Source organism: Streptomyces sp. NPDC090741 (assembly GCF_044769045.1).
In the GTDB taxonomy this organism is placed as follows: Bacteria; Actinomycetota; Actinomycetes; order Streptomycetales; family Streptomycetaceae; genus Streptomyces.
In genome coordinates this window covers 110,872-168,542 of sequence record NZ_JBIVXF010000004.1, presented here as the reverse complement: position 1 = coordinate 168,542, position 57,671 = coordinate 110,872, and the positions used below count along the sequence as shown (strand labels likewise).

Here is a 57,671-nt window from a genome sequence, read left to right as displayed (position 1 = left end):
GTACGCCGACGGGTTCTGCGCCGGCGCGAGGCCCAGCGGGTCGGGGCTCAGGTAGCGGGCGGTCTCGGGGTCGTACGTACGGAAGTAGTTGTAGTGCAGACCCGATTCGGGGTCGAAGTACTGGCCGGGGAAACGCAGCGGGGTGTAGGCGGTGGCGTCCCGGCTCCAGGCCGTGGACCCCCACAGGGTCGACCGGCTGCGCCAGGCCAGCCCGCCCCGCTCGTCGACGAGTTCGGTGGGCGCGCCCACCAGGTCGGTGACGATGGCGTAGAACCGTTCGTCCACCACCTCCTGGGCCGCCGTCAGGATCCGTTCCGTCTGCGCCAGCGGCTGCAGGCCCCGGTGGTCCCAGGTCACGGCGACCTCGTGGGCGCCGTCCGCCGTGGTGGTGGCCTGCTCGCACAGTACGTTTCCGTCCCAGGTGAAGACCGTGCGCTCGGCCACCCCCAGGCCGTCGGCCGTCATCCGCTCCTTCGCCGTGCGCCGGCCCAGCGCGTCGTAGGTGTACCGCCAGTGCGTGCCGTCCGGGGTGGTCACGGCCGTGATGCGGTCGTCGGCGTCCCACTCGTACCGCCAGGTGTCGGGCTTGCGCGAGAGCCGGGCCTTCCGGCGCAGCACGACCCGGCCCAGGGCGTCGTACTCGTGGCGGACCCGGCCCGCGGTGATCAGCCGGGTGCCCTCGTAGGAGCGGGGGCCGGTGGCGTCCTGGCCGCCGGGGTGGGAGCCGGGCCAGGAGGCGGAGGACTGGTTGCCCGCCTCGTCGTAGGCGTAGCGCTCGGTCCAGTTCTCCGCCCGCACCGCCGTCACCCGGCCGCGCGGGTCGAGGCCGAAGGTGCGCGGACCGGCCAGCAGGTCGTCGATCGCGGTCAGGACCCCGTCGGCCCGGTAGGTGTACCCGCGGCGCTGGAGGACGCCGCGGCCGGCGCCGGTGAGCAGCTGGTCCGTCAGCCGGCCCGCCCCGTCCCAGGCGTTGCTCAGGGTGACCACGTCGCCGTAGGTACGGGTGAGCTCGCGGCCCGCAGCGTCGTGGGTGAAGCCGATCCGCCGCCCCGCGGTGGTCAGGGCGCCCGGGCGGCCCGTGCCGTCGTACGACCAGGTGGCGGTGGCCCCCGTCGGTGTGGTCCGGCCGGTGCGGCGGCCCGCGGCGTCGTACGCGTAGGTGAGCCTGCGGCCGTCGACCGTCTCCTCCAGCAGCCGGCCCGTCCGGTCGCGCAGCCGGGTCAGTACGGAGTCCCCGCGCACCGCGACCGCGAGCTGGTCGAAGACGTCGTACTCGTACGTCGTCACCTCGCCGGCGGCGTCCTTGCGGACGGCCTGGCCCAGCGCGTTGCGCTCGTACGCGATCGTCTGCCCGAGCCCGTCGCTGCGGCCGGTGAGCCGGCCGGCGGCGTCGTACGCGTAACCGAGCGCGCGGCCGTCGAAGTCCGTCTCCGCGACGAGCCGCCCCGCCGCGTCGTACGCGTATTCCCAGGTCAGACCCTGCGGGTTGCGTACTCCCGTGAGCCGCAGCCCGGCATCGTACGTGTACTCGTGGCGCGTGCCGTCGGCGTCGGTACGGGCGGTGAGAACGTCGAAGTGGCTGTACTCGAAGCGCACCGGCCCGCCGCCCTGACCGTCCGTACGGGTCAGGCAGTTGCCCTCGCCGTCGTAGGTCCAGGAACGGTGGCCGCCGTCCGGGGTGCTGCGGTGCAGCGGCTTCCCCTCCACCGACCACCGCATGCGCGTGACCGCACCGAGCGGGTCGGTGACCGCGGTCGTACGTCCGAAGGCGTCGCGCTCGTACGCCGTCGTGCCGCCCTGCCGGTCGGTGACCGCGACGGGCAGCCCGGCCCGGTCGGTGCGGACCCGGGTCACCGCGCCCAGCGCGTCGGTGACCGCGCTGACGTGGCCGCGCTCGTCGTACGCGATGCGGGTGACGGACCCGTCGGCCCGGGTGACCGACGTGCGGTTGCCGCGCTCGTCGAAGGTCTGGCGGGTCACGGTGCCGTCCGGGGCGATCACCTTCACCGGGCGGCCCAGCGCGTTGTACTGCGCTCGCGCCTCCCGGCCGTCCGGGCGGACGACCGAGACGAGCAGGCCCCGGTCGTCGTACGTACTGTGCGTGGTGAGGCCGAGCGGGTCGGTGCTCGATGTCTGCCGGCCCCGGCTGTCGTAGGTGTAGCGGGTGACCGCGCCGAGCGGGTCGGTCTCGGCGAGGACGCGGCAGCGCTCGTCGAACAGGTAGCGGCGGGTGTGACCGTCGGCGGTGGTCATGCGCGTCACCCGCAGGCCGGTCGTCGCGTCCACCTCGTCGTAGCCGAAGGTGAGGGCGAAGTGGCCCGCCTCGCCGGCCTCCGCGACACAGCGGTCCAGGTCGTCGTACGCGTACTCGTAACGGCTGCCGTTGGTGTCGGTCCAGGAGGTGATGCGGGCACGGTCGTCGTAGGTCAGGCGCAGCGGCAGGCCGGAGGAGTTGGTGATCGCGGTCAGGTGGCCGTCGGTGTAGCCGTACGCGAGGATGCGCGGGCCGCCGCCCAGGTGCAGGGCGGTGATCCGCCCGCCGGCGGTCTCGAAGCGCAGGTGGTGGCCGCCGGAGTGGGCGATGCCCAGGGGGGTGCCGCGGGCGTCGTACTCGAAGGCGATCAGGTTGCCGTTGCGGTCCTCCAGCTGGGAGATCGGCGCGATGCCGTTCTCGGTGCCGTCCACCGGCGGGCCGAAGCGGCGGGTGTGGCCCGTTGCCGGGTCGGTCAGCGTCCAGTCCCCGTCCGGGGTCCGCTCCAGCGGGTGGTGCGGCGCCGACGCGGACAAGGGCAGGACCGGGAGGCCGGGCGCCGGGTGCGGGTAGCCGACGACGAGGCCGTCCTCGGTCACCAGGACGACGCCCTCCGCATCGATCTCCAGGTGCTGGTCGACCGTGGACGACCAGGCCGGCCCGAACCACCGGCCCGCCGTGTAGCCGGATTCCGCGCGGCGGGTGAAGACCAGGGGAAGGGTGCCGGGCAGGACCACGTCCGTCTGCGGCAGGAACATCCGGCCGGTGGCGAGGTCGACGGGGTCGGTGTACTTGCTGGGCTTCTCCAGGTCGGGGCGCTCGCCCGGGTGCGGGCCGTGCTCGCCCAGGCCGGTGCGGCCCGGGCCCTTCTTGACGTCGTCGAGGTGTTCGAGGTCCCTGACGCCCTTCGCGCCCGCGCCGAGCTCGCCCAGGCCCTTGTCGGCCAGGAGCTGAGGGATCAGCTTGCCGATGCCCTCGGAGGGGTCCTTCATGAACTCGTCGAGCATCTGCTTGCCCGCGCCCCACGGATCGTTGACGGCGGTGACCAGACCCGCGGCCGTGGAGTTCAGGCTGGTCAGGTACTCGGCGGGGTGGGCGATGTTGTAGATGTCGTACGGGTTCAGCGCGCGGGCGAAGTCGACCATGTCGGCCGTGCCCTTGACGACACCGCCCGCGAGGTGGGTCCGGGCGAGGTCCAGATAGTCCAGGCCGTCACCGAGCTGCTTGGCGTACGAGGGCTTCGGCGGAGCCGCGTCGCGCGCCGCGCGCACCGCCGTACTGGTCGTCTGCGCGACCTCGTTGCGCTGCTTGCGCGCGCTGTCGAGCTTGTCCTGGGCGGCCGTGGCCATGGCCTTGCCGGGGTCCTGGAAGTCCCCGGTCGGCTTCGGCGGCAGCGGGTCCTTCTTCGCCTTGACGGCGTCCTTGTAGCTCTCGATCCGGTCGTTGTGCGCGTTGCGGGCGTCGGTGGAGGCCTTCTTGGCCTTCTCGTAGTCCTCCAGGGCCTCCTTGGCCTGGCCCTGTGCCCATTCCACCGTGTCCGCGAAGCGACTCATCGCGTCCGCGGCCTTCCCGAAGGCCTCCGCGGCCTTGAACCACCGCGGCGGCTCCTTGGCCACCTTCTCCCGGAAGGTGTCCGCGGTCTTGCCCTTGAGACCGTCGGGCTCCGCCATGCCCTTGAGACCGTTGCCGACCAGCGTGAACGAGCGCTCGAAGTCGCTCAGGTGCGAGACCTGCGCCCGGATCTTGGACACACTGCCGTAGACCAGCTTCTTCGGGTCGTCGGTCTGGCCGAGCTCCAGCTCGGAGACGTCCGCTCCCAGTTGGTTGGCGGCCGAGCGGCTCTTGTCGCGGATCCAGTCGCCCGCTTCGTCCAGGCCCGCCTTGTCGGCGAGCCCGGCCAGCTTGTCGCCGGTCCACTCGATCGCGTCGCCGACGTCCTCGGCGCGGTCCTCGACCCAGTCCTCGACCGGATCGGGTATGAAGTCGCCGATTCCCATCAGCCATCGCCCCGCTTGCCGTCGGCCTGGTCCAGCAGGTCCTTCAGCGAACCGATCTTCCCGGTGGAGGTCACGGTGTCCTTCGTGTCCGACCAGGTCTTCTTGATGTCCTCGGCGCCCTTCTCGAACGACTCCGCGCTGTAGTCGGGCTTGTAGACGTCCGCCGAGAAGATGTCGCCCCAGCCCTTCTTCGCTATCTCCTCGTCGGTGGCGTGCGGGTTGCCGTAGGCGGCGTTGACGGCGACCTTGAAGGCGCCCTGGACGTACTGGTCCTCCTCCCACACCGTGCCGGCCGCGATACCGAGGGACTGCGCGAGGGTGCTGGCGTTCTGCACGAGGCTCCGCACGCCCCACTCCCAGCGCTCGCAGAAGTCCTCGAAGTCCTTGGACAGGCCCATGTGACCCGCCTCCATCCCCGTCATGGCCAGGTCGCTGAAACCCGCGCCCTGCGAGGCGCCCGCGGCGTCCGACGATTCGCGCAGCTCCGAGATCGCCGAGCGCAGGCCGTCCTGTACCGCCTTGACCGCGTCGGGGGAGACTTCGAGGTCGCCGTCGCCCGCCATCAGGCGGCGCCCTTGCGGTCGATGTCCACGGCGTAGGCGTCGGGGACGATGCCCGACACCGGCGGGAAGAACATCGAGCCGTCCTCGTCGGCCACGTTGACGGCCACGCCCGCCGGTCCGTCGACCATCGGAACCACGGCGTCGGTGAGACGGGCACCGAGGATCGAGAGGTATTCCCACGGGCGGTCCGCGTCGGCGCGCGCCACCGCGAACCGGGCCAGGGCATCCTCGTCCGTGAAGGCGTAGAACCAGCGGATGCCGCCCGTGACGGCCGACATCAGGCCGCCGTGGGACCCGTCGTCGCCCACCGCGAGCGGGACGAACAGGGCGGCACGGCGGAACTCGCCCACCAGACGCGCCGGGTCGCCCCCACCCCCACGAATCGCGGCGATCTCTGCGGTCAGCTCCACGACGCACAACCCCCTTCGCGAGATCGGATCTCGCAGAAGGACACGTCCGCCGCCCCCCGACCGGTTCCTCGCACGGGGCGGGCTTGCGTTACGGCTGGAGCGGCTTGGCCATGCAGCGGCTGGAGTCGTAGGTGCGGTAGTGGCCGAACTTTTCGGTGAGGGCGTAGCCCGAGGAGAAGTAGAGGGCTATCGCTTCCGGTTGCCGGTCTCCCGTTTCCAGGACCATGCGGGTGCGGCCGGCCGTTCGGGCGTCGGCTTCCAGTTCGGCCAGGATGCGGCGGGCCAGGCCCAGGCCGCGGGCTTCGGGGACGACGTACATGCGCTTGAGCTCGGCGTCGCCGTCCGAGTAGCCCTCGTCGTTCTCGTCCTGGCTGCGCCAGCCGCCGCTGGCTATCGGTGCGCCGATGGTGTCGTACGCCAGCAGGTACAGGCCGTTCGGCGAGGCGAACATCGCCGGGTCGAGCGGTGTGACATCGCCCTCACCGCCGTAGCGCGCCTGGTATTCGAGCTGGACCTGGTCGTTGAGTTTGAGCGCGTCCGGGTGGTCGTACGGCAGGGCGTGGAGCTGGATCCCGTGAGACATCAGAACATCGTACGGAACGCTCCCGTTATGGTGCGGGGATGCTCACTGTGACCTCCGTGAATGTGAATGGGATCCGCGCCGCCGCCAAGAAGGGGTTCTCCCCGTGGCTGGCCGGGTCGGACGCCGACGTGGTCTGCCTGCAGGAGGTGCGGGCCGAGGAGGGGCAGATTCCGGAGGAGGTCCGCACGCCCGACGGCTGGCACACCGTGTTCGCGCCGGCCGCCGCCAAGGGGCGGGCCGGGGTCGCGCTCTACACGCGCCGCGAGCCCGAGCGGGTGCAGGTGGGATTCGGGAGCGAGGAGTTCGACACGAGCGGGCGCTACCTGGAGGTCGATCTTCCGGGTGTCACCGTCGCCAGCCTCTACCTGCCCTCCGGCGAGGCCGGGACCGAGAAGCAGGACGAGAAGTATCGGTTCATGGGGGAGTTCCTCCCCTATCTGAGCGCCTTGCGGGCGCGGGCGGCCGGGGACGGGCGCGAGGTCGTCGTCTGTGGTGACTGGAACATCTGTCACCAGGAAGCCGACCTCAAGAACTGGAAGACCAACCGGAAGAACGCCGGCTTCCTGCCCGAGGAGCGGGAGTGGCTCGGGGAGGTGTACGCCGCCGCCGGGTACGTGGACGTTGTACGGAGTCTGCACCCCGACACCGAGGGGCCGTACTCCTGGTGGTCCTACCGCGGGCGGGCCTTCGACAACGACGCCGGGTGGCGCATCGACCTCCAGGTCGCGACGCCGGGGCTGGCCGCCAGGGCCGTGAAGGCGTTCGTCGAGCGGGCCGAGACGCACCCGGAGCGCTGGTCCGACCACGCGCCCGTGACCGTGGTCTACGAGCTGGGGTCCTGAGCCCCCGACGGGCCCCCCGCCGGCGCCCCCGAGGCCAGGAGGCGGTCCATCGCCATGGTGAGCTCCGCCTCCACCACGCTCTTGGCGAGGGGGCGCAGCCGCGCCAGCGCCTCCTCGGTCAGGTGGGTCGAGATCAGCTCCGTGAACAGGACCGCCATCTCGTCGGCGTGCTCGCGGACCCGGCGGCCCGTCTCCAGCACCGCCGAGAGCGGGATCCCCTCACGGACCAGGGCCGAGGAGACGTCCAGCAGGCGGCGGCTGACGTGCACGATCTCGTCGCCGTCGGTGGCGAGGTAGCCGAGGTCCAGGGAGGCCGCCAGGTTCTCCGGGGTGACCTCGCCCTCGAAGTAGTCGGCGAGGGCCTCCGGCGTCAGCCGTACGGGGGTCTCCTCGGACCAGCCGATGCCGAGCAGTTCGCCGAGCTGGCCGACGTCCCGCCCGTTCTCGAAGGCGGCGGTCAGCTCGGCGATGCCGCCGAGGGTGTGGCCGCGCTCCAGCAGGGCGGCGATGGTGCGCAGCCGGGCCAGGTGGTGGTCGTCGTACCAGGCGATCCGGCCCTCGCGGCGCGGCGGCGGGAGGAGCTTGCGCTCGCGGTAGAAGCGCAGGGTGCGGACGGGGATGCCGGCCGCCTCGGCCAGTTCCTCCGTACGGTATTCACGCACTGTCGTTCCCGCTTCCGTGTCTTCCACAGGCGCAGCCTATGGCGTACCGACAGTAACTTTCCGGGCGTGACCTCTACCCATGAGTACGGTGCTGCTCTACTCTCCCGATTGTGCCAGTGATTGCTGGCAGTGTTGCGCTGTGGGGCTGCGGAAGGCGGCGGGCATGAGCGGTGGCATGGGTGGTGGGCGCGAGCACGTACGAGTGGCGGTGATCGGGTCCGGGTTCGGCGGGCTGGGCGCGGCCGTACGGCTGCGGCGCGAGGGGATCACGGACTTCGTCGTCCTGGAACGGGCCGGTTCCGTGGGCGGGACCTGGCGCGACAACAGCTATCCCGGGTGCGCGTGCGACGTTCCCTCCCATCTCTATTCGTTCTCCTTCGCGCCCAATCCCGACTGGCCCCGGACGTTCTCCGGGCAGCCGGCCATCCGCGCGTACCTGGAGCACGTCGCGGACACCTTCGGGCTGCGCCCGCACGTCCGGCTGAACTCCGAGGTCCGGCTGATGCGCTGGGACGCCGACCGGCTGAGGTGGGAGATCGAGACCTCGGCCGGGGAGCTCACCGCCGACGTCGTGGTCTCCGCCACCGGGCCGCTGTCCGACCCGAAGATGCCGGAGATCCCCGGGCTCGCCGAGTTCCCCGGCAAGGTCTTCCACTCCGCGCGCTGGGACCACGACTACGACCTGCGCGGCAAGCGCGTCGCCATGATCGGCACCGGCGCCTCGGCCATCCAGATCGTGCCGGCCATCGCCCCCGGCGTACGGCGGCTCACGCTGTTCCAGCGGACCGCGCCGTGGGTGATGCCCCGCACCGACCGGGCCATCAGCGGCGCGGAGCGCTGGCTGCACCGGCAGCTGCCGTTCACCCGGGCGGCCCGCCGGGGGCTGCTGTGGGGGATCCGGGAGCTCCAGGTCAGCGCCTTCACCAAGCGGCCGAACCAGCTCGGGCTCATCGAATCGCTGGCCAAGGCCAATATGGCGCGCTCGATCAAGGACCCGGCGCTGCTGGCCAAGCTGACGCCCTCGTACCGGATCGGCTGCAAGCGGATCCTGCTCTCCAGCGACTACTACCCGGCGCTGGCCCGGCCCAATGTGGACCTGGTCGCCTCCGGGCTCCGGGAGATCCGGGGCAACACGCTGGTCGCCGCCGACGGGACGGAGACGGAGGCCGACGCGATCGTCTTCGGCACCGGCTTCCACGTCACGGACATGCCGATCGCGGACCGGGTGGTGGGCGCGGAGGGACGGACGCTGGCGGACCACTGGAAGGACGGGATGCAGTCGCTGCGCGGGGCGACGGCGGCGGGCTTCCCGAACTGGATGACGATCATCGGGCCGAACACCGGGCTCGGCAACAGCTCGATGATCCTGATGATCGAGTCGCAGCTGAACTACATGGCGGACTACCTGCGACAGCTGGGTGTGCTCGGCGGGCAGGTCGCGCTCGCGCCCCGGCCCTCGGCCGTGAACCAGTGGAACCGGCGGGTCCAGACCCGCATGGAGCGGACCGTGTGGAACACCGGCGGCTGCACCAGCTGGTACCTGGACGCGCAGGGGCGCAACACGACGGTCTGGCCGGGCACGACCGGCGAGTTCCGGAAGGAGACGCGGAGCGTGGACCTGTCCGAGTACGAGGTCATCCGGCTCCGGGACGCCGAGCGCGTCCCCGGCGCGGCCGCACACGCGGAGGGCGCCGCGTGAGCCGGCCCGCGTACGTCAGCTCCGGGCGGTACGCCCCGCCCGTCGCTCGGCGCGAGCTGGTCGCGGTCTCCGCAGACGGGGCGCGGCTGCACGTGGAGGAGCACGGGGAAGAGGGCGCACCGGCCGTGGTGCTGGCCCACGGCTGGACCTGCTCCACCGCGTTCTGGGCCGCGCAGATCCGGGAGCTCGCCAAGGAGCACCGGGTCATCGCGTACGACCAGCGCGGGCACGGGCGCAGCCCCGCCGCCTCCCGCTACGGCACCGACGCCCTCGCCGACGACCTCGTCGCCGTCCTTCGGTCCACCCTGGCCCCCGGCGAGCGGGCGGTCGTCGCCGGGCACTCCATGGGCGGGATGACGATCATGGCCGCCGCCGGGCGGCCGGAGTTCGCCGAGCACGCCGCCGCCGCGCTGCTGTGCAGCACCGGCAGCGCCCGGCTGGTCGCGGAGGCGCTGGTCGTGCCTCTGCGCCCCGGGCGCGTACGGACCCGTATCACCGGCGCGGTCCTCGGAGTGCGCGCCCCTCTCGGGCCCGTCACGCCGGTCGCCAAGCGGGTGCTGAAGTACGCCACCATGGGCCCCGGTTCCGCGCCCGACAAGGTCGAGGCCTGCGCCCGTATCGTGCACGCCTGCCCCACCGGTGTCCGGTACGCCTGGTCCGAGGTACTGGCCGGGCTGGACCTGGAGGCGAACCTCGCGGCGCTCACCGTGCCCACCGCCGTGATCGGCGGCAAGAACGACCGGCTCACCCCGATCGTGCACGCCCGGGGACTCGCCGCCGCTCTGCCGCACTGCGTGGGGCTGACCGAGCTGACCGGCATGGGGCACATGACCCCGATCGAGGCTCCCGAGGCCGTCACCGCCGCCGTACGCGAGCTGACCGTCCACTTGACGACCCCGACGACCCCGACGAACGAGCTGAAGGAGAAGACGCCGTGAGCGCGAGCAGGAGTCTGGAAGGCCAGGTCGCCGTCGTCACCGGTGCGGCACGCGGGGTCGGCGAACTCCTCGCCCGCAAGCTCTCCGCGCGCGGCGCGAAGGTGGCGCTGGTGGGCCTGGAGCCCGAGGCCCTCAAGGAGGTCTCCGAGCGGCTGCACACCGACAGCGACCACTGGCACGCCGACGTCACCGACCACGAGGCCATGGCCCGGGTCGCCGAGGAGGTCAAGCAGCGCTTCGGCAAGGTCGACATCGTCGTCGCCAACGCGGGCGTGGCCGCCGGCGGGCCGTTCGCCGACTCCGACCCCGAGGCCTGGCGCCGGGTGATCGAGGTCAACCTGATCGGCGGCGCCGTCACCGCCCGCGCCTTCCTCCCCGTACTGGCCGAGAGCCGCGGCTACTTCCTCCAGATCGCCTCGCTCGCCGCGATCACGCCGGCGCCGATGATGAGCGCGTACTGCGCCTCCAAATCCGGCGTCGAGGCCTTCGCGCACTGCCTGCGCGCCGAAGTCGGGCACAAGGGCGTCAAGGTGGGCGTCGGCTACCTCTCCTGGACCGACACCGACATGGTGCGCGGGGCCGACCAGGACGAGGTCATGCGGGAACTGCGGCAGCGGCTGCCGTGGCCGTCGAACCGCACGTACCCGCTGGGCCCGGCCGTGGACCGGATCGTCGCCGGCATCGAGCGGCGTTCGCCGCACGTGTACGCGCAGTGGTGGCTGCGCGGGATGCAGGGCGTGCGCGGCTACCTGCCCGGGATCATCGCGACGGTCGGACAGCGGGAGATGAAGCGCTTCGAGCCCAGGCTGACGAGCGTCTCCCGGGGACTGGTGGGCGCCGGGGGCGCCGCAGACGAGAAGGAGCGGACGCCGGGCACGGAGCGTCATTGATCGAAATGCGAGCTTTGTCCCCTCGTGCAAATCTGGTCGCAGCCCGGTCCCCTACACCCCTCCAGGAGTGAACAGCATGGGCATCAAGGACCAGTTCCAGGACAAGGCGCGCGATCTCAAGGACAAGGCCGACAAGGCCGACGAGGCCGGCAGGAGCGCGAAGGACGAGGCGTCCAAACGCGGTGCGCACGCCTCCGAGCCGGCCAAGAAGAAGGACAAGGTCCACGACGAGCTCGACGACAACTGGGACTTCTGACGCCCGGACGCCCGGACGCCCTGAGCAAGCAGGACGGGGCGCGGTCCGTGAATCCACGGACCGCGCCCCTTCTGCACGTCCCGATGCCCCTGCTTCCCCGGCGGCCCTACTGCCTTGGCGGCAGCTTCGGACGCCGCAGGTCCGGTACGTCCGCGTACCCGGGCGGCACCGCGGCCGGCTCCTGCTCCAGCAGCTCCAGCGCCAGGAACACGGCGTCGTCCAGCTGCGCGTGCCGCCCCTCCGCCCAGTCGAGCGGGGTCCGCAGGATCGCGAGGTCCGGTTCCACGCCGTGGTTCTCCACCGACCACCCGTACTCCGGGAACCAGGCGGCGTTCATCGGCACCGTGATCACCGTGCCGTCGCCCAGGGTGTGCCGGCCGGTCATCCCGACCACCCCGCCCCACGTGCGCTGGCCGACCACCGGCCCGAGCCCGAGCAGCTTGAAGGCCGCCGTGATCATGTCCCCGTCCGAGGAGGTCGCCTCGTCGGCCAGCGCCACGATCGGACCGCGGGGCGCGTTGGAGGCGTACGAGACCGGCTGGGCGTTGCGCGTCAGGTCCCAGCCGAGGATCGAGCGGGTCAGCTTCTCCACCACCAGCTCGCTGATGTGCCCGCCCGCGTTGCCGCGTACGTCCACGATCAGCGCGGGCCGGGACATCTCCATCCGCAGGTCCCGGTTGAACTGCGCCCAGCCCGAGCCGCCCATGTCGGGGATGTGCAGGTAGCCGCACTTGCCCCCGCTGACCTCGCGGACCACCGCGCGCCGCTTGGACACCCAGTCCTGGTAGCGCAGCGGCCGCTCGTCGATCAGCGGCACGATCGCCACCCGCCGGGCCCGGCCCTCGCCCTCTGCGGGCTTGAAGGTCAGCTCGACCGTGGTGCCGCCGGCCGCCGAGAGCAGCGGATAGGGCCCGGCCACCGGGTCCACCGGCCGCCCGTCGACGTGGGTGAGGACGGCGCCCTCCCGGATGCCGGTGCCGGCGAGCGGGGAGCGGGCCTTGGAGTCGGAGGACTCGCCCGGCAGGATCCGCGCGAGCACCCAGCCCTCCTCGCGCGGGACGAGGTTGGCGCCGAGCAGCCCGATGGGCCGGTGGTAGTGCGGCGGTCCCTCGTTGCGGCGCGCGGGGGAGACGTACGCGTGCGAGGTGCCGAGCTCGCCGAGCACCTCGCGCAGCAGGTCCGCGAACTCGTCGGGCGAGGCGACCCGTTCGACCAGGGGGCGGTACTGGCGCAGCACCCCGTCCCAGTCGATGTTGCACATGCCCGGCTCCCAGAAGTACGCGCGGATCAGCCGGCCGGCCTCCTCGAAGGCCTGGCGCCACTCGGCGGCCGGGTCCACCTCGTGCAGGATGCGCCGCAGGTCCAGGTAGACGGTGGAGTCGCTGTCGCCGGACTCGGTCGACGGGACCGCGCGCAGGTCGCCGTCGTCGTTGATGACGAGCCGGGTGCCGTCCCCGCTGACCGCGAACCAGTCCAGCCCGGAGGCCAGTTCGCTCTTGCGCGCCTTGGTGATCTCGAAGTGCTCCAGCGTGGGCTTGCCGCTGGTGTCGGTCGGGTTGGCGAAGGTCTCGCCGAGCGCGCCCGAGATCGGCCAGCGCAGCCACACCAGCCCGCCTCCGCTGACCGGGTACAGGGCCGAGTACTTCGACGCCGTCACCGGGAACGGGGTGACGCGGCTCTCCAGCCCCTCCACCTCCACCATGACCGCGCCCTCGCCCTCGGTGGGCTCGCCCTCGCCCGGGTCGAGTCCGCCCGCCGCCGGGCGCCCGTCGGGGGTGAACGCGAACGGCGAGGGGGTCGCCGAGGACAGCGGCACCAGGTACGGGCGGCAGCCCAGCGGGAAGGACAGGTCGCCGGTGTGCACGTCGTACACCGGGTCGAAACCGCGCCACGAGAGGAAGGCCAGGTAGCGGCCGTCGCGGGTGAAGACCGGGCTCTCGTCCTCGAAGCGGCCGTTGGTGACGTCCACGATGGAGCGCGGGCCGGGGCCGGAGATCCGGGCCATCTTGATCTGCCGCAGCGAGCGCCCGATGCCCGGGTGCGACCAGGCCAGCCAGGCCCCGTCGGGCGAGAACGCCAGGTCGGTGACGGGCCCGTTGATGGACCGGATCAGCTCGGTGACTTCCCTGTCGGACTCCTCGCTGCCCGAGGCGCCGGCCTCGTCGTCGGGCACGGTGATGAGCAGCAGCCGCCCGTCGTTGGAGGCGATCGCGAGCCGCTCCCCGTCCGGATCGGAGAGCAGTTCCAGTACGCGGCCCAGCTCGCCGGAGGCCAGCCGGCGCGGCTCCCGGTCCCCGGAGGCCCGCGGGAGGTAGGCGATCTCGATCGCGTCCTCGCCCTCCGCGTCCGTCACGTACGCGACCTGCCCGCTGCTCCCGAGCATCTCGGGCAGCCGCACCCGTACGCCCGGGGTGTCGGCGATGGTCCGGGCCGGTCCGTCGCGGTGGGTGAGCCAGTACAGGCTGCCGCGGATGACGACCGCGCTGGCCCGCCCGGTGGCGTCGACGGAGAGCGAGTCGACGTGGCTGGCGGCCGGGACCTGGTACGTACGGCGGCCCGCCCGCGGACCTCCCAGCCGGATCCGGAGCCGGCGCGGGACGGCCTCGGGGGCCAGCGAGTCGACGAGCCAGAGGTCCCCGCCGCACTGGTAGACGACGCGGGAGCCGTCGCTGGAGGCGTGCCGGGCGTAGAACTCCTCGTGGTCGGTGTGCCGGCGCAGATCGGTGCCGTCGGGCAGGCAGGAGTACAGGTTGCCGATGCCCTCGTGGTCGGAGAGGAAGGCGATCCGGCCGCCCACGAACATCGGGGCGTCGAGGTGGCCTTCGATGTGTTCCAGCAGCCGCTTGCCGTGCAGCCACAGCCGGCCGGTGGCACCGCCGCGGTAGCGCTTCCAGGCGGCGGGCTCGTGCGGGGGCTTGCCGGTCAGCAGCAGGGTGCGCCGCTCGCCCGCGCCCTCCCCGTCGGGGACGTCCTCATGGACGGCGATGTCGGAGACCGGGCCCCAGGGGAGCTTGCCGCCGGGGGAGCCGTCGGTCGGCACGCTGTAGGCCCAGGCGTAGTACGAGAAGGGCTGGCCGTGCGAGGACACGGCGAGGATGTCGCTGCGGCCGTCCTTGTCGGGCGGGGTCCAGCCGCAGACCCGGGTGTCGGTGGCGCCCCAGTGGCTGAGCTGGCGGGCCGGGCCGCCGGCCACCGGGGCGAGGTGGATCTCGGGGTCGAGGCTGCGCCAGCTCGTGAAGGCGATGTGCCGGCCGTCGGGGGAGAACCGGGGGTGGCCGACCCTGGTCCGGTCGACGGTGATCCGCCAGGCCCGGCCGGGCGTCTCGCCTTCGGGGACCAGCGGGGCGACCCAGAGGTCGTCCTCGGTCGCGAAGCACAGCAGATCGTCGTGGAGGTGCGGGAAGCGGAGGTACGCGCCGTCGTGACTCACCCCACAATGCTTTCCGCGCCGAGGGGCCCTGGCAACTCGTACAGGTGATCCATGTCCGCGACAGGTGATCCATGCCACGCGCCGAAGCGAAACGGAACGGTTTCGTTTCGCTGGCCGCAGGGGTATCGTCATCGGTGTACGAAACAGTTTCGTTCGGATGGGAGGTGCCGGAGATGTCCGAAGAAGTCTCGCCGGAGGTCTCGTCGCGGCGCAGCCGGATCACCCCCGAGCGGGAGGCCGAGCTCCACGAGGCGGTCCTCGACCTCCTGCGCGAGGTCGGCTACGAGGCGCTGACCATGGACGCGGTCGCCGCCCGTACCAAGTCCAGCAAGGCCACCCTCTACCGCCAGTGGGGGAGCAAGCCCGAGCTGGTCGCCAGGGCGTTGCGCTGCACCCAGCCGATGTCCCTGCGGGAGATCGACACGGGCAGCCTGCGCGGGGACTTCGGGCTCATGGTCCAGCACTCCGACGACGCACAGATGGCGAAGGACACCGCGCTGATGCGGGGCCTGACCCATGCGGTCCACGAGAGCCCGGAACTCCACAAGGCACTGCGCGAACTGCTGGTCGACCCGGAGATCACCGGTCTCCAGGCGATGCTGCAGCGGGCCGTCGACCGGGGAGAGATCGCCCCGGACTGTCCGGCCGTTCCCTTCGTACCCCACATGCTCATCGGGGCGTTCATCGCGCTCCCGCTGATCGAGGACCGGTCCGTCGACCGCGCCTTCCTCGGTCACTTCATCGACTCCGTGGTCTTCCCCGCCCTCGGCGTCTGAGTCCCGCGACTCGTTCCCGCGAGTCCTTCCCGCGACTCCTTCCCGCTGCTCCTGACACGCCGCTCTCGTCGTCGGGCCGGCTCTCCACGCCCTGATCCGTCCCGGATCCACCACGACCTGAACGGGAGAACCGCCTCCGTGGCCACCTTCCTCTACCGACTCGGCAGGGGCGCCTTCCGGCGCCGCGGCCTGGTCGCCCTCCTCTGGGTGGCGCTGCTGTTCGCCGCCGGCTTCGGCGCGGCAACGGCGTCCGCACCCAGCTCCGGATCGTTCTCGATACCCGGCACGGAGGCCCAGAAGGCCTTCGACGTGCTGGACAAGAAGTTCCCGGGCATGGCCGCCGACGGCGCCACCGCCCGCATCGTCGTCAAGGCGCCCGCGGGCTCCTCGGTCGACGACGGGAAGAACAAGACCGAGGTCGAGAAGATCGTCTCCGACCTGAAGGACGGTCCGGGCAAGGCCCAGGTCGCCTCGGTCACCGACCCGTACGAGGCCCACGCGGTGAGCCAGGACGGCTCCACCGCGTACGTGAGCGTCAAGTACACCGTCAGCGGCATGGAGCTGAAGGACGAGGTGCGCGACGCGCTCAAGGACTCCGGCACCGCGGCCAAGGCCGCCGGGCTCACCGTCGAGATCGGTGGCGACGCCCTGATGACGGCCCCCGAGACGGGCTCCGGCGAGATCGTCGGCATCCTGATCGCGGCGATCGTGCTCGTCATCACCTTCGGCTCGCTGATCGCGGCCGGGCTGCCGCTGCTGACCGCGATCATCGGTGTGGGCATCGGCGTCTCCTCCATCACCGCGCTCGCCAACGTGCTGGACCTCGGCTCCACCACCTCCACCCTCGCGATGATGATCGGCCTCGCGGTCGGCATCGACTACGCCCTCTTCATCGTCTCCCGCTACCGTGCGGAGCTCGCCGAGGGCCGGGAGCGGGACGAGGCTGCGGGCCGGGCCGCCGGAACCGCAGGCTCCGCCGTCGTCTTCGCCGGTCTCACCGTGGTCATCGCCCTCGTGGGCCTGGCCGTCGTCAACATCCCGATGCTGACCAAGATGGGCTTCGCGGCCGCGGGCACCGTGGTCATCGCCGTCCTCGTCGCGCTGACGCTGGTCCCGGCCATCCTGGGCTTCGCGGGCAAGAAGGTCCTGCCGGCCGGTACGAAGAGCAAGTTGTTCGGCAAGGGCAAGCCGGCCGGCGCCGAGCCCAAGCCCAACGGCGGCACCCGCTGGGCCCGCTTCGTCCTGCGCCGCCCGGTCATGGTGCTGCTCGTCGGCGTGATCGGCCTCGGCGCCATCGCCATCCCGGCGAGCAAGCTGGAGATGGGCCTGCCGGACGACGGCGCCCAGCCTGTGTCCACCACCCAGCGCAAGGCGTACGACCTGCTGTCCGACGGCTTCGGCCCGGGCTTCAACGGCCCGCTGATGGTCGTCGTGGACGGGGACAAGGCGCTCGCCGACAAGACGGTGGACCGGATCAAGGGCCTGGGGGACGTGGCCGCGGTCATGCCGCCGATGCCCAACGAGGCCGGCGACGCCTCGATGATCACCGTCATCCCGAAGGACCGTCCGTCCTCCACGCGGACCGAGGACCTGGTCCACACGATCCGCGACGGCAGCGGTGACGACGTCATGGTCACCGGCGCGACCGCCATGAACATCGACTTCTCGCAGAAGATGAACGACGCGCTGCTGCCCTACCTGGCGCTCGTGGTCGGCCTCGCCTTCCTGCTGCTGATGGTGGTCTTCCGCTCCATCCTGGTTCCGCTCAAGGCGGCCCTCGGCTTCCTGCTCTCCGTGGTCGCCGCCCTCGGCGCGGTCGTCGCGGTCTTCCAGTGGGGGTGGCTCGGCTCGCTCTTCGGGGTGGAGCAGACCGGTCCGATCATGAGCATGATGCCGATCTTCATGGTGGGCGTCGTCTTCGGTCTGGCCATGGACTACGAGGTCTTCCTCGTCACCCGCATGCGTGAGGCGTACGTCCACGGCGAGCGTCCGGGCCAGGCCGTCGTGACCGGCTTCCAGTACAGCGCGCGGGTGGTCGTGGCGGCCGCCGTCATCATGATCGCGGTGTTCTCGGGCTTCATCGGCGCCAGCGAGCAGATGATCAAGATGATCGGCTTCGGTCTCGCGATCGCCGTCCTCTTCGACGCCTTCGTCGTCCGCATGGCGATCGTCCCGGCGGTGCTCGCGCTGCTCGGCCACAAGGCCTGGTGGCTGCCGCGCTGGCTGGACCGGCTGCTGCCCAACGTGGACGTGGAGGGCGAGAGCCTGCGCAAGCACCTCGAAGGTTCCGCCGAGTCCCCGGAGGGCCCGGACAAGGACCGCGAGCTGGTCAACGCCTGACCCCGGCCCCGCTCCGCATCGGCCCGGCCCCGCACCTGATCCCAGGTGCGGGGCCGGGCCTGTTCTCCGCGCCGGTCCCGTTTGGTCCGGGTCCGTTACGCCTGCCGGGTGACGGCGGCGTTCGTACGGCGCAGGAAGCGGCGCAGCGCGGCGATGTCGAACTGGATCACCGCGACGCCCTCGGGGGAGTGGAACTCGACGACCGCCTGGACGCGACCGCAGGGCCAGACGCGTACGTCGCCGGTGCCGGTCGGGGCCTGCAGGCCTGCTTCGAGGAGGGCCCGGGGGAAGACCCACTCGTTGTCGGTGCCCTCGGGGGAGAGCCCGGCGGGGAAGACGATCCGTACGGCGAGCGGCTCCGCGGCGGCGAAGCGCAGGGCGACCGGGATCTTCCGGAAGAGTGGGTCGTCGCTGATCACGCGGACGGTGACGCGGTCCTCGACGGCTGTGGCGGCGACGGCTGTGGCGACGGCGGTGGCGGCCGCGCCCACGGGGGGATTCTCGGCGGTGGCTGACACGACAAGACTCCTCGAATCGGAACATACGAGTCCGTATTGCCCCCAGCCTCGCACATTCCCACGAATCCGCGCGGAGGTATTTGTGCCGCCGACGCTCTTGCCAACGGTTTGCAATTGGGCACTATTCTTGAGCGGTTAAAGATTTTGCCAGCTCAAAGACCGCAGGAAGCGGAGCAGCCCCATGCATGTGCCCGACGGCTTCATCGACGCCCCCGTCTCCATCGCCGCAGGTGTCGCCGCCGCGGGCGCGGTGGCCGTGAGCCTGCGCGGAGCCCGCCGGGAGCTCGATGAAAGAGCCGCGCCGCTGGCCGGGCTCGTCGCCGCGTTCATCTTCGCCGTCCAGATGCTGAACTTCCCGGTCGCCGCCGGCACCAGCGGGCACCTGCTGGGCGGGGCGCTCGCCGCGATCCTCGTGGGTCCCTACACGGGTGTGCTGTGCGTGTCCGTGGTGCTGCTCATGCAGGGCGTCCTGTTCGCCGACGGCGGGCTGACCGCCCTCGGGGTCAACATCATGAACATGGCCGTCGTGACCGTGGTCGTCGCGTACGCCGTCTTCCGCGGGCTGCTGAAGCTCCTGCCCGACACCCGGCGCTCGGTCACCGTCGCCGCCTTCGCCGGAGCACTGCTCTCGGTGCCCGGCGCGGCCGTCATGTTCACCCTCCTGTACGCCCTCGGCGGGACCACCGACGTCCCGCTCGGCAAGGTGTTCACCGCCATGGTCGGCGTGCACGTGCTGATCGGCATCGGCGAGGCCGCGATCACCGCCGCGACCGTGGGCGCCGTACTGGCCGTACGGCCGGACCTGGTGCACGGGGCGCGCGGGCTGGCCGCGCCGCTGAAGCTGCGCGTCGGCGGCGAGCTGGTCGACGCCCCGGCGGCGGCTCCGGTCGCGGCGCCCGCCGCCGCCCGCTCCACGAAGCCCGTGTGGATCACCGGCCTGGTCACCGCACTCGTCCTGGCCGGCTTCGTCTCCTTCTACGCCTCCACCAGCCCCGACGGCCTGGAGAAGGTCGCCGCGGACAAGGGCATCGACCAGAACGTGAAGGAGCACGCCACCGCCGACTCCCCGCTCGCCGACTACAGCGTCAAGGACGTCGGCGACGCCCGCCTCTCCGGCGGCCTCGCCGGGGTCATCGGCGTCGGCGCGACCGTCGCCGTCGGCACCGGGATCTTCTGGACCGTACGCCGCCGCCGCGCGGAGGACCTGACGGCCGCCTCCACCTCCTCGACCGCTTCCACGGCGGTCTGAGATGGGCGCGGGCCACGCCCACAAGCTCTACCGGCACGGGCACTCGCCGATCCACGCCCTGCCGCCGCACTGCAAGCTGGCCGCGGCCTTCGCCTTCGTCGTGGTCGTCGTCTCCACACCGCGCGAGGCGGTGTGGGCCTTCGGCCTGTACGCCGTCCTCATCGCGGCGGTCACGGCCGCGGCACGGATCCCGGCCGGCTTCCTGCTGCGGCGGCTGCTGATCGAGGTCCCGTTCGTGGCCTTCGCCGTGCTCATGCCGTTCGTGGCTCAGGGCGAGCGGGTGGAGGTGCTCGGCATGTCGCTCAGCGTCTCGGGCCTGTGGGGCGCCTGGAACGTACTGGCCAAGGGCACGCTCGGGGTCGCCGCGTCCGTCCTGCTCGCCTCGACCACCGAGCTGCGGGCGCTGCTGCTCGGGCTCCAGCGGCTGAAGCTGCCGCCGCTGCTGGTGCAGATCGCCTCCTTCATGATCCGGTACGGCGACGTGATCACCGACGAGCTGCGGCGGATGTCGATCGCCCGGCGCTCGCGCGGGTTCGAGGCCGCCGGGATCCGGCACTGGGGCGTGCTGGCCAAGACCGCCGGAGCCCTGTTCATCCGCTCCTACGAGCGCGGCGAGCGGGTCCACCTCGCGATGGTCAGCCGCGGCTATGCCGGCTCGATGCCGGTGATCGACGAAGTCGTGGCCACACGCGCCCAGTGGGCGTACGCGGCCGTACTCCCGGCGGCGGCACTCGCCGTCTGTCTGATGGGATGGACCCTGTGACTGCCTCTCCCTCCCCCTCGGCCGCTCCTGCCTCCCTTGAGGTCTCCGGCCTCGCGTACGCCTATCCGGACGGGCACCAGGCCCTCTTCGGCGTGGACCTGACCGTGGGACAGAGCGAGCGGGTGGCCCTGCTCGGCCCGAACGGCGCCGGCAAGACCACGCTGGTGCTGCACCTCAACGGCATCCTCGGCGGCGGGGTCGGCACCGTGACGGTGGCCGGGCTGCCGGTCGAGAAGCGGAACTTCGCCGAGATCCGGCGCCGGGTCGGCATCGTCTTCCAGGACCCGGACGACCAGCTGTTCATGCCGACCGTGCGGGAGGACGTGGCCTTCGGCCCGGCGGCCGCCGGGATGCGGGGCGCGGAGCTGGAGGCGCGGGTCCGCGAGGCGCTGGAGCAGGTCGGCATGGAGGCCTTCGCGGACCGGCCGCCGCACCACCTGTCGTTCGGGCAGCGCCGCCGGGTCGCGGTGGCGACCGTACTGGCCATGCGGCCGGAGATCCTGGTCCTGGACGAGCCCTCGTCCAACCTGGACCCGGCCTCGCGGCGCGAGCTCGCCGACATCCTGCGCTCGCTGGACGTGACGGTGCTGATGGTGACCCACGACCTGCCGTACGCGCTGGAGCTGTGCCCGCGGTCGGTGATCCTGAGCGAGGGGGTCATCGCGGCCGACGGGCGCACGCAGGACCTGCTGTGCGACGAGGTGCTGATGCGGGCGCACCGGCTGGAGCTGCCGTTCGGGTTCGACCCGCGCTCGGTGTCGGTGGCGTAGGCCGTCGCCGGCATAAGTCCGACCAGGTGATTGTTGGACCGCTCGTGGAGATCCAGGGTGAGGTGGCGGCGGGCTTCGAGGCCGTCCGGGACGCTTTCGTACGCAACTTCGAGGTGCTCGGGGACCGGGGCGCGGCGGTGGCCGTGTACCGGGACGGCCGGAAGGTCGTGGACCTGTGGGCGGGCCCGAAGGATGTGGAGGGCGGCGGCGCCGGCGAGCCCTGGACGGCCGGCACCGCGCAGGTGGTGCGCTCGGCCACCAAGGGCGTGGCCGCCGTCGTACCGCTGCTGCTGCACCAGCGGGGGCTGCTGGACCTGGACGCCCCGGTGGGCGCGTACTGGCCGGAGTTCAAGGCGGGCGGCAAGGAGCGGGCGCTGGTACGGGACCTGCTCGCGCACCGGGCGGCCGTGCCGGCGCTGGACGTTCCGCTGACGCCGGCGCAGGCCGTGGACGGGCTTTCCGGGGCGCGTGCGGTCGCCGGGCAGCGGGCCTTCTGGGAGCCGGGTTCCGCCCACGGCTACCACGCGCAGACGTACAGCTGGCTGCTGTCGGAGCTGGTGCTGCGGGTGACCGGGGCCTCGCTGGGCCAGTGGCTGGCGCAGGAGGTCACGGGCCCGCGGGGGCTGGAGTTCTGGATCGGCCTGCCGGCGGGGGAGACGGGGCGCGTGGGCCGGGTGGGGCCGGTGGAGCCTGCGGAGATGGCGGGCGGGCTCAGGACGCGTCCGCGGAGAAACGTTTCGGAGGCCTGGGCGGACCCGTCCTCGCTGACCCGGCGGGCGTTCGCGGCGATCACGCCGCTGCCGGACGAGAACGCCCCGGAGTTCCGGGCGGCCGAACTCCCGGCTTCGGCGGGCGTCGGCACGGCGCGCGGCCTGGCGGGCGTGTACGCGGCGCTGCTGGGCGACACGCAGGACGGCGCGGGCCTGTTCGCCCCGCAGACGCGCCGGCTGGCGGGTACGGAGCTGTCGTCCGGGCCGGACCGGGTGCTGGTGGTCAACACGCGCTTCGGCCCGGGTTACATGCTGCACAGCCCGGCGTCGCCCCTGCTGTCGGCGGGGTCGTTCGGGCATCCGGGGCGCGGCGGGTCCCTGGGCTTCGCGGACCCGGAGGCGGGCGTCGCCTTCGGCTACGTGACGAACGCCCACGCCAAGTCGGTCACCGCCGACCCCCGGGCCCAGTCCCTGCTCCGCGCCGTCCGCGCCTCGCTCTGACCGTCCCCGGGGTCCCGGCCGCGGCCGGGACCCCGGGGTGTCAGGAGGCGTTCAGGACCGCTGCGACCAAGGGGCCCGCCGCGTCGCCGCCGTGGCCGCCGGCCTCGACCATCGCCGCCGCGGCCACATCCCCGCTGTAGCCCGTGAACCAGCTGTCCGGGCTGCCCGCGCCGTCGACCTCCGCCGAGCCGGTCTTCGCCCCCTTGTCGGAGCCGCCCACCGAGCTCATCGCCTGCGCCGCCGTGCCGCTGGTCGCCGTCAGCTTCATCATCCGCACCAGCTGCTGCTGGACCGACGGCTTCATCTGCCGCGCCGCCTGGGCGATCGGCCGTCCGTCGAGCTCCGGCGGGACGAGCAGCGGCTGGTGGAAGCTCCCGCTGCGCGCGGTGGCGGTGAACGAGGCGACGTTCAGCGGGTTCATGGTGATCCGGCCCTGCCCGATGTACTCGGCGGCGGCCTCCGCGCCCTTCGCCTCCGGCACCTGGCCGTCCGTCGAGCGGATGCCTGTCTTCCAGTTGTCCAGCCCGAGGCCGAAGACCTCCCGGGCCTCCTTCGCGAGCGCCGCGTCGTCGTCGACGTCGTCGATCTGCTTGATGAAGGCGGTGTTGCAGGACTTGGCGAAGCTGGTCGCGAAGTTCGCGCCGGCCAGTTCGAAGTTGTTCAGGTTGTGGAAGGTGCGGCCGCCCCAGACGACGTCCTTGGTGCACTCCGCCGGCCGGTCGGCCGCCGCCTTGCCCCGGTCGATCAGCATCGCCGCCGTCACGACCTTCATCGTCGAGCCGGGTGCCCGCCGTCCCTCCATCGCCGCGTTGAAGCCGTCCTTGCGGTTGTTGGCCACGGCCAGGACGTGCCCGTTGCCCGTCTGTACGGCGACCACGGAGGACTCCGGGTACTTGGCGACGGCCTTCTCGGCCGCCGCCTGCACCTTGGCGTCCAGGTACGTCTTCAGCGTGCTGGGCTCCCCCTCCACCAGCGTCAGCAGGGTCCGCTTCGGCGCGTCCTGCGCGGCCGGCTCGATCCACAGCTCGGCCCCGGCCTTGCCGCCCACCTTGCTGCCGTACGTCTGGCGCAGCTGGTCGAGGACCGGCCGCAGCGAGGGGTACTTCTCGGCGCTGAGCTCCTCGCCGTTGCGGTCGACGGCCTTGACCGGCGGGGTCGCGGGCGTGCCCGCGCGCAGCTTCTCGTCCTTCTGCAACTGCGGGTGGATCACCGAGGGCTGCCAGTCGACGAGGGGCTTCCCGCTGGTCAGCCCGCGTACGACGGTCAGCTTGGACTCGTACGCGAGCGGCTTGGTGGCGCCCTCGTAGGTGATCTCCGCGGCGACGGCGAACGGGATGGTCGTGCCCGTCTGCGCCCCCGGAGTGATCACGGCCTTGGACACGTACGCCTTGGCCCGGTAGTCGGCCACGGCGCTCTGCGCGGCCTGCACGTTGTTCGTCAACTCGGCTGCCGCGTGCGCGTCCCCGGCCGCCCAGGCGGCGAAGAAGGCCTTCGCGGTCTGCGCGGCCTCCTTGTCGGTGACCGGCCCGCTGCCCTTCTCGGCCGCGGCGGCGCTCTCGCCGCCCTTGCCGCCGCTCTTGCCGTCTCCGCCGCCGTCCCCGACCAGCGTGTACACCCCGTACCCGGCCCCGCCGAGCATCGCGAGGAACACCCCGCCGACGATGGCCCCCTTCGTCGCCCCGTTCACGTACCTTCCTCCCCAGATCCCCGTTTTCTCTGAACACGTTCAAAGAATCTCTGGTGCGGACCTTACTCTGTGCGAACGGGATGCGTACGGCTTGTTACCAGACCGGTACTCCGTGGCCGGTCAGCTGATCGACACCGTGCTTCCGTCGGGGAGCACACACGTGTATCCGGCATAGGGCGTGGTTCTGACCGTTCCGCCCTGGGCCGTGCACTCCGGGGACGTGATGGTCGGGGATGCCGCCGCCTGGGCCGTCGCGGCACCGAGGGCGCTCGTACCGGCAAGGGTTGCCGTTGCGAGAGCGAGGCCGAGCAGTCGTCGTATGCGCATGACGCACCACCTCTTCCTCTTCCCAGCATGGGCGCCCGCCGACGGGCCCGCGAGCGGCGGCGGGCCCGTCGCAGGTGCGGGTCGCTAGACCCAGCTGTCCAGCCACATGCGGCCGCGCCAGGAGTCCATCGGGAGGGTCTGGCCCGTGTAGACCGGCCAGAAATAGATGAAGTTCCAGATGATCAGGAGGACCAGTACGCCCGCCGCGATCGCGCCCAGCGCGCGCCTGCGTTCCGTCGAGCCCGACGGGCCCAGCAGGGCGCCGATCATCATCGCCACCGCCAGGCACAGGTACGGGACGAAGACCACCGCGTAGAAGAAGAAGATGGTCCGCTCCTGGTAGTTGAACCAGGGCAGCAGGCCCGCACCCAGCGCGCACGCGATCGCGCCCGCCCGCCAGTCGCGGCGGAAGAACCACCGCCACAGCACGTACAGCAGCGCGAAACAGCCCGCCCACCACAGCAGCGGGGTGCCCAGGGCCAGCACCTCGCGGGCGCACTTGCCCGCCTCCGTCGCCGGGCAGCCGTCCGTCCCCGGGTCGGGGGACTCGTAGAAATAGGAGACGGGCCGGCCCAGGACCAGCCAGCTCCACGGGTTCGACTCGTACGTGTGCCCCGAGGTCAGGCCGACGTGGAACTTGTAGACCTCGGTCTCGTAGTGCCACAGACTGCGCAGCCACTCCGGCAGGAACGACAGCGCACTGCCCTGGTCGTTCTTGGCCGCCCAGTCGCGGAAATAGCCGCCCTTGCCGTTGTCGGGGGAAAGGATCCAGCCGGTCCACGAGGCCAGGTACACCGCGATCGCCACCGGCACCGTCGACAGGAAGCCCGGCAGCGCGTCGCGGCGCAGCATCGCCGCGTACGGAACGCCCGCCCCGGCGGTGCGGCGCGCGGCCGCGTCCCACAGGACGGTCAGCACGCCGAAGAACGCCAGCACGATCAGGCCGTTCCACTTCGTGCCGAACGCCAGGCCCAGACAGACGCCCGCCAGGATCCGGTACGGGCGCCAGCCCAGGCGCAGCGTCTCGGCGACGGTGACGTCCGGACGGGTGCGCCCCTCCTCGTCCACCGGGAGCGCGTCCGCGAGTCTGGCCCGCGCCCGGTCCCGGTCGACGAGTAGCGCCCCGAAGGCGGCCAGCACGAAGAACATGAGGACGAGGTCGAGGAGGGCCGTGCGGCTCATCACCAGGTGCAGGCCGTCCACCGCGAGCAGCGCGCCCGCCAGGCAGCCCAGGAAGGTGGAGCGGAAGAGGCGGCGCCCGATCCGGCACAGCATCAGCACCGACAGCGTGCCGAGCACCGCCGTCATGAACCGCCAGCCGAACGGGGTGAAGCCGAACATCCACTCGCCGAGCCCGATGACCCACTTGCCGACCGGCGGGTGCACGACGTACCCGGGGTCCAGCGGGAGCGCGACCCCGTCGGGGTTGGCGAGGATCGACTTGTCGATGTCCTTGGGCCAGCTCGCCTCGTAGCCCTGCCGGATCGTGGCCCAGGCGTCCTTGGCGTAATACGTCTCGTCGAATATCACCGCCTTCGGGCTGCCCAGGTGCACGAAGCGCAGCACCCCGGCCACCAGCGCCACCAGCACCGGCCCCGCCCACGCCAGCACGCGCTGCCAGGTGCCCGCCGCGGAGAGCGGGACGCCGAGCGCCGTCCACAGCTGCACGGAGGGCCGGGCGTACGGGGGCACCAGGCGGGCACGGACGTCCGGACTCGGGGCGTCCGCGCGCCCGAGGCCCGGGCGCCGGGCGTCGGCGGGCGGCGCGTAGCCGAAGCTGCGCAGGCGGCGCAGCCAGGTGGACGGCTGGTCTACGCGCCCCGCCGGAGGGGCGGGCGGGGCCCCCGCGGGGCTGGGCGGCGGCGTCGCGGTACTGGTCACCGGGTCATCGTAGGGAACGCACCTGTGCGAACCCCAGCGCCGGGGACCGCCGGTGGGTGTGCCGGGTGGGACGGATGGCGTGTTTCCCGGTCGGACGGATGACGTGTGCCGGGTGGGACGGCTGAGAGGATGGTCGGGTGACGACTGACCAGCCCACCGGCTCCGAAACCCCCGCTTCCGCCTCCGCTCCGGCCTCCGCTCCGGCCTCTTCCCCGGAAGGTTCCGCAGGTTCCGCAGGCGCGGCGGGCTCCGCGGGCGTGCTCGTGCTCGCCGGCACCCCGATCGGCGATCTCGCCGATGCCCCGCCGCGGCTCGCGGCCGAGCTGGAGCGGGCCGACGTGGTCGCCGCCGAGGACACCCGGCGGCTGCGCCGGCTGACCCAGGGGCTCGGCGTGCACACCACCGGGCGCGTCGTCTCGTACTTCGAGGGCAACGAATCGGCGCGCACCCCGGAGCTGGTCGAGGCGCTGGAGCAGGGCAAGCGGGTGCTGCTGGTGACCGACGCCGGCATGCCGTCCGTCTCCGACCCCGGCTACCGCCTGGTCGTCGCCGCCGTCGAGAAGGACATCAAGGTCACCGCCGTGCCCGGGCCGTCCGCGGTGCTCACCGCACTCGCCCTGTCGGGGCTGCCGGTGGACCGCTTCTGCTTCGAGGGGTTCCTGCCGCGCAAGGCGGGCGAACGCCTCGGCCGGCTCCGCGAGGTCGAGGGCGAGCGCCGCACGCTCGTCTACTTCGAGGCCCCGCACCGGCTCGACGACGCCCTCGCCGCGATGGCCGAGGTCTTCGGCGCCGACCGGCGGGCCGCGGTGTGCCGCGAGCTGACCAAGACGTACGAGGAGGTCAAGCGCGGCGGGCTCGGCGAGCTGGCGGCCTGGGCCGCCGAGGGCGTACGCGGCGAGATCACCGTCGTCGTGGAGGGCGCACCGGCGGCCCGGCCCGGCGACGTGGACGCCGAGGAGCTGGTGCGCAGGGTGCGCGTGCGCGAGGAGGCCGGGGAGCGGCGAAAAGAAGCCATCGCGGCGGTCGCGGCCGAGGCCGGAGTACCCAAGCGGGAGGTCTTCGACGCGGTCGTGGCGGCAAAGAATGCGGCTCAAAAGGTGCTGTAAGACGGTAAAGAGCTAACCTGAAAAGCAAAGCTCAGACCGCGCACCGGGCGTCTTGGGGCATGAGTCGCCCAAAGACCGTCCAACAGTAGACAGGGCCTGATGCGCTCCCGCCCGAAGAGGCGTCCACTGGCAATGGCACCAGTGGAACAAGAGGAGCTGGCATGAGTGAGATCGCAGACACCTCGGTACCCGTACCCGTACCCGTCCCCGCAGTGGCCGTACCCGTCTCCGTGCCGAAGCCTGGTGTGCACACCGTGCACGAGGCGTACTCCTTCGCGTGCATGAAGTGCGGCTACGTCTGGGAGCAGGGCTACGAGATCGAGCACCACGTCGACGGCAAGGGCCAGCCCTTCATCATCTACACCGTGCAGGGCGAGCGGGTCCCTTCCCCGCTGTCGAACCCGACCTGTCACAACTGTGACGGGCACGTGGTGCGGATCATGCGCGAAGGCCAGGTGTCCTCGGTGCTCGGCACGATCGACAAGCTCTACCACCACCGCATCTCGCCCGGGATCGCCGGCCCGGTGCCGGCCGGCGCGAACGTCCCGCGGGCCCCGAAGCAGCGCAGGACCCCGCAGCGCCACGTCCCCGGACCCGTCCCGGCGGACGAGGCCGGGGAGCGCGGGGGATGGCTCTCCCGGCTGATGAGGCGCCTGCGCCGGTCATGAGGACCCGGTCATGAGGACCCGGTCATAAGATCGGCCCCATGAGCACTGCCGCCAAGGGCGCCTCCAAGGACGCCTCCAAGGACACCCCGCCGCCGCTGCCCGAACCCCTCCGGGTGGCGGTGGCGGACTCCCACACCCACCTGGACATGCAGCGCGGCACCGTCGAGGAGGGCCTCGCCAAGGCCGCCTCGGTCGGCGTGAGCACCGTCGTCCAGGTCGGCTGCGACGTGAAGGGGTCCCGCTGGGCGGCCGAGACCGCCGCCGCGTACGAGAACGTCCACGCGGCCGTGGCCCTTCACCCGAACGAAGCGCCCCGCATCGTGCTCGGGGACCCCGACGGTTGGTCCCGGCAGGGGGCGCGGGCCGGCGGCGGAGAGGCCGCGCTCGACGAGGCGCTGGCCGAGATCGAGGAGCTCGCGAAGCTCGCGCACGTCAAGGCCGTCGGCGAGACCGGGCTGGACCACTTCCGCACCGGACCCGACGGAATGGCCGCACAGGAGCGTTCCTTCCGTGCCCACATCGAGATCGCGAAGCGGCAGGGCAAGGCCCTGGTCATCCACGACCGCGAGGCCCACGCCGACGTCCTGCGCATCCTGCGCGAGGAGGGTGCGCCCGAGCGCACCGTCTTCCACTGCTACTCCGGTGATGCCGAGATGGCGCGCGAGTGCGCCGCCGCCGGGTACTACATGTCGTTCGCCGGGACCGTCACCTTCAAGAACGCCACGCCGCTGCGCGAGGCCCTCGCCGTGGCCCCGCTGGAGCTGGTGCTCGTCGAGACCGACGCCCCGTACCTCACCCCGGCGCCGTACCGCGGGCGGCCCAACGCGCCGTACCTCATTCCGCTGACCGTACGGGCGATGGCGGCGGTGCGGGGGATCGGCGAGGACGCGATGGCGACCGCCCTGGCGGCGAACACGGCCCGCGCCTTCGACTACTGAGGGCCGCTGGGGATGCCCGGCCGCGCGACACGCAGGGTAGCCGCCCGACTTTGGTGAGTGACGGACGTCCGCTAGGGTGCCGTGCCCGAACCGATGGGGCCGGACCAGTGGAGCGAGCGTCGTGAGCGAGAGTCCTTTCACCGGGGTGTACGGGAACGAGGCCGTCGTCCCGGACCCCGAACCCGCCGTGGTGCCCGCCCCGCGCACCGGGGACCGGCGGGCCGCCCGGCGCCGCAAGAGCGCCGAGGCCGCAGCCGCGCCCGCCGCCCCGACCGGACGGCGCCGGGGCGCGCCCGCCGGGGGCACGGACCTCGCGGCGCCCGCCGGCACCGGACCGGGAGGGGGCCCCGGACCCGGCACGGGCCGCCGCCGCAGCCCGGACCCCGGCCCCGGCGCCCCGCCCGCCGGCGCCCCCACCGGGCGGCGGCGCCACAGCGCCCCCGCGGCGGCGGTCGCGGGCCAGGGCAACTGGCGGCGGATCGTCCCGCAGGCCCTCGTCGTCGCCTTCCTGGCCGGCGGCACCACGGCCTTCGTCGCCGCCGACAAGTCCGTACGGCTCACCGTGGACGGAGAGCCCCGGACCCTGCACACCTTCGCCGACGACATCGACGAACTCCTCGCCGCCGAAGGGCTCGGCGTCGGCCCCCACGACCTCGTCGCCCCCGCCCGCACCGAGGCCCTCGACGACGGCGACGAGATCGTCGTCCGCTACGGCCGCCCCCTGCGCCTGACCCTCGACGGACAGAGCCGCCAGGTGTGGACCACCGCCGGCACCATCGAGGGGGCGCTGCGCCAGTTCGGCGTCCGCGTCGAAGGCGCCTACCTCTCCGCCCCGCGCACCGCCCCCGTCCCGCGGGGCGGGCTCACCCTCTCCGTCCGCACCGAGCGCAGCGTCACCTTCATGGCGGACGGCCGCGAGAGCACCATCCGCACCAACGCCGCCACCGTCCAGGAGGCCCTCGGCCAGGCCGGGATCACCCTCCAGGGCCAGGACACCACCTCGGTCCCGCCCGCCTCCTTCCCGCGCGACGGCCAGACCGTCACCGTGCTGCGCATCACCGGCACCCGCGAGGTCCGCGAGGAGCGCGTCCCGTACGAGATCGAAAGGACCGAGGACGACGGCCTGTTCGCCGGCACCGAGGTCGTCGAGCGGGCGGGCCGGCCCGGAGCGCGCCGGGTCACGTACGTGCTGCGCACGGTCAACGGGGTCCGGCAGAAGCCCCGCAAGGTCGTCGAGGAGACCGTCCGCGAGCCCGTCACCCAGCTCGTCAAGGTCGGCACGAGGCCGCTGCCGACCTCCGTGGCCGGAGCCGACGGCCTCGACTGGGCGGCACTGGCCCAGTGCGAGTCCGGCGGCCGCCCCGCCGCCACCGACGCCTCGGGCACGTACGGCGGCCTGTACCAGTTCGACGTCCGCACCTGGCAGAGCCTCGGCGGCTCCGGCCGCCCCCAGGACGCCCCGGGCCAGGAACAGACGTACCGGGCGAAGAAGCTCTACGTACAACGGGGCGCGACCCCGTGGCCCCACTGCGGCCGTAGGCTTTACCGGTGAGCACCGCAGAGCAGCAGCCCGAGAGTACGAGCAGCACGACCTCCGACGCCCTTCTCGGACCGGCAGACATCCGTGAGCTGGCCGCCGTACTCGGCGTACGGCCGACGAAGCAGAAGGGCCAGAACTTCGTCATCGACGCCAATACGGTGCGCCGCATCGTGCGCACCGCCGAGGTGCGGCCCGACGACGTCGTCGTCGAGGTCGGGCCGGGGCTGGGGTCGCTGACGCTCGCGCTGCTGGAGGCCGCCGACCGGGTCACCGCCGTCGAGATCGACGACGTCCTGGCCGCGGCGCTGCCCGCCACCATCGAGGCGCGGATGCCGGGGCGCAAGGACCGCTTCGCGCTGGTGCACTCCGACGCGATGCTGGTGGAGGAGCTGCCCGGGCCGGCGCCGACCGCGCTCGTCGCGAACCTGCCGTACAACGTGGCCGTGCCGGTGCTGCTGACCATGCTGGACCGGTTCCCGACCATCGAGCGCACGCTGGTGATGGTGCAGGCCGAGGTCGCCGACCGGCTGGCCGCCGAGCCGGGCAACAAGGTGTACGGGGTGCCGTCGGTCAAGGCGAACTGGTACGCGCACGTCAAGCGCGCCGGATCCATCGGCCGCAAGGTCTTCTGGCCCGCGCCGAACGTGGACTCGGGCCTGGTCTCGCTGGTGCGGCGGGCCGAGCCGATCAAGACGACCGCCTCGAAGGCGGAGGTCTTCGCCGTCGTGGACGCGGCCTTCGCACAGCGCCGCAAGACGCTGCGCGCCGCGCTGGCCGGCTGGGCCGGTTCGGCGGCGCGCGCCGAGCAGGCGCTGCTCGCCGCCGGGGTGTCCCCGCAGGCGCGCGGGGAGTCCCTGACGGTGGAGGAGTTCGCGGCGATCGCCGAGCACAAGCCCGCGGCCGAGAGGCCCGCGCTGTGAGCATGCCGAAGAGCGTGACCGTACGGGTCCCCGCCAAGGTCAACGTGCAGCTCGCGGTGGGCGCGGCCCGGGCGGACGGGTTCCACGACCTGGCCAACGTCTTCCTCGCGGTGTCGCTGTACGACGAGGTGACGGTCACTGCGGCCGACACCCTCACCGTCACCTGCGCGGGCCCGGACGCGGACCAGGTCCCGCTGGACCGTACGAACCTGGCGGCGCGGGCGGCGGAGATCCTCGCGGCCCGCCACGGTCTGTCCGACGCCGTTCACCTCCACATCGCGAAGAACATCCCGGTGGCCGGCGGCATGGCGGGCGGCAGCGCCGACGGCGCCGGCGCCCTGCTGGCCTGCGACGCCCTGTGGGGCCTGGACACGCCGCGCGCCGAGCTCCTGAAGATGTGCGCGGAACTCGGCAGTGACGTGCCGTTCAGCCTGGTCGGCGGAGCGGCGCTCGGCACCGGGCGCGGGGAACTCCTCACCCCGGTCGAGGCGGGCACCTTCCACTGGGTGTTCGCGGTGGCCGACGGCGGGCTGTCGACGCCGGCGGTGTTCCGCGAGTTCGACCGCCTGGCCGAGGGCCGGACCGTCCCGGTCCCGGAGGCCTCCCCGGCGCTGCTCGCCGCCCTCGCCTCGGGGGACCCGGACGCCCTCGCCGCGACCCTGGCCAACGACCTCCAGCCGGCGGCGCTGTCGCTGCGCCCGCAGCTGGCCGCGACGCTGGAGGCGGGCACCTCCGCCGGAGCCCTGGCCGCGCTGGTCTCCGGCTCCGGCCCGACGACGGCGTTCCTGGTCCGCGACCCGGAATCCGCGCTCAAGGTGGCCGCGGCCCTCGAAGCCTCCGGCACCTGCCGCACGACCCGGATCGCCGGCTCCCCGGCAGCCGGAGCGACAGTCCTTCGCGGGGCCTGACCCGGGGCCAACTGGAGGGCCACAGCGCCACCCTGATCGCCCTCCCGGTCACCGCGCCCGCCGCCATCGGCATGGCTCTGGGGGGCTGGCTCCTGGCGGAGCGCCCGGCATCGGCTCGGAGGGTTAGGCTGAGGGGCTGATCCACACCCTTCCCTGGAGCGCGTCTGATGGCCGTCAATCTGGTCAATGTCGAGGCAGTCGGCAAGGTGTACGGAACCCGTGCCCTGCTCGACGGCATCTCCCTCGGCGTGTCCGAGGGAGACCGGATCGGTGTCGTGGGCCGCAACGGCGACGGCAAGACCACCCTCATCCGCATGCTCGCCAAGCTGGAGGAGCCCGACACCGGCCGGGTCACCCAGAGCGGTGGCCTGCGCATGGGCGTCCTCACCCAGCACGACTCCCTCGACCCCGCGGCGACCATCCGCCACGAGATCATCCGGGACATGGCCGACCACGAGTGGGCCGGCAACTCCAAGATCCGCGACGTGCTCACCGGACTCTTCGGCGGCCTCGACCTCCCCGGCTTCGGCCAGGGCCTCGACACCGTCATCGGGCCGCTCTCCGGCGGCGAGCGCCGCCGCATCGCGCTCGCCCAGCTGCTCATCGCCGACCAGGACATCCTCGTCCTCGACGAGCCCACCAACCACCTCGACGTCGAGGGCATCTCCTGGCTGGCCAAGCACCTCCAGGAGCGCCGCTCCGCGCTCGTCTGCGTCACCCACGACCGCTGGTTCCTCGACCAGGTCTGCACCCGCATGTGGGACGTCCAGCGCGGCTCCGTCTACGAGTACGAGGGCGGCTACAGCGACTACGTGTTCGCCCGCGCCGAGCGCGAGCGCATCGCCGCCACCGAGGAGTCCAAGCGGCAGAACCTGATGCGCAAGGAGCTGGCCTGGCTGCGCCGAGGCGCCCCCGCCCGGACCTCCAAGCCGCGCTACCGCATCGAGGCCGCCAACGAGCTCATCGCCGACGTGCCGCCGCCGCGCGACAAGTCCGAGCTGATGCGCTTCGCCAACGCCCGCCTCGGCAAGACCGTGTTCGACCTGGAGAACGTCAGCGTCCAGGCCGGTCCGAAGGTCCTGCTCAAGCACCTCACCTGGCACCTGGGCCCCGGCGACCGCATCGGCCTCGTCGGCGTCAACGGCGCGGGCAAGACCTCGCTGCTGCGCGCGCTCGCGGAGGCGGCCCGTACGCAGGGCGACGTGCAGCCGGCCGCCGGGTCCGTCAACGTCGGCAAGACGGTCAAGCTGGCCTACCTCTCCCAGGAGGTCGGCGAACTCGACCCGTCCCTGCGGGTCCTGGAGGCCGTACAGCGCGTGCGCGACCGCGTGGACCTCGGCAAGGGCCGCGAGATGACGGCCGGTCAGCTGTGCGAGCAGTTCGGCTTCACCAAGGAGAAGCAGTGGACGCCCGTCGGCGACCTCTCGGGTGGTGAGCGGCGCCGGCTGCAGATCCTGCGGCTGCTGATGGACGAGCCCAACGTGCTCTTCCTCGACGAGCCCACCAACGACCTCGACATCGAGACCCTGACCCAGCTGGAGGACCTCCTCGACGGCTGGCCGGGCTCGATGATCGTCATCTCCCACGACCGGTTCTTCATCGAGCGCACCACCGACACGGTGATGGCCCTGCTGGGCGACGCGAGCCTGCGGATGCTGCCGCGCGGCCTGGACGAGTACCTGGAGCGCCGGCAGCGGATGGTCGAGGCGGCCGCCCCGGCCCCCGCCCCGGCCGCCGCCAAGTCCTCGGCTTCCGGTGACGCCCGCGCGGCGAAGAAGGAGCTCCAGAAGATCGAGCGGCAGCTCAACAAGATGTCGGACCGCGAGACGAACCTGCACGCGCAGATCGCCGAGAACGCCACCGATTTCGACAAGGTCGCCAAGCTCGACGCCGAACTGCGTGAACTCATCGCGGACCGGGACGAATTGGAGATGCGCTGGCTGGAGCTGGCCGAGGAGGCCTAGATTCCGTCGGCCGAAGGCGTCAACTGGCCGGATAACGGCGTTGTCACGGGCCGGTCCTCCCTTGGGAACAGGGGCTGGACCGGCCCGATGTAAGAGCGTTGTCAGTGATAGAAAGGTCATCCCCCTACGCCACCCGACGCCGAAGGTATGCGCTGATGACCGAGCCGCCCCAGCCGCCGAACCAGCCGCCCACACCTCCCGGTTACGGTCACCTGCCCGGCCCGCCGCAGCCCGGGTACGGGTACCCGCAGCAGGGTGAGAACCCGTACGCGCAGCAGCCCCCGACGCAGCCCATGCAGCCGATGCCGCCGATGCCGCACCAGCCCGGGCCGCAGCAGGGCCACTTCCCGCCACCCCCCGGCATGCCCACCGCCGGCATGCACCAGGCCGGTGGCGCGCCGCAGCCGCCGGAGAAGAAGACGGCCGTCGTCATCGCCGCGGCCGTCGCCGGCGTACTCGTCCTCGGCACCGGCGGTTACTTCGCCTTCTTCAACGGCGGGGCCGAGGACCCGAAGAAGCCCGTCGCGCAGAGCTCCGCCCCCACCGACGGCAAGCCCTCCGCCGAAGCGGACAAGGGCGACGGCAGCGGCAACGGCTCCCAGGGGGCCGAGGACCTCAACGCCGGCCGCAAGCAGGGCGAGGGCAAGGTCCTCTGGCTCAAGACCGCCAAGATCGACGGCCCCGGCATGGGCGTGGACTCCACCGGCCAGTGGATCGTCGGCGACACCGTCGTCAAGAGCGTCTGGAAGAACCTCACCGCGTACGGGGTCACCGACGGCAAGGAGAAGTGGACGCTCGCGTTCCCCACTCCCATCTGCTCCGTGACCAAGCAGACCACCGCCGAGTCCAAGACCGTCGTCATGTTCAAGGACGGCGACGGCGACTCCGCGACCTGCAACCAGATGAAGCAGGTCGACCTCAAGGCGGGCAAGGAAGGATGGACGAAGGAGGTCCCCAAGGAGGGCCTCTTCGACATCATGACCAGCCCCACCCTGGGCATCACCGGCGACACCGTCGCCGTCAGCCGCAGCGGCACCGCCAGCGCCTTCAAGGTCAGCACCGGCGACAAGCTCTTCGGCAGCGCCACCGCCGAGGGCTGCAAGCCCGACTCGTACGTGGCGGACAAGGGCAAGATGATCGCCATCTCGACCTGCTACGACGACGACCTCTCCAGCGAGGTCTCCGACGCCGACCCGGTCACCGGCAAGAAGACGTGGACCTTCAAACTGCCGACCAAGTACAAGGTCGGCGCCGTCTACTCGCTGGACCCCCTCGTCCTCGACATCGGCAACGAGGAGAAGAAGGAACGCGCCATCGTGGTCCTCGGACCCGACGGGAAGCAGCGCGCCACCGTCAGCGGCGAGGGCCGCTTCGCCACCGAGTGCACCAACGGCATCTTCCGCTCCGTCGAGGTCTGCTCCACCACCGCCGTGGACGGCAACACCCTCTACATGCCGACCGTCGCCGAGTCCGGCAAGGCCAACGAGATCGTCGCCTTCGACCTGGGCACCGGCAAGGCCAAGTGGCGCACCCCCGCCGGGGACGGCCGCATCCTCACCCCTCTGGGGGCCGCGAACGGGCAGCTCCTCGCCTACCGCAAGGCCGAGTCCGACCAGGGCGGCGAGGTCGTCTCGATCCCGGCCGCCGGCGGTACGCCCACCGCGCTCCTGCGCAACCCGTCAGGAGCCGCCGCTCCGATCGAGAGCTCCTTCTACCACCCGCTGATCGACTACGTGGACGGCCGGTTCTTCATCGGCGTCACCATGCTTTCCGCCAAGGGCACGGACGAGAAGCTCCTGATGGTCTTCGGCAAGTGAACGAGTCCACCGAGCCGCCCACCGAGAGGCAGTAGCAAGCGATGAGTACCCCGCCGCCCCCCCACCAGCCGCCCGCCGGCGGCTTCGGCGCGCCGCAGGAGCCCGCACCCGGGGGCTTCGGAGCGCCGCCTCCGGTGCCGCCCGTGCCGCCGGCCGCCCCGCAGCCGCCGCCGATGCCGCCGACCATGCCGCAGGCCGCCCCGCAGCAGCCGCCCGTACCGCCGACCGCGCCGGCAGCGCCCGTCGTACCCGCACAGGGGCAGCCGGCGTACGGCTATCCCCAGCAGGGGTACGGCTACCCGCAGCAGCAGCCCCCCGCCGGCGCCGGCGCCCCGCCGTCCTACGGCGCGCCCACGGCCCCCATGTACGCGGCCCAGCCCCCGGCCCCGGCCGGCGCGGGCGGCGGCGGCAACGACAAGCGCACCCAGCTGATGATCGTCGGCGCGGCCCTGCTGGCCATCGTCCTGATCATCGCGGGCGGCTTCTGGTACGTCTCCGGCGAGGACGGCGGCAGCGACCAGCAGCCCACCGCGAACGGCACCACCGGCGGCGACAAGCCCGGCCCCGGCACGCCCGGTTCGGAGAAGGCGCCCGCCAACACCAAGTCGAAGCCGCTGTTCAACCAGCCGAGCCCGACTCCGGAAGAGGTCGTCACCGTCGAGGGCTCCTGGCTCACCGACTCGACGTACATCAAGTCGGACGTGGCGAAGGTCGTCGGCTACAACACCGTCGACGGCGCCAAGAAGTGGGAGATCCCGTTCCCGGGCGAGCTCTGCGGCGCCACCAAGCACGTCAGCGACAACAAGACGGCGGTCCTCTTCCGGCCCGCCAAGCCCGCGCCCGAGAACAAGTACCCGGCGTGCACCGAGGTCGGCGTCATCGACCTGAACGCCGGCAAGCTCGTCTGGTCCGGCAACGCCAAGGGCGCCACCACCGGTGACAAGCCCGCCTCCTACTACGAGGTCACGATCAGCGGCCAGACCGTCGCCGCGGGCGGCACCAGCGGCGGCGCCGCCTGGAACCTCGCCGACGGCAAGTCCCTGTGGACGCCCAAGGTCGACGGCGAGGGCTGCTACGACAGCGGCTACGCCGGCGGCGAGGCCCTCGCCGTGATCCGCAAGTGCGGCCGCGGCGACAACCAGACGCTGTACGCGCAGACCCTGGATCCGGCCACCGGGGCGCAGACGTCCTCGTACAAGCTCTCCCCGGGCATCGAGTGGGCGTCCATCGTCTCCACCAAGCCCGTGATCGTCGCCGCCGACGTCGGCAAGACCGCCAAGAACGCCACCGGCGTCAGCGACCTCTTCGTCGTCGACCCCAAGGGCGAGCTGAAGGCGCGCATCTCGCTCGCCTCCGGCAACTTCGGCGGCAAGTGCGGCGGCACCGAGGTCGAGAAGTGCGCCGGCTTCGTGATCGGCAACGGCAAGGTCTACCTGCCCTCGATCGAGCACCAGGGCAAGGCGGAGGCCGGCCGCACCAACGAGCTGGTCTCCTTCGACCTGGAGACCGGCAAGCAGACCACCGACCGCGCCGACGCGGGCGAGCGGTACACCATGTTCCCGCTCCGCATGGACGGGTCGAACATCATTGCGTACAAGGAGCCCCCGTACGACAAGGGCGGCCAGGTCGTCAGCATCGACGGTACGACGATGAAGGAGACCGTCCTCATGGAGAACCCGGCGGAGAAGGTCAGCCGCACCGCCGAGACCGGTTTCTCGCCGGACTACTCCGAATACCGCTACCACAACGGCAAGCTCTTCATCTCCCGGACGACGGCCAGGAAGCCGTACTCCGACAAGGGCGATCCCGAGTACCTGTTCGTCTCCTTCAGCGCCAGCTGATCCCCGGCCGATCCCGGCAGGTTCACCGCAGCGGGCACGAGCCCCCGGAAGGTCCGCCTTCCGGGGGCTTCTGCGCGGTAACCGCCGCGCACCGTCGAACAAGCGTGTAGCTTGCCGGGTCAGAAGGGTCGGGGGTGGGTGCGCGATGGGCGTACGGGTCATGGTGCTCGACGAGCACCGGCTGCTGGCCGAGGCGCTGGCCTCGGCCCTCAAGCTGCGCGGGCACCGGGTGCTGGCCGCGGCCGCCCCTGCCGCGGGCGCCGCCGAGCTGGTCATCAGCCGGGCGCCGGAGGTCTGCCTGCTGGGCACCGCCACGCCCGCCGAGCCGGGGGTCTTCGAGCCGGTCGTCCGCATCAAGCGGGAACGGCCGCAGATCGCCGTGGTCGTCCTCGGCCCGGTGCCGAGCCCCCGCGGGATCGCGGCCGCCTTCGCCGCCGGCGCCTCGGGGTACGTACGCCACGACGAGCGGATCGAAGGGGTGGAGCGGGCGCTGGCCAAGGCCCGGGCGGGGGAGGTCGCGATCTCCCCGCAGCTGCTCCAGGGGGCCTTCGCGGAGCTCCTCGACCCCGCCGCCCAGCCCGACGACGAGGGCAGCCGGCTGCTGCGGCTGCTCACCCCGCGCGAGGTGGAGGTGCTGGTCCGGGTCGCCGAGGGCGAGGACACCCGGCTCATCGCGGCGGGCATGGAGATCGCGCCGAGCACCGCCCGTACGCACGTGCAGCGGGTGCTGATGAAGCTGGGCGTCGGCTCCCGGCTGGAGGCGGCCGCGCTGGCCGCCCGGACCGGTCTGCTGGACCGGGCGGGGCTCCCGTCGGCGGCCGCCGATTTCCCCGTGGGGCCGTAATCCGGTAAGCCAGTGACCGGCACGTGCACGCGCCCGTGTGCATCCCCCCGCGAGAGGCAGTGGACGAGTGAGCGAGACGGCGACTTCCAAGACGGCGGCTTCGGAAACGGCGACTTTCAAATACATGGTCACCGGCGGCGCCGGATACGTCGGCAGCGTCGTCGCGGCGCACCTCCTGGAGGCCGGGCACGAGGTCACCGTCCTCGACGACCTCTCCACCGGCTTCCGCGAGGGAGTCCCGGCGGGCGCCGCCTTCATCGAGGGCCGGATCCAGGACGCCGAGCGGTACCTGGACCCCTCCTACGACGCGGTGCTGCACTTCGCGGCCTCCTCGCAGGTCGGCGAGTCCGTCGCCAACCCGGGCAAGTACTGGGAGAACAACGTCGGCGGCACGCTCGCCCTGCTGGCCGCGATGCGCGGGCACGGGGTGCGCAAGCTGGTGTTCTCCTCCACCGCCGCCACCTACGGAGAGCCCACCGAGGGCCTGCTCACCGAGGACTCGGTCACCAAGCCCACCAACCCGTACGGCGCCTCGAAGCTGGCCGTCGACCACATGATCGCCGGTGAGTGCGCGGCGCACGGCGTCGCGGCGGTCTCGCTGCGCTACTTCAACGTGGCCGGCGCGTACGGGGAGTTCGGCGAGCGGCACGACCCCGAGACGCACCTGATCCCGCTGGTGCTCCAGGTCGCCCTGGGCGAGCGGGCGTCGATCTCGGTGTTCGGCGAGGACTACCCGACCCCGGACGGCACCTGCGTACGCGACTACATCCACGTCGCCGACCTGGCGGAGGCCCACCTGGCCGCGCTGGAGGCCGCCACCGGGGGCGAGCACCTGATCTGCAACCTCGGCAACGGCAACGGCTTCTCGGTCCGCGAGGTCGTCGAGACGGTCCGCAAGGTCACCGGCGCCGAGATCCCCGAGGTCGTCGCCCCGCGCCGGGCCGGCGACCCGGCGGTGCTCGTCGCCTCCGCGCGCACCGCCCACGAGCGGCTCGGCTGGACCCCGGCCCGCTCGGACCTCACCGGCATCATCACGGACGCCTGGAACTTCACGCGCAAGCACCGTTCCTGACGCGCCGCCCCGCCTTCACCCGCGCCCCCCGCACCCGACCGTGCGGGGGGCGCGGTGCGTACGGCGCCGTGCGCACCGCGGCGTGCGCGGGGAGCGCGGTCGGGTGGGGGGCGCCGTGGGCGGGCGCGGTGCGCGGGCGCCCGGCGTGCACACGCCGGGTGAAAAGCCCTCCGTGCAACTGCCCGTGGCACGGGCCTGCCGGAAACCGTCTTCCAGACCGTCTGTAGGGTCGAATTCCGGCCATGAAAAACCCGGTTCGCGCCTGCCCAGCCGGAAATTCGCTCGGAAAACTTCTGCTATTCGGCCAACCGCGAGCCGCCACCCGTTCTACGCTGATGCGTGACACCGGTGGGGGCCGGTGTTCATCAGGGGTCGAGACACGCCGGGTACGGCGTCCGGTCCGGGGTAGTGCAGAGATGTCTCGGCGGCGGCCGCGGCAGCTGCGGATCACCCGGTCCGGGCGCCGTACCCGCAGTCGTCCGTTCCCCGACCCTTGGGGGTTTTGTGGTTCGCATCCGGGTTCTCGTGGTCGACGATCACCGCATCTTCGCCGAATCGCTCGCAGCCGCGCTCGCGGCCGAGCCCGACGTGGACGTGTCCGCGGCCGGCAGCGGCCCCGCCGCGCTGCGCTGCCTCGAACGGGCGGTGGCCGAGGGCCGCCGCTTCGACGTCCTGCTCGTCGACGCCGATCTCGGCGCCGCCGCCGGGGCCGTGCCCGCCCAGCGCGAATCGGGCTCCGGTCCACCGCCCGGCGCGGACGGGATCGCGCTGGTCGCGGGGGTACGGGTGTCCCACCCCGGGGTCCGTACCGTCGTGCTCGCCGAGCGCGACGATCCGCGCCGGGCCGCGCACGCCCTTCAGGCAGGGGCTTCCGGCTGGGTGGCGAAGGACTGCTCGCTCTCGCGGCTGCTGGCCGTCATCCGCGGGGTCCTGCGCGAGGAGACCCACCTCCCGCCGGCGCTGCTGACCGGAGTGCTCCGCGAACTGACCGCCGCGCGCAAGCACCGTACGGACAGCGAGCGGCTCGTCGAGTCCCTCACGCCGCGGGAGCACGAGGTGCTGCGCTGCATGGTGGCGGGGCTGGGCCGCAAGGACGTGGCGGCGCGGCTGTTCCTGTCCCCGCACACCGTCCGTACGCACATGCAGAACGTGCTGGGCAAGCTCGGGGTGCACTCCACGCTCGCGGCGGTGGCACTGGCCCGGCGGGCCGGGGTGCGACCGGCCGACCTAGCCGGGGATGTTGTCGAACGGAGCGGTCAACTGGCGTAGCAGCGCAGCGAGATCACCGCGCTGGGCCTGGGAGAGCTGAGCGAGGATCGCCCTCTCCTGGGCCAGCAGGCCGGCCAGGGCCTGGTCGGCGCGGTCCCGCCCCTCCGGGCTGAGCCGGACCAGCACTCCGCGCCGGTCGTTGGGGTCGGGCAGCCGCTCGACGAGGCCCTTCTTGGCGAGCCGGTCGATGCGGTTGGTCATGGTCCCCGAGGTGACCAGGGTCTGCGTCAGCAGCTGGCCGGGGGAGAGCTGGTAGGGCGCGCCGGCGCGGCGCAGCGACGTCAGGACGTCGAACTCCCAAGGCTCCAGGCCGTGCTCGGAGAAGGCCAGCCTGCGGGCGCGGTCGAGGTGACGGGCGAGCCTGCTGACGCGGCTCAGCACTTCGAGCGGTTCCACGTCGAGGTCAGGGCGCTCCCGCCGCCATGCCGCGACCAATCGGTCGACCTCGTCCTCCATGCGGATCAGTGTAAGGGGTCTGTCGACGTGAAGTCTCTTCAAATCGAGGATCTCGGGGATGGATATCTCGATCTCATGAATCTTGACGCCGAGATATATTCTGAGCGACGATGGGCATGGAGGGTGCCGGAACCGCTTCCGCTTCCGCACGCCCCGCCAGTAGGGAGGCTCGAACATGCATTCCGATACCGCGTCGGCAAGGATCCCCGCACCCACCGCCCACGCCGCGCCCACCTGGGACCCCCAGCAGTACCTCCGGCACGCCGGACACCGAACCCGTCCCTTCCTCGACCTGCTGAACCGGATACCCGAGCTCCCCGCCCGCCCCGCCCGCATCGCCGACCTCGGCTGCGGCCCCGGCAACGTCACCGCGCTCATCGCCGAGCGCTGGCCCGAAGCCGACATCACCGGCTTCGACCTCTCCCAGGAGATGCTCCGCCGCGCCACCGACGAGTACGCGGGCGAGACCTCCGGCGGCGGCCGCCTCGACTTCCGCCACGCCGACCTCGCGAGCTGGCTGCCCGAGGAGCCCTACGACCTGATCGTCTCCAACGCGGCCCTCCAGTGGGTCCCGAGCCACCCCGGCTCCTTCGCCGCCTGGATCAACGGACTGCGCCCCGGCGGTACCTTCGCCTTCCAGATCCCCGCCAACTTCACCGCCCCCAGCCACGCCCTGCTCGCCCGGCTCTGCGAAACCCCGCGCTGGCGGGGCCGCCTGGCCGGCCACGGAGCCCGCTACATACACCTCCTCGAACCCGCCGAGTACCTGGCCCGGTTCATCGAGCTCGGCTGCGCCGTCGACACCTGGGACACCACCTACCACCAGCTGCTCACCGGCCCCGACCCCGTGCTCGACTGGGTCAAGGGAACCGCCCTGCGGCCCGTCCTGACCGCCCTCGGTGACGACCGGGGCGCCGTGGACGCCTTCCTCGCCGAATACCGCGACCTGCTGCGCGAGGCCTACCCGCCCGGGCCGCGCGGCACCGTCTTCCCGTTCCGCCGCATCTTCGCCGTCGCCCGGAAGGAGCTCTGACCGTGCTGAGCGCAGTCGACCACGTCCAACTCGCGGCGCCGCCGGGCTCGGAGGACCGGCTCCGCGCGTACTACACGCACGTCCTCGGCATGGCCGAGGTGCCCAAGCCGCCCGTCCTCGCCGCCCGCGGCGGCTGCTGGTTCGCGGCCGGGCCGGTCCAGCTGCACCTGGGCGTCGAGGAGGACTTCCGGCCCGCCCGCAAGGCGCACCCGGGGCTGCGGGTGACGGGGATAGAGGCGTACGCGCGGAGACTGGCGGAGCGCGGCGCCCGGGTCGTCTGGGACGACGACCTGCCGGGACACCGCCGCTTCTACTCCGAGGACCCCGTGGGCAACCGGATCGAGTTTTTGGAGGAGCGCGGCCCGGAACCCCTCGCCTGAGCTCCACCGGGCCGGCTGTCCGGTCCGGTTCGGTACGACGCGACGGCGCCCCGCCACCGGATCTCCGGTGACGGGGCGCCGTCTCGTGGTGGTGCGCCTCGGTACTGCTCAGCTCTTGCGGTGGCCGACCAGCCGCGGCTTCGACTCCAGCCCGTCCAGCCCGTGCCAGGCCAGGTTCACCAGATGCGCCGCGACCTCGGCCTTCTTCGGCCGGCGCACGTCCAGCCACCACTGCCCGGTCAGCGCGACCATCCCGACCAGCGCCTGCGCGTACAGCGGGGCCAGCTTCGGGTCGAACCCGCGCGCCTTGAACTCCAGCCCCAGGATGTCCTCGACCTGCGTGGCGATGTCACTGATCAGCGAGGCGAACGTACCCGTCGACTGGGCGACCGGCGAGTCCCGGACGAGGATGCGGAAGCCGTCCGTGTACGACTCGATGTAGTCGAGCAGCGCGAACGCCGCCTGCTCCAGCAGCTCGCGCGGATGCCCGGCCGTCAGCGCGCCGGTCACCCCGTCCAGCAGCTGGCGCATCTCCCGGTCCACGACGACCGCGTACAGGCCCTCCTTGCCCCCGAAGTGCTCGTACACCACCGGCTTGGAGACCCCGGCCTTCGCCGCGATCTCCTCCACCGACGTGCCCTCGAAGCCCTTCTCCGCGAACAGGGTGCGGCCGATGTCCAGCAGTTGCTGACGCCGTTCGGCGCCCGTCATCCGGACCCGGCGGCCACGCCGGGGCTTGTCGCTGCTGGAATTACTGCCGTCGATCGCCACGTCCCCCATCATGCCGCGTTCGACGCGTTTTCCCTGCGCCGGGCGTCGAGGCGGTCCTTGGACGGCCAGCGCACGTCCGTCGCCCAGCCCGCCAGCTCGAACCAGCGGATCAGCCGGGCACTGGAGTCGACCTGGCCGCGCAGCACGCCGTGCCGGGCCGACGTCGGGTCCGCGTGGTGCAGGTTGTGCCAGGACTCCCCGCACGAGAGCACCGCCAGCCACCACACGTTGCCCGAGCGGTCCCGCGACTTGAACGGGCGCTTGCCGACCGCGTGGCAGATCGAGTTGATCGACCACGTCACGTGGTGCAGCAGCGCGACCCGTACCAGCGAGCCCCAGAAGAACGCCGTGAACGCGCCCCACCACGACATCGTCACCAGACCGCCGACCAGCGGCGGGATCGCCAGCGACACGATCGTCCACAGGACGAAGTCACGCGAGATCCGCCGGATCGCCGGATCCTTGACCAGGTCCGGGGCGTACTTCTGCTGGTCGGTCTGCTCCTCGTCGAAGAGCCATCCGATGTGCGCCCACCACAGCCCCTTCATCAGCGCCGGGACGGTCTCGCCGAACCGCCACGGCGAATGCGGGTCGCCGTCGTGGTCGGAGAACTTGTGGTGCTTGCGGTGGTCCGCCACCCAGCGCACCAGCGGGCCCTCCACCGCCATCGAACCCATCACGGCCAGCACGATCCGCAGCGGCCGCTTCGCTTTGAAGGAACCGTGCGTGAAGTACCGGTGGAAGCCGATGGTGATCCCGTGGCAGGCCAGGAAGTACATGAACACCATCAGGCCGAGATCCAGCCAGCTCACCCCCCAGCCCCAGACCAGCGGGACCGCCGCCAGCAGCGCCAGGAAGGGAACGACGATGAACAGCAGCAGGGCGATCTGTTCGACGGAGCGCTTGTTCTCGCCTCCGAGGGTCGCGGAGGGCACGGGGGAATCGGAATCGGAGGCCGCCGAGGCGTCCTTGATCAGCTCGGGACTGGTGGTCATGAGGGTCCCCTGGGGGGTGAGGAATCGGCAGGCGCCCCTGGCGCCCACCCTGGCTACGGATCCGTAACCTACGGCAACGTAAGTATGGCAAAGCCGGAGCCCGGGGCAAGGGGAGCACGGCCGGGCCCGAGGCGCTCTCAAGGGCACTCGCAGCAGCCCGCGCGCCGCCTGGTGAGACGTTTAGCGAGGCACGAGGCCCGGACACCTATCCTGGTGTCGTCGGACAGCGCGGTCCGCACGGGCAGCCGAGCTGCGCACCAGGTGGGGGACACCCACCGGGCCCCTCCCAGCGACAGCCGGGGGAGGAGTCCGGGCACACCCCCGCGCATCTCGGAGCCCACCTCCCAGTAGCGCTCGAACACTGCAAGGAGCCGCACCTGTGAGCAGTGCTGACCAGGCCTCCTCCACCCCGGCCAAGGCCCAGGCCACCGCCGTCGCCGCCGCCAACGCGGAGCTGCGGGCGGACATCCGCCGCCTCGGCGACCTCCTCGGCGAGACCCTCGTCCGCCAGGAAGGGCAAGATCTCCTCGACCTCGTCGAACGAGTGCGCGCCCTGACCCGCACCGACGGCGAAGCCGCCGCCGCACTGCTCGGCGACACCGATCTGGAGACCGCCGCCAAGCTCGTACGGGCCTTCTCCACCTACTTCCACCTCGCCAACGTCACCGAACAGGTGCACCGCGGCAAGGAACTGCGCGCCCACCGCGCCGCGGAGGGCGGGCTCCTCGCCCGCACCGCCGACATGCTCAAGGACGCCGACCCCGAGCACCTGCGCGAGACGGTCAAGAACCTCAACGTCCGCCCCGTCTTCACCGCGCACCCCACCGAGGCGGCCCGCCGCAGCGTCCTCAACAAGCTGCGCCGCATCGCGGCCCTGCTGGAGGAGCCCGTCGCCGGCGCCGGCGAACGCCGCCGCCACGACCTGCGCCTCGCCGAGAACATCGACCTCGTCTGGCAGACCGACGAGCTGCGCGTCGTACGCCCCGAACCCGCCGACGAGGCCCGCAACGCCATCTACTACCTCGACGAGCTGCACGCGGGCGCGGTGGGCGACGTACTCGAGGACCTCGCCGCCGAGCTCCAGCGCGTCGGCGTCGAGATCCCGGCCGGCACCCGCCCGCTCACCTTCGGCACCTGGATCGGCGGTGACCGCGACGGCAACCCCAACGTCACCCCCGACGTCACCCGCGACGTACTGATCCTCCAGCACGAGCACGGCATCACCGACGCCCTCGAACTCGTCGACTTCCTGCGCGGACTGCTGTCGAACTCCATCCGCTACACCGGCGCCACCGAGGAACTCCTCTCCTCCCTCCAGGCCGACCTCGAACGCCTCCCCGAGATCAGCCCGCGCTACAAGCGGCTCAACGCGGAGGAGCCGTACCGCCTCAAGGCCACCTGCATCCGGCAGAAGCTCGTCAACACCCGCGAGCGCCTCGCCAAGGGCACCCCCCACGAGGAAGGCCGCGACTACCTCGGCACCGCCGAGCTCCTCGCCGACCTCACCCTCATCCAGACCTCCCTGCGCGAACACCGCGGCGCCCTCTTCGCCGACGGCCGCATGGACCGCACCATCCGCACGCTGGCCGCCTTCGGCCTCCAGCTCGCCACCATGGACGTCCGCGAACACGCCGACGCCCACCACCACGCGCTGGGCCAGCTCTTCGACCGCCTCGGCGAGGAGTCCTGGCGCTACGCCGACATGCCGCGCGACTACCGGCAGAAGCTGCTGGCCAAGGAGCTGCGCTCGCGCCGCCCGCTGGCGCCCACCCCGGCACCGCTCGACGCCGCCGGACAGAAGACCCTCGGCGTCTTCTCCGCCATCAAGGACGCCTTCGAGAAGTTCGGCCCCGAGGTCATCGAGTCGTACATCATCTCGATGTGCCAGGGCGCCGACGACGTCTTCGCCGCCGCCGTCCTCGCCCGCGAGGCCGGCCTCGTCGACCTCCACGCAGGCTGGGCCAAGATCGGCATCGTCCCGCTCCTGGAGACCACCGACGAGCTGCGCGCCGCCGACGTCATCCTCGACGCCATGCTCGCCGACCCCTCCTACCGGCGCCTCGTCTCGCTGCGCGGCGACGTCCAGGAGGTCATGCTCGGCTACTCCGACTCCTCCAAGTTCGGCGGCATCACCACCAGCCAGTGGGAGATCCACCGCGCCCAGCGCCGGCTGCGCGACGTCGCCCACCGCTACGGGGTGCGCCTGCGCCTCTTCCACGGCCGCGGCGGCACCGTCGGCCGCGGTGGCGGCCCCTCCCACGACGCGATCCTCGCTCAGCCCTGGGGCACCCTCGAAGGCGAGATCAAGGTCACCGAGCAGGGCGAGGTCATCTCCGACAAGTACCTCGTACCGTCGCTGGCCCGCGAGAACCTGGAGCTGACCGTCGCGGCCACCCTCCAGGCCTCCGCCCTGCACACCGCCCCCCGCCAGTCCCACGACGACCTCGCCCGCTGGGACGCGGCCATGGACACCGTCTCCGACGCCGCCCACTGCGCGTACCGGGAGCTCGTCGAGGACCCGGACCTGCCGGCGTACTTCTTCGCCGCCACCCCCGTCGACCAGCTCGCCGACCTGCACCTGGGCTCCCGGCCCTCGCGCCGCCCCGACTCGGGCGCCGGCCTCGACGGCCTGCGCGCCATCCCGTGGGTCTTCGGCTGGACCCAGTCCCGCCAGATCGTCCCCGGCTGGTACGGAGTCGGCTCGGGCCTCAAGGCCCTGCGCGAGGCGGGCGGCGAATCCGCCCTCGCCGAGATGGGCGCGCGCTGGCACTTCTTCCGCAACTTCCTGTCCAACGTCGAGATGACGCTGGCCAAGACCGACCTGCGGATCGCCCGCCACTACGTCGACACCCTCGTCCCGGACGACCTCAAGCACGTCTTCGCCCGCATCGAGGCCGAACACGAGCTCACCGTCCGCGAGGTCCTGCGCATCACCGGCGGCCAGAAGCTGCTGGACTCCAACCCGGTCCTCCAGCAGACCTTCGCCGTCCGCGACGCCTACCTGGACCCGATCTCCTACCTCCAGGTCTCCCTGCTGGCCCGCCAGCGCGCGGCGGCCGCCCGAGGCGAAGACGCCGACCCGCTCCTGGCCCGAGCCCTGCTCCTCACGGTCAACGGCGTGGCGGCAGGCCTGCGCAACACCGGCTGACACCGCGCCCCGGTATCCGTGTCTGTCACCCTTTGTGATGACGCAGGCGGATACCGGGCTCCGCCGCAGCCGGCAGCGACGAGGATCGCACCATGGGACAGCGCTGGCCTCGGCCTCCGGTGGAGGGGTACGTCGTCGAAGACCTCTTGGCGTTGCCCGGTCTCCCGCGGCACACCGAACCGATCGACGGCAGCCTCGTGTTCTCGGCACCGCAGTCGGTGTTTCACTCCACGGTGACCGACCTGCTCGGTGCAGAGCTCCGCCGGTGCAGGACCTCCGGGTTCCGCGTGGTCCGCGAAGCGGCGGTCGTGCCGGACCGCCGGAACGGCCTCGTGCCGGACAGCGGCGTGGTGCCGGACATCGGCGTGGTGCGCGCAAGCGCCTGTACGGGCCGGGACCAGTGGTCCTACCCGGTCGCCGACACCGTGCTCGTCGTGGAGGTGGTCTCCCCGGATTCCGAAGCACGGGACATCGGCACCAAGCCGCACAGGTATGCAGCCGCGGGCATCCCGAGCTTCTGGCGGGTCGAGAGCCGGGAGAGCGGCCCCCCGCCCGTACACCTCTTCCGGTTGGACCCGGTCAACCGGAGCTACGCGCACACGGGTGCCCAGCGGGGCGTGGTCACGACCGGCGTCCCCTTCCGCATGGAGATCGACCTGACCCGGGTCGACGAGCTGCTGTAGTCGTCAGGAGTTGTACGTGGACTGGGCCCGCTCAAGGCCCTCCTGGATCAGGCACTCCACGGAGTCCGCGGCCCGGTCCACGAACCAGTCCAGCTCCTTGCGCTCCGTCGAGGAGAAGTCCTTCAGCACGAAGTCCGCGACCTGCATACGGCCGGGCGGGCGCCCGATGCCGCAGCGGACCCGGTGGTACTCCGGCCCCATCGACTTCGTCATCGACTTCAGGCCGTTGTGCCCGTTGTCCCCGCCGCCCAGCTTCAGCCGCAGCGTCGGGTAGTCGATGTCCAGTTCGTCGTGGACCGCCAAGATCCGGTCCACCGGCACCTTGTAGAAGTCGCGCAGCGCCGTCACCGGCCCGCCCGACAGGTTCATGAACGACATGGGCTTCGCCAGCACCACCCGGCGGTTCGCCGGCCCCGGCGGGCCCATGCGGCCCTCGACCACCTGCGCCCGTGCCTTGTGCGCCTTGAACTTCCCGCGCATCCGCTCGGCCAGCAGGTCCACCACCATGAACCCGATGTTGTGGCGGTTGCCCGCGTACTCCGCCCCGGGGTTACCGAGGCCGACGATCAGCCACGGCGCCGCGTCGTCCGACATCCATGCTCCTTAACGAGGACGACCGCCGTCCCGCTCCCAGTGGAGCCGGACGGCGGTCGATCAGCAAGTGCTGAGGGGGAAGGGTGAGGCTCAGGCCTCGGCGCCCTCGGTGGCGGCCTCGGCGGCCGGCTCCTCGGCCTGCGGGGCGACGACCTGCAGGACGGCGGTGTCGCCGTCGACGGCCAGCGTGGTGCCGGCCGGCAGGACCAGGTCCTTGGCGTGGATGGAGGCACCGGCCTCGAGGCCCGCGATGGAGACGGTGACCTCGGTCGGGATGTGGGTGGCCTCGGCCTCGACCGTGATGGTGTTGAGCAGGGTCTCCAGCATGTTGTTGCCGGCGGCCAGCTCGCCCTCGGTGACGACGGCTACCTCGACGGTGACCTTCTCGCCCTTCTTGACGATCAGGTAGTCGACGTGGGAGATCGAGCGCTTCAGGGGGTGCTTCTGCACGGCCTTCGGGATGACCAGCTCGGTGCCGGCGCCCGCGATGTCCAGGGAGATCAGGACGTTCGGGGTACGCAGCGCCAGCGCCAGGCCGTGGCCCTCGACGTTGACGTGCTTCGGGTCGTTGCCGTGGCCGTAGATGACACCGGGGACCATGGCGTCGCGACGGGCCTGGCGGGCAGAGCCCTTGCCGAAGGTGTTGCGGAGCTGGGCGGAAAGCTTGACCTCGGACATGCTCACTCCTCGTGGGGTGACGGAAATGGACGACGGTCACCCGGCCTGAACGGCCTGCTACGAAGAGCGCGTCGATAACGGAGCACCGACACCGAAAAGGTGCGGCCTCCCTCGCCGAGCAACTCGTAGAGTCTACCCGGCGCGGAGGCCGCACCCAAAAGGATCTCTGTACTACCGGTTACTGCTGCTCTTCGAACAGGCTGGTGACCGAGCCGTCCTCGAAGACCTCGCGCACCGCGCGCGCGACCATCGGGGCGATCGACAGGACCGTGATCTTGTCGAGCTCCAGGTCGGACGGGTCCGGCAGGGTGTTCGTGAAGATGAACTCGCTGACCTTCGAGTTCTTCAGACGGTCCGCAGCCGGCCCCGACAGGATGCCGTGCGTGGCCGTCACGATGACGTCCTCCGCGCCGTGCGCGAACAGCGCGTCGGCGGCGGCGCAGATCGTGCCACCCGTGTCGATCATGTCGTCGACCAGGACGCAGACGCGGCCGCGGACTTCACCGACGACCTCGTGGACCGTCACCTGGTTGGCGACGTCCTTGTCGCGGCGCTTGTGCACGATCGCCAGCGGCGCGTCCAGGCGGTCGCACCAGCGGTCGGCGACGCGCACGCGGCCGGCGTCCGGGGAGACGATCGTCAGCTTGCTGCGGTCCACCTTCGCGCCCACGTAGTCCGCGAGGACCGGCAGCGCCGACAGGTGGTCCACCGGGCCGTCGAAGAAGCCCTGGATCTGGTCCGTGTGCAGGTCGACCGTCAGGATGCGGTCCGCACCCGCCGTCTTCAGCAGATCGGCGACCAGGCGCGCCGAGATCGGCTCGCGGCCCTTGTGCTTCTTGTCCTGGCGGGCGTACCCGTAGGAGGGGATGATCACGGTGATGGAGCGAGCCGACGCGCGCTTGAGCGCGTCGATCATGATCAGCTGCTCCATGATCCACTTGTTGATCGGAGCCGTGTGGCTCTGGATCAGGAAGCAGTCCGCGCCACGAGCCGACTCCTGGAAGCGGACGTAGATCTCACCGTTCGCGAAGTCGAAAGCCTTGGTCGGCACGAGGGCAACGCCCAGCTGATGCGCAACCTCCTCGGCCAGCTCGGGGTGGGCGCGGCCGGAGAAGAGCATCAGCTTCTTCTCGCCGGTCGTCTTGATCCCGGTCACAGCACAGTCTCCTCAGACGTGTTGAAAGCTGCTCGCCCCCGTGCGCGTCCGTCCCGCACACGGTGAGCCAGCCGAATTTGGTGCACCTATCACGGTACGCCCTGCCGGGCCTACCTGTTTCCGGTCAGTTCACCTCAACGAGGCCTCAGCGGGGGTCGGAATCCTCCTGGACCACCGACTGGGCCGCCGACGCCGCGGCGCTTCCCGGACGCTTGCGAGCCACCCAGCCCTCGATATTGCGCTGCTGGCCGCGGGCCACGGCCAGCGCACCCGGCGGCACATCCTTCGTGATCACCGAACCGGCCGCCGTGTACGCGCCGTCCCCGATGGTGACGGGCGCCACAAACATGTTGTCCGAGCCCGTCTTGCAGTGTGAGCCGACCGTGGTGTGGTGCTTGTGCTCGCCGTCGTAGTTCACGAACACGCTCGCCGCGCCGATGTTCGTGTATTCGCCGATCGTCGCGTCGCCCACGTACGACAGGTGCGGCACCTTCGTGCCCTCGCCGATCGTCGCGTTCTTCATCTCCACGTACGTGCCGGCCTTCGCCTTCAGGCCCAGGTTCGTACCGGGACGCAGGTACGCGTACGGGCCGACGGACGCCGACTCGCCGATGACCGCGGTGTCCGCCACCGTGTTGTCCACGCGCGCCCGCGGGCCCACCCGGGTGTCCTTGAGCCGCGTGTTCGGACCGACCTCGGCGCCCTCGGCGACGTGCGTGGCGCCGAGCAGCTGCGTGCCCGGGTGGATCAGCGCGTCCTGCCCGAAGGTCACCGTCACGTCAACGAACGTGCTCGCCGGGTCGACGACCGTCACGCCCGCGAGCATCGCCTGCTCCAGGAGGCGGGCGTTCAGCAGCGCGCGGGCCTCGGCGAGCTGGACGCGGTTGTTGATCCCGAGGATCTGGCGGTGGTCGCCGCCGACCGCCGCGCCGACGCGGTGACCGGCCTCGCGCAGGATGCCGAGCACGTCGGTGAGGTACTCCTCGCCCTGGCTGTTGTCCGTACGCACCTTGCCGAGCGCGTCCGCGAGGAGGGCGCCGTCGAAGGCGAAGACCCCGGAGTTGATCTCCCGGATGGCGCGCTGGGAGTCGGTGGCGTCCTTGTGTTCGACGATGGCGGTGACGGCGCCGTCCGCACCGCGGATGATCCGGCCGTAGCCGGTGGAGTCCGGCACCTCGGCGGTCAGCACGGTGACGGCGTTGCCGTCGGCCTCGTGCGTCCGCGCGAGCTGTTCGAGAGTCTCACCGGTCAGCAGGGGGGTGTCGCCGCAGACGACGACCACGGTGCCGTTCTGCTGGCCGCCGAGCTCTTCGAGGGCCATGCGGACGGCGTGTCCGGTGCCGTTCTGCTCGTACTGGACGGCGGTGCGGACACCGGCGTCGATCCCGGCCAGGTGCGCGGTGACCTGCTCGCGGGCGTGGCCGACGACGACCACGAGGTGTTCGGGGTCCAGCTCGCGCGAGGCGGCGACGACGTGGCCCACGAGCGAGCGCCCGCAGATCTCGTGCAGAACCTTGGGAGTGGCCGACTTCATGCGGGTGCCTTCACCCGCTGCGAGTACGACGACGGCTGCCGGGCGGTTGGCGCTCACGGGTGTGCCCTTCGGCTTCGGGTGGTGGACCCGTGAAGGATACCGGGGGGCCGCACCCCGGAAACGAAGCCGGGTCCTGACCGATCGGTCAGGACCCGAACTGATGGAAGCTCCCCCGCCAGGACTCGAACCCGGACATAAGGCACCAAAAGCCTCAGTGCTGCCAATTACACCACAGGGGATCATTCCCGACTAAACCGGACATCGTGGCTTTCCGGTCGAGTCGACGGCACCACTATGCCGCACCACCACCCCTCGACGCGACGGTAAAGATCAGGGCCTTGCGTCGCGTTCGGTCTGCCGGAATTCGGTTCGCCGGCGGGCCGGGGGCCCTGCGTACGCTGGACGGCATGACCAGTACGGGGGAAGAGCGGGGCGGGGCCGGGCGCGACGGGCCGTGGTGGTGGGAGCGGCCGCGGGGGGCCGTGCTCGACGTGGGGCTGGCGGCGGTGTCGGCCGTCGAGTGCGCCGTGGAGGGGGTGCCCTTCGCGCACGAGGCCGGGCTTCCGGTGCCGGTCGGGGTGCTGCTCGGGCTGCTCGTGGGGTCCACGCTCGTACTGCGGCGGCGCTGGCCGATCGCCGTGGTGCTGGTCGGGATCGCCGTGTCGCCGGCCGCGATGGGCTTCCTGCTCGGGGTGGTCGGGCTCTACACGCTCGCCGCCTGTGAGGTGCCCCGGCGGATCACCGCGACGCTGGCCTCGATGTCGCTGGTGGCGACCTTCGTGGTGATGTACGTGCGGACCATCGGGGACCAGGGGGCCTCACGGTCGCTCGTCATCGTGCTGTCCGTGTTCGTGGCGGTGGCGCTGACCGTGCCGCCGGTGCTGCTCGGCCTGTACATAGGGGCGCGGCGGCGGCTGATGGAGAGCTTGCAGGAGCGGGCGGATTCGCTGGAGCGGGAGCTGTCGCTGCTCGCGGACCGGGCGGAGGAGCGGGCCGAGTGGGCCCGTACGGAGGAGCGGACGCGGATCGCGCGGGAGATGCACGACGTCGTGGCGCACCGGGTGTCGCTGATGGTGGTGCACGCGGCGGCGCTGGAGGCGGTGGCGGCCAAGGATCCGGAGCGGGCGGCGAAGAACGCCGCGCTCGTGGGGGACATGGGGCGCCAGGCGTTGACGGAGCTGCGGGAGATGCTGGGCGTGCTGCGGGCGGCGGAGTCGCCCAAGCGGGCGCCCACTGCTGCCGCGGTGGTGCCGGTGGCCGCGCTGGTGGGGAGTTTCGAGGACGGGCCCGGGCCTTCGCTGGGCGAGCTGGCGGCGCTGGTCGGGCAGTCGCGGGCGGCCGGGATGGTCGTGGAGCTGGACGTCCGGGGTGCGGGGGCGGGATATCCGGCGGAGGTGGAGCAGGCGACGTACCGGGTGGTGCAGGAGGCGCTGACGAACTGCCACAAGCATGCGCCGGGTGCGCGGGTGGTGGTGCGGCTGGCTCATCGTGAGGGCGAGGTGGCCATGCAGGTGGAGAACGGACCCTGCGGGGCGGACGTGGACCGGCCCGGTCTGCCGAGCGGCGGGAACGGCCTGGTCGGCATGCGCGAGCGGGTGCTCGGCCTGGGCGGCGTCTTCGTGTCCGGCCCGACGGACGAGGGCGGCTTCAAGGTCTCGGCGGTCCTGCCGTGCGCCCCGCGCCAGGGGTAGGACCGGCCGGCGCGGACCCGATACCCGGCCCGGCCCGGCCCGGCCCGGCCCCGGCGCGGCGCGCGTGGCGGCCGGGTCCGGAGCAGGACTCTGCGGACACCCCCTACGGGGCCGTGGTGAGGCGGGTGGGCTGGAGGCCCGTGAGGAGGAGGGTGAGGGCTTCGTCCACGTCCGCGCCCAGGTACCAGTCGCCGGTGTGGTCGATGCCGTAGACGCGCCCCTCGCGGTCGATGGCGAGGTGCGAGCCGCCGTCGGAGTCGGTGCCGAGCGGGCAGAGCTGGGTGGACAGGGCCCGGCCCAGGTCGGCGAAGGTGCGGGCCAGGTGGAGGCCGGTCAGGGGGTCCAGGCGGACCGGGACGGGTGCGGTCTGGCGGCCGGGCCCGGGGGCGGTGACGGTGAGCCCGCCGAATTCGGCCCAGGCTTCGACGGCGGCCGGGAAGACGGTGTGGCGGTGGCCGGCCGGGGTGGTGTGGTCGCGCAGGGCATCGGCCCAGAACTCGGCCTGCTTGATGTCCCAGCGGCCGGGCTCCCAGCCGGCGGTGCGCAGGGCGGTGTCCACGGCGGCCGGGAAGCGGGTCGCCGAGGAGCGGTCGTAGGAGGCGGAGGAGGTGGTCATCGTGGCGGAGGTCAGGCCTTCTCTGACGTGGGGGTGAGGTCGACGGCGCGGACGCCGAAGTGGGCGAGGAGCGCTTCGCAGGAACGGCAGGGGGGTGCATAGCTGCCGTGCAGCGGATCGCCGTCCTCGCGGATGCGGCGTGCGGTGATCTTGGCGTGTTTCAGGGAGCGGCGGGCTTCGCTCGCGGTGAGGGGTTTGCGGGAGGCGCGCTTGCTGCGCGCCCCCTCGACGGCGGTGAGGTGGCGGGAGAGCAGGATCGCCTCGGGACAGCGGCCGGTGAAGCGTTCGCGCTGGCCGCTGGTGAGGGTGTCGAGGAAGTCCTGGACGAGGGGGTGCAGGGCGGGTGCCTGGTCGGCCTTGCCCGCGGTGCCGGTGAGGGTTTCGCCGCGTACGGAGAGGGCGGCGGCGACGGTGGGGAGGATGCCGTCGCGGCGGAAGCGCAGGACGGGCGCGTTGGGCCGGCCGTCGGTGCTGCTCCAGCGCAGGCGGGGGTCTCCGGCCGCGGACGTTCCCCCGGCCGGCCGGTCGGCTGCCGGGTCGCCCTGGTCGCCCCGTCCCGAGGCGCCGTCGGCCGTGTCCGTGCGTGTCGCCGTGTTCTGCATGGTCGCGTCTTCCCTCCCGTGGCGGCGGTGGTGGCCGCTGTCGCGCACGCCCCCGTGCTGAGGGGACAGCCTGTCAAATGTCCCCTGTCGTGTGGAAGCGGGGTCGAATATTCGTATCAATTCGGATGTTCCTGGCCCTCGCGCGGGTGCGGGGGTCGCGGGCGGGTGACGCTCTTGCCCGACCACATAGGCTGTGGTGAACCAGCCAGATCCAGCAGGGGGCTACCGCCATGACGACAGGTCGGCTCGGGCAGCAGGCCGCGCCACCCAACGCCGCGTACTCCGGGCAGGTCGTGCATTTCCCGGACCCGGTCCGGGCCGCTCGGCATCCCCACGGGGTACGGATTGACGGGGACGGACATCCCGACTTCTCCCCGTACGCGCGCGCGGCGGTGGAGATCGCCGAGCCGCCGGAGGGCTTCGGCGTGGACGAGTTGCGGCTGACGGACTGCGTGTCCGCGAACGCGGCGATGCACGCGGCCGGCCACGCGCTGTGGGACACCGTCGGACCGGTGGCGACCCCGCACGGCTGGACCTGGCACCACGTGGCGAGGACCCGGCGGATGGAGCTGGTCCCGGTCGAGGTGAAGGCGCTGCTGCGGCATCACGCGGGGCTGGCGACGGCGCCGGTCGACCACGGCAAGCGCGGGACACGGCCGTTGCAGGAGCTGCGCCCGGTGCACCTGGGGCTGCCGAAGACGGTGGTGTCGGTCCCCGAGGAGGCGGTGCAGGGCGTCGAGGAGGACCTCGGCTACCGGCTGCCGGAGGCGTACCGCGCGTTCCTGAAGGCGGCGGGCGGCTGTGCGCCGGTGGGCGCCGGGCTCGACGTGGACCTCGGACTGCTGGTGGACCAGCCCTTCTTCACGGTGCGTGAGGAGGCGGCGGTCAACGACCTCGTGTACGTCAACAAGTGTCTGCGGGACCACCTGACGAAGGACTACCTGTGCGTGGCCTTCGCCCAGGGCGGCCTGCTCGCGGTGAAGGTGAAGGGCGAGGGGATCGGCTCGGTCTGGTTCTCCCCGTACGACGACGCCCGCGACCAGGACGGCTGGTCGGTGCAGGAGCGCGTGGAGCGTCTGTTGCTGCCGTGCGGTGCCGATTTCGATGCCTTTCTGGAGCGGTTGGCGGGCAATCCGCCGGAGTTGGAAACGGTGGCCGGTCTGATGGTGGACGGCGGATTCGCACGCTCGGTTCCCGTGTCCGGTGCGGCACCGGTGGAGGGGTGACGGCGCGATGGTGACGTTTGCGCAGGCGCAGGAGCGCGCCGAGGAGTGGATCAACGGGGACGTGCCCGCGTACCAGCACCGGGAGGTGCGCGTACGGGAGTTCGGACTCGGGTTCGTGGTGTGGGCGGAGGACCGCGCGGCCGCTCCGGTGTCCGGTGGCGGCCGGCAGCGGCTGGTCATCGCGCGGGACAGCGGTGAGGTGACGCTGTGGCCCGGGCTGCCGGTGGGTGAGGTGATCCGCCGCTACGAGGAGGAGTACGGGGCCGCGGCCGCGCCGGCGGCGGAGGCCTCGGTGCCGACGCCGCGGATCGACTCGGAGCAGACCTCGTTCATGCTGAGTCCGCCGGAGTGGCTGCAGGAGGCGGCGGACCGGGCGGGGATTGCGCCGGCGCCGGCGGCGACGCCCGTGCCGACGCCGGCTCCTGCCGCGGCCGAGCCCGCGCCTGCTCCGGAGCCTGCTGCTCCGGCTCCGGTTCCGGTTCCGGTTCCGGCTCCGGTTCCGGCTCCCGCTCCCGTTCCGGTGGAGGCGGTTCCGCTGCGCCGCGAGGTGCCGTACGAGCCGACCGCGAACGACGGGGTGCCGGCCGGGGCCACGCCGTGGGCCGGGACCGATGTGAACAGCGGTGCGGACGACGTGTCCGTACCGCTGCCCGCGACGGTGTTCGCGCCGCCGCTGTCGGGCTCGGACCTGGAGGACATGGCACCGCCGTCCGGTGCGTCCTCGGAGGCCAAGACCGCGCTGATCCCCGGGGGCAGCCGGCTCCCGAAGACCACGATCGCCCCCGCGCTGGACCTCGGGCGGGACGCGGGCGGCGGCTCGGATTCCGGGTCGATCGCCGATGCGCCGACGAGCAAGGCCCAGGTCTCCCGTCCGGGTGCGGCGCCGGCGACGCCGCCGGGTCCGCCCGGTGCTCCCGGGGGCGGGCTCGACCATGCCGCGACGATGTTGGCGGGTCCGGCCGTGACGGGTCAGCCGCCGGCGCCTCCGGGTCCGCCCGGTGCTCCGGGTGCGGGTCAGCCGCCGGCGCCTCCTGGTCCGCCGGGTGCTCCGGGTTCGCTGGGGCGTGGGTTGGATCATGCTGCGACGATGTTGGCGGGTCCGGCCGTGACGGGTCAGCCGCCGGCGCCTCCGGGTCCGCCCGGTGCTCCGGGTGCGGGTCAGCCGCCGGCGCCTCCTG

48 protein-coding genes, 1 tRNA gene and 1 pseudogene (1 of these 50 running past the window's edge) are annotated in these 57,671 nt (G+C 72.1%); 30 read left to right on the top strand and 20 right to left on the bottom strand.

The genetic code is table 11. The annotated features are described in order from the left end of the window. From ACIQU4_RS12850 to ACIQU4_RS12835, 4 genes are all read right to left on the bottom strand, one after another. Positions 1-4,248 carry the 5' portion of a putative T7SS-secreted protein gene (locus ACIQU4_RS12850; RefSeq protein WP_403728761.1) on the bottom strand. It extends 402 nt beyond the left edge of the window, so the window shows 4,248 of its 4,650 coding nt (coding positions 1-4,248); the start codon lies at positions 4,246-4,248; the stop codon falls past the left edge of the window. Continuing rightward, entirely contained in the window at positions 4,248-4,811 is a 564-nt protein-coding gene (locus tag ACIQU4_RS12845) for a hypothetical protein (protein ID WP_403728759.1), read from the bottom strand. Before ACIQU4_RS12845 ends, ACIQU4_RS12850 begins: the two co-directional genes overlap by 1 nt. Further along, on the bottom strand, positions 4,811-5,221 hold the full coding sequence (locus tag ACIQU4_RS12840; RefSeq protein WP_403728757.1) for an SseB family protein: 411 nt from the start codon (positions 5,219-5,221) through the stop codon (positions 4,811-4,813). Before ACIQU4_RS12840 ends, ACIQU4_RS12845 begins: the two co-directional genes overlap by 1 nt. An 88-nt stretch (positions 5,222-5,309) precedes the next feature. After that, positions 5,310-5,804, bottom strand: coding sequence for a GNAT family N-acetyltransferase (locus ACIQU4_RS12835; RefSeq protein WP_403728755.1), 495 nt, complete (start codon positions 5,802-5,804; stop codon positions 5,310-5,312). Positions 5,805-5,842: 38 nt separating this feature from the next. On the opposite strand from ACIQU4_RS12835, the gene ACIQU4_RS12830 reads away from it, so the two are divergent. Then, the gene (locus ACIQU4_RS12830) at positions 5,843-6,646 is read left to right on the top strand and encodes an exodeoxyribonuclease III (protein WP_403728753.1); all 804 of its coding nucleotides are present in this window, start codon (positions 5,843-5,845) and stop codon (positions 6,644-6,646) included. Here ACIQU4_RS12830 and ACIQU4_RS12825 read toward each other — a convergent pair. Beyond that, positions 6,628-7,335, bottom strand: a complete 708-nt coding sequence (locus ACIQU4_RS12825) for a MerR family transcriptional regulator (RefSeq protein ID WP_403728752.1) — start codon at positions 7,333-7,335, stop codon at positions 6,628-6,630. The genes ACIQU4_RS12830 and ACIQU4_RS12825 overlap by 19 nt on opposite strands. A 136-nt stretch (positions 7,336-7,471) precedes the next feature. Here ACIQU4_RS12825 and ACIQU4_RS12820 point away from each other — a divergent pair, with 136 nt between their 5' ends. The 4 genes from ACIQU4_RS12820 (at position 7,472) to ACIQU4_RS12805 (ending at position 11,091) form a co-directional block, all read left to right on the top strand. Further along, complete coding sequence (locus ACIQU4_RS12820; protein WP_403728750.1) at positions 7,472-9,007, top strand: flavin-containing monooxygenase; 1,536 nt, start codon at positions 7,472-7,474, stop codon at positions 9,005-9,007. Further along, positions 9,004-9,945, top strand: a complete 942-nt coding sequence (locus ACIQU4_RS12815) for an alpha/beta fold hydrolase (RefSeq protein WP_403728748.1) — start codon at positions 9,004-9,006, stop codon at positions 9,943-9,945. Before ACIQU4_RS12820 ends, ACIQU4_RS12815 begins: the two co-directional genes overlap by 4 nt. Beyond that, positions 9,942-10,835, top strand: a complete 894-nt coding sequence (locus ACIQU4_RS12810) for an SDR family oxidoreductase (protein ID WP_403728746.1) — start codon at positions 9,942-9,944, stop codon at positions 10,833-10,835. The genes ACIQU4_RS12815 and ACIQU4_RS12810 overlap by 4 nt, the downstream gene beginning before the upstream one ends. A gap of 76 nt (positions 10,836-10,911) precedes the next feature. Further along, entirely contained in the window at positions 10,912-11,091 is a 180-nt protein-coding gene (locus ACIQU4_RS12805; protein ID WP_403728744.1) for a hypothetical protein, read from the top strand. Between the two features lie 106 nt (positions 11,092-11,197). Here the strand turns inward: ACIQU4_RS12805 and ACIQU4_RS12800 are convergent, their stop codons facing one another. Then, positions 11,198-14,521: a S41 family peptidase gene (locus ACIQU4_RS12800; RefSeq protein WP_403728743.1), complete on the bottom strand. Its 3,324-nt coding sequence runs from the start codon at positions 14,519-14,521 to the stop codon at positions 11,198-11,200. Between the two features lie 173 nt (positions 14,522-14,694). Here ACIQU4_RS12800 and ACIQU4_RS12795 point away from each other — a divergent pair, with 173 nt between their 5' ends. Together ACIQU4_RS12795 and ACIQU4_RS12790 are read left to right on the top strand one after the other, a co-directional pair. Beyond that, positions 14,695-15,297 (top strand): TetR/AcrR family transcriptional regulator, encoded by a 603-nt coding sequence (locus ACIQU4_RS12795; RefSeq protein ID WP_403728741.1) that lies wholly within the window; start codon positions 14,695-14,697, stop codon positions 15,295-15,297. A gap of 138 nt (positions 15,298-15,435) precedes the next feature. Further along, a complete protein-coding gene (locus ACIQU4_RS12790) occupies positions 15,436-17,637 on the top strand; it encodes an MMPL family transporter (protein ID WP_403728739.1) in 2,202 nt (733 codons plus the stop codon). Between the two features lie 95 nt (positions 17,638-17,732). Here ACIQU4_RS12790 and ACIQU4_RS12785 read toward each other — a convergent pair whose 3' ends face one another. Next, positions 17,733-18,155, bottom strand: a complete 423-nt coding sequence (locus tag ACIQU4_RS12785; RefSeq protein ID WP_403728737.1) for an SsgA family sporulation/cell division regulator — start codon at positions 18,153-18,155, stop codon at positions 17,733-17,735. A 181-nt stretch (positions 18,156-18,336) separates the two neighbouring features. On the opposite strand from ACIQU4_RS12785, the gene ACIQU4_RS12780 reads away from it, so the two are divergent. Genes ACIQU4_RS12780 through ACIQU4_RS12765 form a run of 4 tightly spaced genes read left to right on the top strand, consistent with a single transcriptional unit; the run spans position 18,337 to position 22,148 of the window. Continuing rightward, entirely contained in the window at positions 18,337-19,404 is a 1,068-nt protein-coding gene (locus tag ACIQU4_RS12780) for an energy-coupling factor ABC transporter permease (protein ID WP_403728735.1), read from the top strand. A gap of 1 nt (position 19,405) precedes the next feature. Further along, positions 19,406-20,167: a cobalt ECF transporter T component CbiQ gene (gene cbiQ, locus ACIQU4_RS12775; protein WP_403728733.1), complete on the top strand. Its 762-nt coding sequence runs from the start codon at positions 19,406-19,408 to the stop codon at positions 20,165-20,167. Next, positions 20,155-20,937, top strand: coding sequence for an energy-coupling factor ABC transporter ATP-binding protein (locus ACIQU4_RS12770; protein ID WP_403728732.1), 783 nt, complete (start codon positions 20,155-20,157; stop codon positions 20,935-20,937). Before cbiQ ends, ACIQU4_RS12770 begins: the two co-directional genes overlap by 13 nt. A gap of 44 nt (positions 20,938-20,981) precedes the next feature. Beyond that, complete coding sequence (locus ACIQU4_RS12765; protein WP_403729591.1) at positions 20,982-22,148, top strand: serine hydrolase domain-containing protein; 1,167 nt, start codon at positions 20,982-20,984, stop codon at positions 22,146-22,148. 40 nt (positions 22,149-22,188) lie between these two features. On the opposite strand, the gene ACIQU4_RS12760 is transcribed toward ACIQU4_RS12765, so the two are convergent. The 3 genes from ACIQU4_RS12760 to ACIQU4_RS12750 form a co-directional block, all read right to left on the bottom strand. Further along, the gene (locus ACIQU4_RS12760) at positions 22,189-23,835 is read right to left on the bottom strand and encodes a penicillin-binding transpeptidase domain-containing protein (protein WP_403728731.1); all 1,647 of its coding nucleotides are present in this window, start codon (positions 23,833-23,835) and stop codon (positions 22,189-22,191) included. 120 nt (positions 23,836-23,955) lie between these two features. Next, the gene (locus ACIQU4_RS12755; RefSeq protein ID WP_403728730.1) at positions 23,956-24,162 is read right to left on the bottom strand and encodes a hypothetical protein; all 207 of its coding nucleotides are present in this window, start codon (positions 24,160-24,162) and stop codon (positions 23,956-23,958) included. 84 nt (positions 24,163-24,246) lie between these two features. Further along, positions 24,247-26,043, bottom strand: coding sequence for a dolichyl-phosphate-mannose--protein mannosyltransferase (locus ACIQU4_RS12750; protein WP_403728728.1), 1,797 nt, complete (start codon positions 26,041-26,043; stop codon positions 24,247-24,249). Positions 26,044-26,300: 257 nt separating this feature from the next. On the opposite strand from ACIQU4_RS12750, the gene rsmI reads away from it, so the two are divergent. The 12 genes from rsmI (at position 26,301) to ACIQU4_RS12690 (ending at position 40,930) form a co-directional block, all read left to right on the top strand. Continuing rightward, a complete protein-coding gene (rsmI, locus tag ACIQU4_RS12745) occupies positions 26,301-27,149 on the top strand; it encodes a 16S rRNA (cytidine(1402)-2'-O)-methyltransferase (RefSeq protein ID WP_403729588.1) in 849 nt (282 codons plus the stop codon). 161 nt (positions 27,150-27,310) lie between these two features. Continuing rightward, positions 27,311-27,817, top strand: a complete 507-nt coding sequence (locus tag ACIQU4_RS12740) for a hypothetical protein (protein ID WP_403728726.1) — start codon at positions 27,311-27,313, stop codon at positions 27,815-27,817. 38 nt (positions 27,818-27,855) lie between these two features. Further along, positions 27,856-28,755 (top strand): TatD family hydrolase, encoded by a 900-nt coding sequence (locus ACIQU4_RS12735; protein ID WP_403728724.1) that lies wholly within the window; start codon positions 27,856-27,858, stop codon positions 28,753-28,755. 121 nt (positions 28,756-28,876) lie between these two features. Beyond that, positions 28,877-30,307 (top strand): ubiquitin-like domain-containing protein, encoded by a 1,431-nt coding sequence (locus tag ACIQU4_RS12730; RefSeq protein ID WP_403728723.1) that lies wholly within the window; start codon positions 28,877-28,879, stop codon positions 30,305-30,307. Further along, positions 30,304-31,215, top strand: coding sequence for a 16S rRNA (adenine(1518)-N(6)/adenine(1519)-N(6))-dimethyltransferase RsmA (gene rsmA, locus ACIQU4_RS12725; protein WP_403728721.1), 912 nt, complete (start codon positions 30,304-30,306; stop codon positions 31,213-31,215). Before ACIQU4_RS12730 ends, rsmA begins: the two co-directional genes overlap by 4 nt. Before the next feature lie 2 nt (positions 31,216-31,217). Beyond that, the gene (locus ACIQU4_RS12720; protein WP_403728719.1) at positions 31,218-32,123 is read left to right on the top strand and encodes a 4-(cytidine 5'-diphospho)-2-C-methyl-D-erythritol kinase; all 906 of its coding nucleotides are present in this window, start codon (positions 31,218-31,220) and stop codon (positions 32,121-32,123) included. A 167-nt stretch (positions 32,124-32,290) separates the two neighbouring features. Continuing rightward, a complete protein-coding gene (locus ACIQU4_RS12715) occupies positions 32,291-34,087 on the top strand; it encodes an ABC-F family ATP-binding cassette domain-containing protein (protein ID WP_403728717.1) in 1,797 nt (598 codons plus the stop codon). A 155-nt stretch (positions 34,088-34,242) separates the two neighbouring features. Further along, entirely contained in the window at positions 34,243-35,904 is a 1,662-nt protein-coding gene (locus tag ACIQU4_RS12710; RefSeq protein ID WP_403728715.1) for a PQQ-binding-like beta-propeller repeat protein, read from the top strand. Between the two features lie 41 nt (positions 35,905-35,945). Further along, entirely contained in the window at positions 35,946-37,745 is a 1,800-nt protein-coding gene (locus ACIQU4_RS12705; protein ID WP_403728713.1) for a PQQ-binding-like beta-propeller repeat protein, read from the top strand. Between the two features lie 145 nt (positions 37,746-37,890). Next, entirely contained in the window at positions 37,891-38,589 is a 699-nt protein-coding gene (locus ACIQU4_RS12700; protein WP_403728711.1) for a response regulator transcription factor, read from the top strand. A gap of 124 nt (positions 38,590-38,713) precedes the next feature. Then, entirely contained in the window at positions 38,714-39,661 is a 948-nt protein-coding gene (galE, locus tag ACIQU4_RS12695) for a UDP-glucose 4-epimerase GalE (RefSeq protein ID WP_403728709.1), read from the top strand. A 504-nt stretch (positions 39,662-40,165) separates the two neighbouring features. Further along, positions 40,166-40,930 carry a response regulator transcription factor gene (locus ACIQU4_RS12690; RefSeq protein ID WP_030156558.1) on the top strand — a complete coding sequence of 255 codons (765 nt, stop codon included), beginning with the start codon at positions 40,166-40,168 and terminating at the stop codon, positions 40,928-40,930. Here the strand turns inward: ACIQU4_RS12690 and ACIQU4_RS12685 are convergent. Then, positions 40,889-41,386 (bottom strand): MarR family winged helix-turn-helix transcriptional regulator, encoded by a 498-nt coding sequence (locus ACIQU4_RS12685; RefSeq protein WP_030156556.1) that lies wholly within the window; start codon positions 41,384-41,386, stop codon positions 40,889-40,891. The genes ACIQU4_RS12690 and ACIQU4_RS12685 overlap by 42 nt on opposite strands. Positions 41,387-41,561: 175 nt before the next feature. Between ACIQU4_RS12685 and ACIQU4_RS12680 the strand changes: the two genes are divergently transcribed. Together ACIQU4_RS12680 and ACIQU4_RS12675 are read left to right on the top strand one after the other, a co-directional pair. Beyond that, positions 41,562-42,419, top strand: a complete 858-nt coding sequence (locus ACIQU4_RS12680; RefSeq protein ID WP_403728708.1) for a trans-aconitate 2-methyltransferase — start codon at positions 41,562-41,564, stop codon at positions 42,417-42,419. Between the two features lie 2 nt (positions 42,420-42,421). Next, positions 42,422-42,799, top strand: coding sequence for a VOC family protein (locus ACIQU4_RS12675; RefSeq protein ID WP_403728706.1), 378 nt, complete (start codon positions 42,422-42,424; stop codon positions 42,797-42,799). Positions 42,800-42,907: 108 nt separating this feature from the next. On the opposite strand, the gene ACIQU4_RS12670 is transcribed toward ACIQU4_RS12675, so the two are convergent. Further along, on the bottom strand, positions 42,908-43,579 hold the full coding sequence (locus ACIQU4_RS12670; RefSeq protein WP_403729585.1) for a TetR family transcriptional regulator: 672 nt from the start codon (positions 43,577-43,579) through the stop codon (positions 42,908-42,910). Further along, positions 43,579-44,565, bottom strand: a complete 987-nt coding sequence (locus ACIQU4_RS12665; RefSeq protein WP_403728704.1) for an acyl-CoA desaturase — start codon at positions 44,563-44,565, stop codon at positions 43,579-43,581. The genes ACIQU4_RS12670 and ACIQU4_RS12665 overlap by 1 nt, the downstream gene beginning before the upstream one ends. Positions 44,566-44,944: 379 nt before the next feature. Between ACIQU4_RS12665 and ppc the strand changes: the two genes are divergently transcribed. Together ppc and ACIQU4_RS12655 are read left to right on the top strand one after the other, a co-directional pair. Next, a complete protein-coding gene (gene ppc / locus ACIQU4_RS12660) occupies positions 44,945-47,713 on the top strand; it encodes a phosphoenolpyruvate carboxylase (RefSeq protein WP_403728702.1) in 2,769 nt (922 codons plus the stop codon). A gap of 92 nt (positions 47,714-47,805) precedes the next feature. Further along, positions 47,806-48,396 (top strand): Uma2 family endonuclease, encoded by a 591-nt coding sequence (locus ACIQU4_RS12655; RefSeq protein ID WP_403728700.1) that lies wholly within the window; start codon positions 47,806-47,808, stop codon positions 48,394-48,396. Between the two features lie 3 nt (positions 48,397-48,399). On the opposite strand, the gene pth is transcribed toward ACIQU4_RS12655, so the two are convergent. The 5 genes from pth to ACIQU4_RS12630 form a co-directional block, all read right to left on the bottom strand. Further along, positions 48,400-48,990: an aminoacyl-tRNA hydrolase gene (gene pth / locus ACIQU4_RS12650; RefSeq protein ID WP_403728698.1), complete on the bottom strand. Its 591-nt coding sequence runs from the start codon at positions 48,988-48,990 to the stop codon at positions 48,400-48,402. A 90-nt stretch (positions 48,991-49,080) separates the two neighbouring features. Beyond that, positions 49,081-49,668, bottom strand: coding sequence for a 50S ribosomal protein L25/general stress protein Ctc (locus tag ACIQU4_RS12645; protein WP_403728696.1), 588 nt, complete (start codon positions 49,666-49,668; stop codon positions 49,081-49,083). 178 nt (positions 49,669-49,846) lie between these two features. Further along, on the bottom strand, positions 49,847-50,824 hold the full coding sequence (locus ACIQU4_RS12640) for a ribose-phosphate diphosphokinase (RefSeq protein ID WP_030156542.1): 978 nt from the start codon (positions 50,822-50,824) through the stop codon (positions 49,847-49,849). Between the two features lie 145 nt (positions 50,825-50,969). Next, on the bottom strand, positions 50,970-52,415 hold the full coding sequence (gene glmU / locus ACIQU4_RS12635) for a bifunctional UDP-N-acetylglucosamine diphosphorylase/glucosamine-1-phosphate N-acetyltransferase GlmU (protein WP_403728694.1): 1,446 nt from the start codon (positions 52,413-52,415) through the stop codon (positions 50,970-50,972). 110 nt (positions 52,416-52,525) lie between these two features. Further along, positions 52,526-52,597 (bottom strand) — tRNA-Gln (locus ACIQU4_RS12630). Between the two features lie 168 nt (positions 52,598-52,765). Between ACIQU4_RS12630 and ACIQU4_RS12625 the strand changes: the two genes are divergently transcribed. Continuing rightward, the gene (locus tag ACIQU4_RS12625) at positions 52,766-54,049 is read left to right on the top strand and encodes a sensor histidine kinase (RefSeq protein ID WP_403728693.1); all 1,284 of its coding nucleotides are present in this window, start codon (positions 52,766-52,768) and stop codon (positions 54,047-54,049) included. A 103-nt stretch (positions 54,050-54,152) separates the two neighbouring features. Here ACIQU4_RS12625 and ACIQU4_RS12620 read toward each other — a convergent pair whose 3' ends face one another. Beyond that, complete coding sequence (locus tag ACIQU4_RS12620) at positions 54,153-54,665, bottom strand: SUKH-3 domain-containing protein (protein WP_385588060.1); 513 nt, start codon at positions 54,663-54,665, stop codon at positions 54,153-54,155. Between the two features lie 11 nt (positions 54,666-54,676). Then, positions 54,677-55,267, bottom strand: a complete 591-nt coding sequence (locus ACIQU4_RS12615) for a YwqJ-related putative deaminase (protein ID WP_403728691.1) — start codon at positions 55,265-55,267, stop codon at positions 54,677-54,679. A gap of 230 nt (positions 55,268-55,497) precedes the next feature. On the opposite strand from ACIQU4_RS12615, the gene ACIQU4_RS12610 reads away from it, so the two are divergent. Then, positions 55,498-56,493, top strand: coding sequence for an SMI1/KNR4 family protein (locus ACIQU4_RS12610; protein ID WP_403728689.1), 996 nt, complete (start codon positions 55,498-55,500; stop codon positions 56,491-56,493). Between the two features lie 7 nt (positions 56,494-56,500). After that, positions 56,501-57,671: pseudogene (locus tag ACIQU4_RS12605) on the top strand (hypothetical protein); the annotation flags it as partial.

Coding starts and splice junctions, on each gene's coding strand:
- ACIQU4_RS12710 (WP_403728715.1), top strand. CDS start 34,243: ATGACCGAGCCGCCCCAGCCGCCGAACCAGCCGCCCACACCTCCCGGT.
- cbiQ (WP_403728733.1), top strand. CDS start 19,406: ATGGGCGCGGGCCACGCCCACAAGCTCTACCGGCACGGGCACTCGCCG.
- ACIQU4_RS12720 (WP_403728719.1), top strand. CDS start 31,218: ATGCCGAAGAGCGTGACCGTACGGGTCCCCGCCAAGGTCAACGTGCAG.
- ACIQU4_RS12830 (WP_403728753.1), top strand. CDS start 5,843: ATGCTCACTGTGACCTCCGTGAATGTGAATGGGATCCGCGCCGCCGCC.
- galE (WP_403728709.1), top strand. CDS start 38,714: ATGGTCACCGGCGGCGCCGGATACGTCGGCAGCGTCGTCGCGGCGCAC.
- ACIQU4_RS12805 (WP_403728744.1), top strand. CDS start 10,912: ATGGGCATCAAGGACCAGTTCCAGGACAAGGCGCGCGATCTCAAGGAC.
- ACIQU4_RS12755 (WP_403728730.1), bottom strand. CDS start 24,162: ATGCGCATACGACGACTGCTCGGCCTCGCTCTCGCAACGGCAACCCTT.
- ACIQU4_RS12700 (WP_403728711.1), top strand. CDS start 37,891: ATGGGCGTACGGGTCATGGTGCTCGACGAGCACCGGCTGCTGGCCGAG.
- ACIQU4_RS12685 (WP_030156556.1), bottom strand. CDS start 41,386: ATGGAGGACGAGGTCGACCGATTGGTCGCGGCATGGCGGCGGGAGCGC.
- ACIQU4_RS12670 (WP_403729585.1), bottom strand. CDS start 43,579: ATGGGGGACGTGGCGATCGACGGCAGTAATTCCAGCAGCGACAAGCCC.
- ACIQU4_RS12820 (WP_403728750.1), top strand. CDS start 7,472: ATGAGCGGTGGCATGGGTGGTGGGCGCGAGCACGTACGAGTGGCGGTG.
- ACIQU4_RS12625 (WP_403728693.1), top strand. CDS start 52,766: ATGACCAGTACGGGGGAAGAGCGGGGCGGGGCCGGGCGCGACGGGCCG.
- ACIQU4_RS12735 (WP_403728724.1), top strand. CDS start 27,856: ATGAGCACTGCCGCCAAGGGCGCCTCCAAGGACGCCTCCAAGGACACC.
- ACIQU4_RS12705 (WP_403728713.1), top strand. CDS start 35,946: ATGAGTACCCCGCCGCCCCCCCACCAGCCGCCCGCCGGCGGCTTCGGC.
- ACIQU4_RS12665 (WP_403728704.1), bottom strand. CDS start 44,565: ATGACCACCAGTCCCGAGCTGATCAAGGACGCCTCGGCGGCCTCCGAT.
- ACIQU4_RS12715 (WP_403728717.1), top strand. CDS start 32,291: ATGGCCGTCAATCTGGTCAATGTCGAGGCAGTCGGCAAGGTGTACGGA.
- ACIQU4_RS12620 (WP_385588060.1), bottom strand. CDS start 54,665: ATGACCACCTCCTCCGCCTCCTACGACCGCTCCTCGGCGACCCGCTTC.
- ACIQU4_RS12845 (WP_403728759.1), bottom strand. CDS start 4,811: ATGGCGGGCGACGGCGACCTCGAAGTCTCCCCCGACGCGGTCAAGGCG.
- ACIQU4_RS12610 (WP_403728689.1), top strand. CDS start 55,498: ATGACGACAGGTCGGCTCGGGCAGCAGGCCGCGCCACCCAACGCCGCG.
- ACIQU4_RS12645 (WP_403728696.1), bottom strand. CDS start 49,668: ATGTCCGAGGTCAAGCTTTCCGCCCAGCTCCGCAACACCTTCGGCAAG.
- ACIQU4_RS12835 (WP_403728755.1), bottom strand. CDS start 5,804: ATGTCTCACGGGATCCAGCTCCACGCCCTGCCGTACGACCACCCGGAC.
- ACIQU4_RS12780 (WP_403728735.1), top strand. CDS start 18,337: ATGCATGTGCCCGACGGCTTCATCGACGCCCCCGTCTCCATCGCCGCA.
- ACIQU4_RS12655 (WP_403728700.1), top strand. CDS start 47,806: ATGGGACAGCGCTGGCCTCGGCCTCCGGTGGAGGGGTACGTCGTCGAA.
- ACIQU4_RS12770 (WP_403728732.1), top strand. CDS start 20,155: ATGGACCCTGTGACTGCCTCTCCCTCCCCCTCGGCCGCTCCTGCCTCC.
- ACIQU4_RS12680 (WP_403728708.1), top strand. CDS start 41,562: ATGCATTCCGATACCGCGTCGGCAAGGATCCCCGCACCCACCGCCCAC.
- ACIQU4_RS12740 (WP_403728726.1), top strand. CDS start 27,311: ATGAGTGAGATCGCAGACACCTCGGTACCCGTACCCGTACCCGTCCCC.
- ACIQU4_RS12795 (WP_403728741.1), top strand. CDS start 14,695: ATGTCCGAAGAAGTCTCGCCGGAGGTCTCGTCGCGGCGCAGCCGGATC.
- ACIQU4_RS12615 (WP_403728691.1), bottom strand. CDS start 55,267: ATGCAGAACACGGCGACACGCACGGACACGGCCGACGGCGCCTCGGGA.
- pth (WP_403728698.1), bottom strand. CDS start 48,990: ATGTCGGACGACGCGGCGCCGTGGCTGATCGTCGGCCTCGGTAACCCC.